This window comes from Streptomyces sp. MCA2, assembly GCF_023544705.1.
In the GTDB taxonomy this organism is placed as follows: Bacteria; Actinomycetota; Actinomycetes; order Streptomycetales; family Streptomycetaceae; genus Streptomyces; species Streptomyces decoyicus.
On record NZ_JAMJFM010000042.1, the window covers coordinates 1 to 55,784 of the forward strand.

Here is a 55,784-nt window from a genome sequence, read left to right on the forward strand (position 1 = left end):
CGGCGCGGCCGACATCATCGCCGCCCACCTCGCCCACCGCCGCGCGGACGGCGCCGGCACCCGCCGCCGCTTCTTCGCCGACCCCAAGAACCCCGAACTCGAAGCCACCGACCGCGCCCTGACCGAGGTCGTGCTGCGCACCTGCCGACGCATCGGCATCGATCCGCTCTGGCTCCACCGCGGCTCCTGTCAAGGCACACAGCTCGGCTCCGGCCCCGCCCCCCTCACCGACTGGATGGCCGCGCACCGCCTCGACGTGGAGATCCTCAGTGACCAGGGCGCCGCCCTGTGACCGGCCCCGGCCCCTACAAGCCCCCGCGCTACAAACCCCGTGGCTGGGGCGAGGAACTGCGCCGCCGCCAGCACAACGCGGGCATGTCCGCATGGGAGCTCGCGGACCTCCTCGGCGTCCACGAGCACGACATCCCCCTGGACCACCTGCCCAACCAGCCGCTGCACGTCGTCCTCGAACTCGCCCGTCGCCTCGACCTCCACCCCGGCGACCTCACCCCGTACGCCGCCGAGGTCTACAACCGCCCCCGGCACCGACATGGACGCCCTCGCTGTCCTCAACGCGCTCGCCCACGCCAGCCGCCCGATCACCGCCGACTTCCTCGCCGAATCCCTCGGCTGAGACCTCGACCGCGTCAGCGACGCCATCGAACGCGCCTGGGCGTACCCCCACCTCGCCGGTCCGTACGCCCTGCGGCGCGCAGCCCCCGCCCACTTCACCCTCAGCCCGCGCCTGGACGTCCTCACCGATCGGCAGATGAACTGGGTCCATCCCGCCAACCACACCGAGCCGTGGCGGCACCCGCAAGATGCGCACTACCGGCCGCTCCAGCGCGACGTCCTCAGCAGTCAGGACGCGGCCGTGCTGTTCCAGGCATCCTACGACGGCACCGTCTCCACCGACCCCGAGGAGCCGACCGCGGCCACCGTCGGGCCTGCTCGACGCCGGGCTCCTGGTCCGCGCCGACGACGGCACCGCCGTCCTGGCCGACGACGTCCGGTACAGCCTCCGCCTCACCGACGCCGACGACGTCAGTACCTACTGACACACCTCATGGCAGAACCACTGACATCCAGTGGCAGACTCCGCTGACGTCCCGATGGCAGACGACAGTTACGGAAGCAAGATCCGCCAACTACTGCACTCATCCGCCAAGTAAAAATCTCGGTCGCATCAGCACAGTGGGCGTCGTCCAGGGGCGCGCCGGACGGCGAGAAGCACGGGGGGTACAAAATGCACCAGTTCGACATGAGGACGAAGGAAACAGCAGGATGGCCCAAAATCCCCCGGCATGAATTCCCCACGAGGAACCTCAGCCTCCTCTTGGGGGTGATGACTCCGGACCTACAGAAGGAAATCGAGGGCCTTTCGAAAGATCCGGAATGGTTCTCCATGGCACTGCCCTCTGCGATCCAGGTGCTCAGTGTGCGCTGCGCCGATGACCCGACAGCCGCAAAGATTGAGACGTGGGAATCCTGCGTCACAGCGATGCAGGTGGGCTCCGCTCTCTTCACCTCGGCGCGTGCAAGCACCGAGACCGTGGAATGCCTCATCGGTCACGAGCGGCGCACCGTCCCGGCCGGTGCACTGCCCTGGGCGGACGCAGGAAACTGGCTCACGGCCTTCTGGCTGGCCTGCGTATGCCGGGAGAAGGGGCGCCTGAACGAGCTGTGCCAGGTCCCGGTATCGCTCTTGCGGAACTCCGGCGCGGTATTCGACGCATACATCTATGACTGGGTCGAGGCCCTCCAGGCCTATTGGCTACAGCAGCCCCAACTCGGCGAAAAATTGGTAGCCGCCGTGGACGGCACCGATCCCGATGTCATCCGGCACACCGAAGCGGGAGGCGTCCTTCGCCTCATGTATCCGCCGATGAACCTGCTGACGAAGCTGGTTCGCGGCGACGCGGAGAAGTTCAACGCCGAACTCGCCCAGGCGCTGGCGTGGCACAAGGACCACTGGACCCGCGACGACCGCGAACTCAATCCGGAAGGCTTCATCTCCCTGGGCCTCACAGCAGTGACCTGCCTCGCCCGTGACGCAGGGTTCACCATTACGGTCGAGTCCGAGTACCTGCCCGAAGGACTGCTCGACGCCGAGTGGGTCGGCGAATTTCCCACGTAACACGCCGTCCGTACTCAGGCGAGAACCGTGCATGACAGGAGTGAAATGACCAGCCCGCAGGACAATCTCACTCCGCCCACCACTCCCGAGGAAGCGCTCGCCATCGTCCGCAGCCGCTACGCCGAGCCCACACTGGCAGACGGCTCTCCCGCTCCGATGCATGTCGAAGAATTCGACATCGGCTATCTCGTGTACACCGAGTACCCCGACACCACCGACGCATCGGGCGAGCCCCAGCCGGCCCCGCCCGGCGGGTCGAAGATCGTCGTGGCCAAGGACACCGGCGCAACCGTCACCGTGCCCAACTTCCCGACGGAGACGGCCATCGCCCTCTACCGCCAACAGCGCCCGCCCCAGGTATAACGAAGCCATCCCGCTCGGTGAGTCGACCGGAGGCCGCTCGTCCCGTCGGTGACAGATGAGGCTACGGCGGCGCCGACGAAGGCGAGGGAGGCAACAGAGGCGAACACCGTCTTCCCTATGTTCTATCGGCCGGGCACGGGGGCGTGATGTTCTATCGGCCGGGCACGGAGGGCGTTGGCGGACGGGATTGCGGGTCCAGCCAGCCGGTTGCCCTCAGGACCTCCGCGGCGATCTCCCTGACGGACCGGCCGTCGGTGGCTACCCGAAAGGTGTCGTCGGATGCCCTTTCGTCCAGGAGCCGGGCCTTGTACGCGCTGCTCCTGAGCTCCCGTTCGAACTCCGAACCGATCTCGCGGGCCACCAGCCGCTCGTGGGTGGTGGTGTCGGAGGCGGTCAGGAGGACCCGTACGGTCCGGGTATCTGCCCCCAGGGCCCGCGCGAAGAGCCCTGCGCTTTCGGGAAGCACACTCACGGTGTTGGTGTAGATGAGGCGGCGATAGCCGAGTTGGTGGTAATTGGCCCATATCGCGGTCAGGTTGCGTTCGGTGATCTGGGAGCGGTGCGGGTCTCCGTCCGGGGCCGGATGCACCTGGCCCATGAAATCGCCCTCGATGATGGCGTGCGGAACGGACGAGGCTCGCAGTTGATCCGAAACCTCCCAGCCGACCGTGGACTTGCCCACACCTGCCCTGCCGCCGATAAGCAGTAATTCTGTGCGGTTCATGGCGGCATGGTGCCAGGTGACTGGCGCCGGCCCCCGCAGCCTCCACACCACCCGGCCACCGGACAATGGCAGGTGGCCTACGGGTCACAACAAGAGGGCAGACAACCGGGTTTGGGCGCACAGCGGCCAGAGGGAATCGAATCGGATGACGAAGCGCGACGGAGCGGCAAGGGACACCTCGGCAGGCGGAGGGGTCGCAAGGTCGGCGCAATCGTCCATCTCTCCCCGGAAGGGCTGCTCCACCTCGCCAAGGCCGTTTTCCACTGGTGTCGTGCGCCATCGCCCACCGGCCATGCCGAATTCGCCCCGGCGCACGACCCACACTCCATTTCAGGATGCGAGGAGAGAACCTCACGTGCCGGAGACCGATCCGCCGGAGACCGATCCGCCCGAAGCTGAGAAGCCGGTACCGCCGGCAACCGCTGACGAGGCGCTGGAAATGGCCCGCACCAGTTTTCAGCCGCTCTGTCACGATGCCACCCCGGCCCCCCTGTATGTCGAAGAGTTCGATATCGGGTACCTCGTCCACGCCAGGTTTCCCCCCACCGAGCCTCGTTCATTCGGCGGCAGCCACCTGGTCATCTCCAAGGCTGACGGGGCACGAACGTACGTACCCAACTTCCCCCCGAAATCCGCGATCGCTCTCTATCGCGCACGCCACCACCCCAACTCACCCTCGGGGAGGTGCGATTGACGGGGCAGTCGGACGCCGGGCAGGCGGGCGGCCCACACCGCGGCCCAGGGGCAACCCCGGCGGTACCTGTGCCCTGTTCTCCCAGGAGGACGGCGCCGTGTGCCGGGTTCCGCTGCGTCCGCCTGCCCGGACCCTTGCGCTCTACCGCAAGGTCTACCGGCCGGAGATCTCGTAGGGAGGAATGCGGCGGGCGCGGCCGAGGTTGTTTCGCAGAGATGCAATGCACTCTGCACGCCCGTGCGGCAGAGTGGACGGTCGCACCGTCGGTGATCGACGATCACCGGGAGGTTACGAGCGCAGGGGGCGACGTGCCATGACGGAGATCGACAGGCGGAGGCTGTTGGCGGCCGGCGGTGGGGTGGCCCTGGCCGCGGGGCTGGCGACGGCGTGTGGGTCCAACACCGGGCGGGGTGGCGGTGGTTCGGGGCCTGAGATCAGCCAGTGGTATCACCAGTACGGCGAGAGCGGCACCGAGCAGGCCGTGAAGCGGTATGCCGCCACGTACAAGAAGGCCGGGGTGCGGGTGCAGTGGCGGCCGGGGGATTACGACCGGCAGACGGCGGCCGCGTTGCTCACCGACTCGGGGCCGGACGTCTTCGAGGTCAACGGGCCGCTGCTGGACCAGATCCAGGGCGGGCAGGTCGTCGATCTGACGGCCGAGGTCGAGCCGGTCAAGGACGACTTCCACCAGGCCGTGCTGGCGCCGAAGATCTGGCAGGACAAGATCTGGGGCATCCCGCAGGCCGTGGACATGCAGGTGCTCTATTACCGCAAGAGCCTGCTGAAGAAGGCCGGGGTGCAGCCGCCGCGGACGCTCGATGAGCTGGTGGACGGGGCGAAGAAGCTCAGCGACAAGAAGGCCAAGGGGCTGTTCCTGGGGAACGACGGCGGGGTGGGGGTGCTCGGTGGGACGCCGTTGTTCGCCGCGGGGCTGAGTCTGATCGGTGAGGACGGCAAGGCCGGGTTCGACGATCCGGCCGCGGCGCGGGCGCTCGGGAAGATCCGGCAGCTGTACGCGGACAAGTCGTTGCTGCTGGGGGCGCCCACGGACTGGTCCGATCCGGCGGCCTTCATCCAGGGGATGACCGCGATGCAGTGGTCGGGGCTGTGGGCACTGCCGCAGATCAAGAAGGCGCTGGGGGACGACTTCGGGGTGCTGCCGTTCCCGAAGGACGGGAGCGGAGGCAAGCCGTCCGTTCCGGTGGGCGCCTATGGCTCCGCGGTCAGCGCGCGGAGCAAGCGCAAGTCGGAGGCCAAGGCCTTCGCGAAGTGGCTGTGGGTGGACCGCACCGACTTCCAGCAGGACTTTGCGCTGTCGTACGGATTCCACATTCCGGCCCGGATCTCGCTGGCGAAGAAGGCCGAGCGGTTGCAGTCCGGCCCGGCGGCGGACGCGGTCCGGTTCGCGACGGATCACGGCTATGCCGAGCCGCTGTTGTGGACGACAGCGGACCGTACCGCCTACCAGGACGCGCTGAGCCGGATCATCAAGGACGGCGCCAACCCGGAGAGTGAGCTGAAAACGGTGGTGCGCAAGGTCAACGCCGAGCTTCAGCGGGCCAGGAAGAAGTGACGGCGGAAGGGACCGAAGAGGCGGTCGGAGGGCCGGACGGAGAGGCGGGCGAAGGGGCGGACGGAGGGGCAGCAGGAGGGGCAGCAGGGGGACCGGTCGGCGACGTGGCGGCCGGCAGGACCGCGGCGGCCCCGGGCGCCGGACCCCGCTCGCCCGGCGCCCACTCGCTCGCTGCCGACTCGCCCGGCGCCCGCTCGCTCGGTGTCCACTCGCCCCGCGCCCGCTCGCTCGGTGCCCGATTGCTCGGTCCGCAGCGGCGGAATCTGTGGTTCTGGGTCTTCGTCGGACCGTTCGCGATCGGGCTGGGCCTGTTCACGTACGTGCCGTTGGCGTGGAGCGTCTACCTGAGCTTCTTCGACGCGCACAACACGGTGAGCCCGGCCGGGTCGGACTTCGTCGGGCTGGGCAACTACACGACGATGCTGACCGACGGCGCGTTCCTGGGAAGTCTCGGCATCTTTGCGCTGTTCACCGTCTTCATCGTGCCGGCCGCCTACGCGCTCTCGCTCGCGCTCGCGCTGATGGTCAACCGGCTGCACTTCGCCCAGGCGTTCTTCCGGTCGGTGTTCTTCCTGCCGACGGCCTGCTCGTATGTGGTCGCGGCGGTGATCTGGAAGCTGTCGATCTTCAACGGGGTGCGGTTCGGGCTGGCCAACACCGTGCTGGGGTGGTTCGGCGCGGATCAGACCGCCTGGCTGTCGACGACCGATCCGCCCTGGTACTGGCTGGTCATCGTGACCGTACGGCTGTGGCTCCAGGCCGGGTTCTACATGATCCTTTTCTTGGCGGGGCTCCAGCGGATCTCTCCGCAGTTGTACGAGGCGGCGGCGGTGGACGGGGCGCGCCCCGGCTGGCAGACCTTCCGCCACATCACCTTCCCGCAGTTGCGCGCCACATCGGTGGCGGTCGTGCTGCTGTTGGTGATCAACGCGTTCCAGGCGTTCGACGAGTTCTACAACCTGCTGAGCGATGCGCGCGGCTATCCGCCGTACGCCCGGCCGCCGTTGGTCTATCTCTACTACACGGCCCTCGGACGGGATCAGAACCTCGGGCTGGGCAGCGCGGGAGCGGTGATCCTCGCGCTGATCATCGCGGTGGCGACGGTGGTGCAGGCCCGCTGGTTCGGCCTCGGCCGCAAGGAGGAGTGAGCACCCATGCACAACGCGCTGACCAGGGCGGGGCGCGCCCTGCGGGTGGTCGTCCTGATCGTCCTCGCGCTGCTGTTCCTGATTCCGTTCTATCTGCTGGTGCGCAACGGCCTGGCCACGGAAGCGGACATCACGGCGCCCGGCTGGACGTTCTTCCCGCACACGCTCCAGTGGTCGAATCTCACCGAGGTGTTCCAGGACCCGAACCTCCCCCTGGGGCGGGCGCTGCTCAACTCCACCTTGATCGCGGTGTCGACGACGGCTGGTACGGTACTGCTCGCCTCGCTCGCGGGCTACGGCCTGGCGCGGATCCCGTACCGGCACGCCAATGTCGTCTTCTACGCGGTCCTGGGGACGCTGATGGTGCCGGCGGCCGTGACGTTCGTGCCGAGCTTCGTCCTGGTGTCGACGCTCGGGTGGATCTCCACACTGCGCGGGCTGATCGTTCCGACGCTGTTCAGCGCGTTCGCCTGCTTCATCTTCCGGCAGTACTTCCTGGGCTTCCCCAAGGAGCTGGAGGACGCGGCCCGGGTCGACGGGCTCGGCTACTGGCGGACGTACTGGCGCATCGTGGTCCCCAACGCCCGCCCGGTCTTCGCCGCCGTCGGCACCATCGTTTTCATCGGGGCCTGGAACGCCTTCCTGTGGCCGCTGGTGATCGGGCAGGACCAGGAGTCCTGGACGGTGCAAGTGGCGCTGTCGACGTTCACCACCGCGCAGAACCTCGTCCTGCATCAGCTGTTCGTGGCCGCGGCCGTGTCGATCGCCCCGCTGGTGGTGGTCTTCCTGCTGCTCCAGCGGTACATCGTCGCGGGGGTGGAGCGCAGTGGGATCGATGACTGACGGATCGATGACTGCCCGATGGATGACTGACGGACTGATGAACGCCGGACTGATGAATGCCGGACTGACGACTGGCGGATTGAGGACGTCTGCATGAAGGGGTACGGTGCGTGGCATGAGCACGCACCTGTTTGTCCGTGAGGCGGAGCCGCGCGACCGCGGCCCCCACGGCGAGTGCGCGCCCCGCGGCCTGAGCTTTCTGCGCCGCCGCGGCCGGGTGGGTTCTCCCCCGGCCTGTTGTTTCTGTACGTCCTGACGCCTTCGCGCGCTGACGTCCGGCGGACGGCGGTCCGACGGCCGCGTCCACCTCGGCCACACGACGCTTCCCACCCGCCATGCGATGGCGTCTCTAATTCCCCCGCCTCCCCTTCTCCCCTTCTCTTCGTCTGCCCTTCCTTCGTCTCCCTCTCTCGCCTTCCCCCTTTCTCGCCTTCAGGAGGACCAGTTGACGACTCTCGTCGATTCCGCGGCTCCGTCCACCCCCGCCCTGCGCCCCCACCGCATTCCCGCCGACGGGCTGTACGAAGGGCAGCGCACCCTGCGCCGGACGCCCGACGGCTGGGACGACCGGCCGTACGAGCGCTTCGAGGCCGTGCCGCAGGCGGCCACCATCGGGGCCGAGATCCGTGGGCTGGACCTGTCGCGCCCCCTGGACGACGGCCTGCGCGCGGAGCTGAACCGGGCGTTGCTGGAGTGGAAGGTGCTGTTCTTCCGCGGTCAGCATCTGAGCTCCGGGGCGCAGCGCGAATTCGCCCGCAATTGGGGTGAGCTGGAGAGCAACCCGTTGCTGGCACGGGGCGATTCGAAGGATGTGGTGCGGTTCGACAAGGCCGTCGGCGGGGTCACGACGTTCGAGAACGTATGGCACACCGATGTCACCTTCCGGGAACGGCCCGCGCTGGGTGCGGTGTTGCAACTGCGTGAGGTCCCGCCCAGCGGCGGGGACACGATGTGGGCCGATATGGCCGCGGCATACGACAATTTGCCTCCGGAAATCCGGGCACGGATCGACGGGGCGCGGGCGGTGCACGACTATCTCCCGGGTTTCGCGCGCTTCTACTCCGCGGCTCAACTGGCGCCATTTCAGGAGGAGTTCCCTCCGGTTGAGCATCCGGTGGTGCGCCGGCACCCGGAGACCGGGCGGCGGATGCTGTTCGTCAACGCCTCCTTCACCACCCGGATCGTGGGCCTGGAGGAGGCGGAGAGCGACCGGCTGTTGCGGCTGTTGTTCCAGCAGGCGCAGGTGCCGGAGTTTCAGGTGCGGTGGCAGTGGCAGGCGGGGGATCTCGCGTTCTGGGACAACCGCGCCACCCAGCACTATGCGGTGAACGACTACGGGACGCACCGCCGGGTCGCCGAACGGGTCGCCATCGCGGGCGATCGCCCCTACTGACCGGCGGACTCGCGGACGTCCTACCGCCGGTCAGGCCATACCCGCCCGGCTGGACGTACCGGACAGGCCCGGAGGCATGGCCGACGCGCGGCCGGCCGCGGGGGCGCCCAAACCGGCCGTGTGCGCCCCTCCCCCTCACCCGAGTCGTTCGTACGCCGCCGCCTCCGCCGGGCGCGCACCGCGCAGCAGGGCCGCGCCCAGCGGGGTGAGGGTGTGCAGCACCGCGTTGCCCTGCCGCAGGGTGACCAGCAGGCCGGCATCGCGCAGCACCGTCGCGTGCTGGCTGGCGGAGGCCAGCGAGACATCGGCGCGGCGGGCCAGCTCACTGGTGGTGCAGCCGACGCCGATGCCCTGGAGTATCTCGGAGCGGGTCTGGCCGACGAGCCGGCCGAGGGAACGTTCCGGCGGGACCTGCGGTGTGAGCCTCGGCGACTGGTGTTCCACGGGGTAGACCAGTACAGGCGTCAGCTCCGAGTTGTGGAAGGTGACGGGGGTGCGGCGGCAGAAGTACGACGGCAGCAGCAACAGCCCCCGGCCGCCGAGGTGGAGATCGCGGTCCACCGGATAGTCGGCCTCCAGGACGGGCGGGCGCCAGCGCATCATCGGCGGGAGCGAGGCGAGCAGCCGGTCCGCGCCGCCGTCCAGCAGCGCACGGCCGCGGGTGGCCCGGTCGGCCTCTATCCGGCTCTGGACGCGCGGCCAGTACGGGGCGACGGCCGCCTCGTAGTAGCGCTGGAGGATCCCGGCGAGCCGGCCGAGGGCGCGGGTGTCCCCGTCGGCCATCGCCCGTATCCACGACGGGAACGGGCGGGTGGCCGTGGAGAGCCGGCCCAGTTCCTCGTGCAGCCGGCGGGCGGGCGTCTCGCGCAGCGCGGCGAGCGCGTCGGTCATGCCGAGGAGCCCTTCGGCGGGCGTCAGGAAATCGGGAAAATACCCACGGGTGGGCACGAGCGGCGCCAGCAGTCGCCCTTCGCCATTCAACCTTCCACGTGTTTCCGATCGCCATTTGCCGAACGCCGAATCGTCCCGTCGGTCGCGCAGCCGGTGAAAGCTTAAGACGGTCTCCCACAGTGCGTCCGGGCGTGCCGCAATGCGCACACGGGCCAGATCGAGTCCACTGAAATGGACGCGTAACACCGAACCCCCACCCCTGGTTTCCTCAGTCGGCCCCCGGCACGCCTGAGTATGCACGCCAACACGCGCGGTCACCATGCCCTTTTGGCCAGACTTGAAAGTCCTCGCGCCACCGGGCGGGCGCGAGGAATGCTTGTACTCAATTCAGCGGCGGCGCGAACGGACCGGATTGCTCGATCCCGTGGGGGGTGATGGGCAACCACCCGGCCGCTCGGCAGCCCCGCTGAAGGCCGCACCCCGCGCCGACCGGGGTGACGGCAGCTCCCGAGGGGGGAGTCCGGAGAAAGACGAGGGCGGCACCTCCGCACAGGTGCCGCCCTCGTTCGGGTGCCGGAACCGACAGCCAGGCGGCTGAGGGTGTGCCCTGCCGCCGGCTCCGGTGGTCCTTCAGGTCACCGCAGGCGCACTCGGCGCCCACGGGGTGACCGGTGGGGCCGGCGATGGACGCCGGCCCCGGTGCGGTCAGCGGCTGTCGCTGCCCTTGGACTCCGCGGCCGCGCGGCCCGCCTCCAGGCGTGCGACCGGGATGCGGAACGGGGAGCAGGAGACGTAGTCCAGGCCCGCCTCGTGGAAGAAGTGGACCGACTCCGGGTCGCCGCCGTGCTCGCCGCAGACGCCGAGCTTGAGGTCCGGGCGGGTGGCCCGGCCGGCCGCGGCGGCGTTGCGGACCAGCGAGCCCACGCCGTCCTTGTCGATGGTCTCGAACGGGCTGACGCCGAAGATGCCCTTCTCCAGGTACGCGGTGAAGAAGCTCGCCTCGACGTCGTCGCGGGAGAAGCCCCAGACGGTCTGCGTGAGGTCGTTCGTACCGAAGGAGAAGAAGTCGGCGGACTCCGCGATCTGACCGGCCGTGAGGGCGGCGCGGGGCAGCTCGATCATCGTGCCGAGGGTGAGCTTGAGGTCGACGCCGTGGGCCTTCTCGACCTCGGCGATGACCTGCTCGGCCTCCTCGCGGACGATCTCCAGCTCCTGGACGGTGCCCACCAGCGGAATCATGATCTCCGCACGCGGGTCGCCCTTGGCGTTCTTGCGCTCGGCGGCCGCCTCGGCGATCGCACGTACCTGCATCGCGAACAGACCGGGGATGACCAGGCCCAGGCGGACACCGCGCAGACCCAGCATCGGGTTCTGCTCGTGCAGTTTGTGCACGGCCTGGAGCAGGCGCAGGTCGTTCTCGTTGGCGTCCTTGCGGGCCTCGGCGAGCGCGACGCGCACCGACAGCTCGGTGATGTCGGGCAGGAACTCGTGCAGCGGCGGGTCCAGCAGCCGCACCGTCACCGGCAGTCCGTCCATCGACTCGAACAGCTCGATGAAGTCGGCCTTCTGGAGCGGCAGCAGCTGGCTGAGCGCCGCGTCCCGGTCGCTCTCGGTGTCGGCCAGGATCAGGCGCTCGACCATCTCGCGGCGCTCACCGAGGAACATGTGCTCGGTGCGGCACAGGCCGATGCCCTGGGCGCCGAACCGGCGGGCGCGGGCGGCGTCCTCGGCGTTGTCGGCGTTGGCCCGTACGCGCAGCCGGCGCACCCGGTCCGCGTACGCCATGATCCGGTGGACGGCCTTGACCAGCTCGTCGGCGTCATCGGCGCCGGCGTGCATCCGGCCCTCGAAGTACTCCACGACCGGGGACGGCACGACCGGCACCTCGCCGATGTAGACCTTGCCGCTGGAGCCGTCGATGGAGACGACGTCGCCCTCCTCGATGACGGTCCCGTCCTGGGTCGTCATCTTGCGGGACTTGGTGTCGACCTCCAGCTCCTCGGCGCCGCAGACACAGGTCTTGCCCATGCCACGGGCGACGACGGCGGCGTGCGAGGTCTTGCCGCCGCGGGAGGTGAGGATGCCCTCGGCGGCGATCATGCCGTTGAGGTCGTCGGGGTTGGTCTCCCGGCGGATCAGGATGACCTTCTCGCCGGAGCGCGACCACTTGACGGCGGTGTACGAGTCGAAGACGGCCTTGCCGACCGCGGCGCCCGGGGAGGCGGCGATGCCGCGCCCGATCATCTCGGACTTCGCGCCCAGGTCGAAGCGCGGGAACATCAGCTGCGCCAGCTGCGCACCGTTGACCCGCTGGAGGGCCTCGGCCTCGTCGATCAGACCCTGGTCGACGAGCTGGGTGGCGATCCGGAAGGCGGCACCGGCGGTGCGCTTGCCGACCCGGGTCTGGAGCATCCACAGCTTGCCGCGCTCGATGGTGAACTCGATGTCGCACAGGTCCTTGTAGTGCGTTTCGAGCGTCTCCATGATCTGCATCAGCTGGTCGTACGACGCCTTGTCGATCTGCTCCAGGTCCGCGAGCGGGACCGTGTTGCGGATACCGGCGACGACGTCCTCGCCCTGTGCGTTCTGGAGGTAGTCGCCGTAGACGCCCTGGTGACCGCTGGCGGGGTCGCGGGTGAAGGCGACACCGGTGCCGGAGTCGGGCCCGAGGTTGCCGAAGACCATGGAGCAGACGTTGACCGCGGTGCCGAGGTCGCCGGGGATGCGCTCCTGGCGGCGGTAGAGCTTGGCGCGGTCGGTGTTCCACGAGTCGAAGACCGCGCGCACGGCGAGGTCCATCTGCTCGCGCGGCTCCTGCGGGAAGTCGCGGCCGGTCTCCTTGGCGACGATGTCCTTGAAGTGCGCGACCAGGCTCTTGAGGTCGGCCGCGTCCAGGTCGATGTCGACGCGGATGCCCTTGGCCTGCTTGGCCTCCTCCAGCGCCTCCTCGAAGAGCTCGCCGTCGACGCCCAGCACGGTCTTGCCGAACATCTGGATGAGGCGGCGGTAGGAGTCCCACGCGAAGCGCTCGTCGCCGGCCTGCGCGGCGAGGCCGGAAACCGACGCATCGGAGAGGCCGATGTTGAGGACGGTGTCCATCATGCCGGGCATGGAGAATTTTGCCCCGGAACGGACCGAAACGAGCAGCGGGTCATCGGCCTGGCCGAGCTTCTTGCCCATCTTCTGCTCAAGGGCATCGAGGTGCTCGGAGACCTCGGCACGCAGTGCCGCGGGCTCGCTGCCGCTGTCGAGGTAGACCTTGCAGGCTTCGGTGGTGATGACGAAGCCGGGAGGGACGGGAAGTCCCAGGTTGGTCATCTCGGCGAGGTTCGCACCCTTGCCGCCTAGCAGGTCCTTGAGGTCCTTGTTGCCCTCGGTGAAGTCGTAGACGAACTTCGCGGACGAAAGCTGGGTTACGTGGGGATCTTGTGTTTCCGGCACGGCACTGACTCCTCGCCGACGGGCTGCCCTGACGGCGAGGAACATACCCAGATCGAAGGCGTATGGGTACGTCCACTTGGTCGACATACCTGTGTAACCAGTCGTCCGCCAGCAGATCGAAAGTGATCACGCATTTGGCAGACCCTTCAACACCTGAATGCATCACTCCGCTACGCATCCAAAATGACCCCGATGTGCTACGCACTGCGACGAATGGAGTAATCAGTCGAACGCATGAAGCATGGCACCCGGTGCCATCATTGGAGAGATGGAACCCCGCGCGAGACGCTCATCTGAGCGCACCCCCTATCAGGGGTGGCGAGAATCACGCGCTCATGTGTGACTGGGTCCCATCATTTGGACCCTCTCCAGCTCCTCGATCGATCACCGGAATCAAGGAATGCGCCCACCGGGACGCGCGCCCGCTGCCGTACATCCGGCAGATCAGCCCGCAATTCGGCCACCCGCCACGCCGGGTCGCCCCCGACCTCGGCCGCGACCGCCTCCCCGCCCTCGTCGACCGGGCCTGCCACACCTCCGGCGTCAGCTCCGGAGAGAACTGCACCCCGATCAGAATCAGGCCATGGTTCCCGTCCGCCGGAAAGCTCACTTCCACATCCGGGGCCGTATACCGCTCGACCGGCACGACGAGCAGCTCGTCGAACTCATGGCCCCGCTCGGCCGGCCGCTCGCCTGCGTGGCCCGCGGTGGACAGCGGGTCGTGGACGACGACCAAGGCGCGCAGGCGAGGCGCGCTCCCCTCCTGTGCGGAGCCCACAGCCGCTGTAGAGCCCACAGCCGCAAAGGAAAGGCGCTCGGCGGGGGTGTCCCGGCCGAGCGCCCTTCTCGTGCGGAGGCGGCAACTAGTTGTAGTCAGCCACCCACCACTTGCGGCTGGTGCGGTGGCCCGGGGTGCAGACCACGTTGCCCTTCGCCGTCACCTTGAGGAAGCAGCGCGCGACGGGGTTCCCGTAGATGGTCTTGTCCCCGTCATGGAAGGAGCCGACGCTCCACGACAGGGACCACTTCCGCCCGTCGGCGTTGCACGCCTTCGCGTAGACGTAGCCGCCGGTCGGCTTGTGCGCCGTCAGACACGGGCCCCAGGTGGAGCTGGAGGCCGCCGAAATGATCTGTTCGCCGGGATTGGGCGCCCAGTTCTGCTTCGGGTCGCTGGTGCGGCACTTCACTGCCGTGACCCGCTTGTCGAAGCCGTTGAACTTGAGGCACTTCTTCGCTGCCACGTTCTTGATGTTGAAGCCCTGGACGGGCGCGGCAGTGGCCGATGTCGCAGTGAAAGCCGTCATTCCGACCGCCGCGGCACCGGCGATCAGCAGACTGGTCCTACGCTTCACGCTTCCCCCTGAAATTTCTCGGTTCCTCGGTCCCTTGAGCTGGTCCCTCAAGGAACGGTCATTCAGGGGTGCCGGAAGCGGCCGCCGTGCTGACCCGCACCCGACCGCGCCGCTCGCTCCCCCGAACCGGAACGATGCTATCCGCCTGGTCAGGAACATGATCAAGAAACGAATCAGCCAATCCGGGGCCGAGGACCGACCCTTCGATCAAGCCGGACGGTGCGCCGCAAACCGCCTCCCGCCTGGCGGGTCGGACGGGCCCCCTACCCCTTGGCCCGTCGGCCGCTCCGTCGCGGGCGGGGGTCCTGGCCGTCCAGCAGCTCCAGCCGCCGGTTCTCGCCGCGGGTCTCGACCTGCACCACGATCCGGCCCAGCAGATCCGCCAGGTCCAGTGCCTCGTCGTCGCTCAGCCCCTCGGTGACAAAGGCTTCTTCGGCGTTGAACTCCGGGAAGACCCGGGTCATCAGCCGCTCGCCCTCGGGGGTGAGCGCGAGCAGGGCGAGCCGCCCGTCGGTCGGGTGCCCCTTGCGCTCCATCAGGCCGCGGGCCTGGAGGGTGCGGGCGACGCCGGTCAGCGTGCCCTTGGAGATACCGGCCTCCTCGGCGACCCTGCGGGTCTCCCCCTCGCCCCGGATCCACACCACCCACAGCACGACGAAGGAGGTCCAGGTCAGCTCGGCGTCACGCAGTACGGAGTTCTCGAAGTGCTGCCGTACGGCGGCCGCGGCGCGGTAGATGCCGGCGACCGCGGCCATCCGCTCGTGGCGGACGGGGAGGTCGCCGAGCTTGGCCTGGACGGCCTTCTCCGTATCCCCGAGGGAACCGCGCCCGCTCACCACAGCATCTCCCTCGGCCTCGCCGGTCCCGCGCGCTCCTGTACCGGGACTCGCGCACGGCCCGAAACCGGAACTCGTGCGCAGCCGTTACCGGAACCCGTGCACGGCCGTGGGCACTGCCGCACCACGCGCCACGCGCCACGCACGGAACGCTCCGTACGGGCTCAAACGGTATCGCGGCGTACGCCGGTATGCCCGTATTCGCGCACCGACACGCCCTATACCTAGGGCCCCCGGACTGCTGCCCGGCCGAGCCGCGCCACAGCGGTCCGGCTCAGCCGCCCGACGTGTCCAGCTCCGCGTCCGCGTCCACGCCCGCGCAGTCGTAGGGGTCGTCCAGCCAGCCGTCCGGCAGGACCACCCGGTTACGGCCCGACGTACGGCCGCGCGGGCCGTCCGCACCCACCGGCCACGGCTGGTCGAGGTCCAGCTCCGACAGCAGCGCGTCCAACTCGTCGAGGGAGGAGGTGACGGCGAGACTCCGGCGCATCTCGGAGCCGATCGAGAAGCCCTTGGTGTACCAGGCGACATGCTTACGGAAGTCGATCACGCCGCGCGCCTCGTCGCCGATCCACTCGCCCAGCAGGGTGGCGTGCCGCAGCATCACGGCCGCGACCTCCTTGAGGGTCGGCTGGGCGTACGTCCCCGTGCCCTCGAAGGCGGCGACCAGATCGCCGAACAGCCAGGGCCGCCCCAGGCAGCCGCGCCCCACGACCACCCCGTCGCAGCCCGTCTCCCGCATCATCCGCTCGGCGTCGTCCGCCGACCAGATGTCGCCGTTGCCGAGCACCGGGATCTCCGGGACATGCTCCTTGAGGCGTGCGATGGCGTCCCAGTCGGCGGTGCCGCCGTAGTGCTGGGCCGCGGTCCGCCCGTGCAGCGCGATCGCCGTGATGCCCTCCTCGGCCGCGATCCGCCCCGCGTCCAGGTAGGTGATGTGGTCGTCGTCGATGCCCTTGCGCATCTTCATCGTCACCGGCAGCCCGCCCGCGTTCGCCACCGCCTCACGCAGGATCGAGCGCAGCAGATTCCGCTTGTACGGCAGCGCCGAGCCGCCGCCCTTGCGGGTCACCTTCGGGACCGGGCAGCCGAAGTTCAGATCGATGTGGTCGGCGAGGTCCTCTTCCGCGATCATGCGGGCGGCCTTGCCGACGGTGTCCGGGTCGACGCCGTACAGCTGGATCGAGCGCGGCTTCTCGGTCTCGTCGAAGTGGATCAGCTGCATGGTCTTCTCGTTGCGCTCGACCAGCGCCCGAGTCGTGATCATCTCGCTGACGAACAGGCCCTTGCCGCCGCTGAACTCCCGGCACAGCGTCCGGAACGGGGCATTGGTGATCCCGGCCATGGGCGCGAGCACCACGGGCGGCTGCACCGTATGCGGACCGATCTTCAGCAGAGTCATGACGGCAATACCTTCGGCTTTCTTGGGCTTCCTTCGGCGGGGCGGACGAGCCGCGGCCGTACGGGCGGTCCGGCCACTGCGATCTCCCATTGTCCCGCACCGCGCGAGTGGCCCCGCCAGGGCCGGACGCACCGGATCGTTGTAGCGTTCAACCATGCCTGAGCTCAGCCGTCGACGGCGTCTCCTGGTGCTGGCGATCTGCTGCATGAGCCTGCTGATCGTCAGTCTCGACAACACCATCCTCAATGTCGCCCTGCCGTCCATCCAGCATGAACTGCATGCCTCGGTCTCCGGCATGCAGTGGACGATCGACGCCTACACCCTGGTCCTGGCGGCGCTGCTGATGCTGGCCGGCTCGACCGCCGACCGGCTCGGCAGGCGCCGGATCTTCCTGGTCGGGCTGGTGGTCTTTGCCGTCGGCTCGCTGCTGTGCAGCCTGGCGCCCGGTCTGGAGTGGCTGGTGGTCTTCCGGATGGTGCAGGCGGTCGGCGGCTCGATGCTCAATCCCGTCGCGATGTCGATCATCACCAACACCTTCACGGAACCGCGGGAGCGGGCTCGCGCGATCGGGGTGTGGGGCGGTGTCGTCGGCATCAGCATGGCGGCCGGGCCGGTGATCGGCGGGCTGCTGGTGCAGACCGTCGGCTGGCGCTCGATCTTCTGGATCAACGTCCCGATCGGCGCCCTCGCGTTCTTCCTGACCCTGCGCTACGTCCAGGAGTCCCGCGCTCCCCGGCCGCGCCGCGTCGACCCGGTCGGCCAGCTGCTGGTGATCGCGCTGCTCGGCTCGCTGACGTACGCGATCATCGAGGCCCCGGACGCCGGCTGGGTCTCCCCCGAGATCGTGACGTTCGTGCTGGTGGCCCTGGCCTCCCTGGTCGGTCTGATCGCCTATGAGCGACGCCGGTGCGAACCCCTCATCGACCTGCGGTTCTTCCACAGCGCACCGTTCAGCGGGGCGACGATCGTGGCGGTCTGCGCCTTTGCCGCGCTCGCCGGCTTCCTCTTCATCAACACCCTGTATCTACAGAACATCCGTGGCCTGTCCGCTTTGGGCGCCGGGCTCTACATGCTCCCCATGGCGGGGATGACGCTGGTCTTCGCACCGCTGTCGGGGCGGCTGGTCGGCAGTCGGGGACCGCGTCTGTCGCTGCTCCTGGCCGGTGCGGCGATGGGGGCGAGTGGGCTGCTCTTCGCCGCGTTCGACGCCCAGTCGACGAATCCGCTGCTGTTCACCGGCTATGTCCTGTTCGGTATCGGATTCGGCCTGGTCAACGCGCCGATCACCAACACCGCGGTGTCGGGTATGCCCCGCACCCAGGCCGGTGTGGCCGCCGCCGTCGCCTCCACCAGCCGGCAGATCGGGCAGTCGCTCGGCGTCGCGGTGATCGGCGCCGTACTGGCGGGCGGGGCCCATGCCACCGCCACCGCGGACGCCTTCATTGCGGCCGGCCGCCCGGCGTGGTGGATCATCGCGGGCTGCGGCGCGGCCGTCCTGCTGCTCGGCGCCCTGACGACGGGCCGGTGGGCGAAGGCCACGGCCGACCGCACGGCGACACTGTTCGACGAGGAGGAGCAGGGGCAACGGGCAGCGGGCGCGCGGTCGTAGGCTGCTTACGGCCACCGTTGTCCGATCGCCGCGGGTCGCTGGCGTTCGCCCGTCGAGCGGTTCACTGCCGGCCGGCACGGTGGCCCCGTCGCCCGCTCGCGTCCACCCCTCACCGCGGGCCGCTGACGTCCCCCTCGGCCGTTCACCGCGGGCCGCTGACGCCCCCGCCGCCCCAGCCCGTCATTGCGGACCGCTCACGCCCGCCCCCTCGGCCGTACGGTCACACCGTGACCAGCGCCGCCTCCTGCGCCAGCCGCTCCAACTGCTCCAGCCGCTCCCGGGTCGTCGCGTCCACGGGCGTGTAGGACAGCAGCTTGGGACCGGGGTTGGGCCCCGTCCACAGGCTCGTGGCGGACAGTTGCAGCACCCCCACCCGCGGATGCCGGAAGAGCTTGACGGAGCTCATCGGGCGGATGACCTCATGCTGGGCCCAGATCTCCCGGAACTCCGGCGATGCCTCCGTCAGCCGCGCGACCAGCGCTTTCCAGGGCGGCTCCGCGACATGCTCGGCCATCGACGCCCGGAACTTGGCCGCCATCACTCGCATCGTGGCATCCAGATCGACCACACTCGACCGCCACACGGGATGGGTGAACGCCAGCCACATGCAGTTGCGGTCCTCCTCGGGCAGCGCGTCGAGGTCGCACATCAGTCGGCCGTAGGTGCTGTTGTAGGCGAGGATGTCGAACCGGCTGTTCTGGACGACCGCGGGGAACGGCTCCAACTGGCACAGCATCTGGCGCAGTTCGCGCGTGACGCCCGTGCACTCCGTGCCCGGCATCGGGTCGACCGCCCCCGCCAGCGCGAACAGATGGCTGCGCTCGGCGCGGTCGAGCAGCAGCGCACGGGCGACCGCGTCCAGGACCTGCGGCGATACGTGGATGTCCCGGGCCTGTTCGAGCCAGGTGTACCAGGTGACACCGACCGCGCCCAGGTGCGCGACCTCCTCGCGGCGCAGACCGGGCGTACGGCGGCGGGCACCCCGCGGCAGTCCGACCTGCTCGGGCGTGATCCGCTCCCGTCGGCTGCGCAGAAAGGCGGCCAGCTCGGCGCGCCGGGCGGCGTCTTCGTGCGGGGCGGTTCCGTGCCGCGGGGCGGCGCCGGGGCCGGGGCCGGGGCCAGGGCCTGTGGCAGGCTGCGTCAAGGGCATGTCCGCGGTCATGCCTCCAGCGTGCCGCAGTCCGCAGCCGGTTGCCAGGTAGCACTGGTACCAGGATAAGAAGACTCTGGTACCAGCTTGAGCGCTCGACAACAGTCGAGTCCGTGAGCGATACCCGAGCACAGATGACCACCACGGATGCCACGACCGCGACCCTCGACGCCGCCCCGGCCACCCTCCCGGATGCCGCGCACCCCGGAGTCCCGGCGGCCTCGGAGGCACCGGCCGCATCCGGGCCCACCCCGCAGCGGCACCCGGCCACCACCGTCCTGACCCCGCTCGGCCTGCTGACCGTACTGCTGGGCGCGGCCCTGCCCATGATCGATTTCTTTATCGTCAATGTCGCACTGCCGACGATCGACCACGATCTGCACGCGGGGCCCGCGATGCTGGAGATGGTGGTGGCGGGCTACGGCGTCGCCTACGCCATGCTGCTGGTGCTCGGCGGCCGGCTCGGCGACATGATCGGCCGGCGCCGGCTGTTCCTCTGGGGCCTGGTCGCGTTCGGCCTGACGTCACTGGCCTGCGGTCTTGCCCCGGACGCCGGGACGCTGGTGGCCGCCCGGGTCGCCCAGGGGGCCGCGGCCGCGCTGCTGCTGCCGCAGGTGCTGGCCACCATCCAGGCCACGACCACCGGCAAGCGGCGCGCCAAGGCCGTCAGCCTCTACGGCGGTACGGCCGGTGTCGCCAGCGCCGTCGGCCAGGTGCTCGGCGGCCTGCTGGTCTCCGTCGACCTGGCGGGCACCGGCTGGCGCGCGGTCTTCCTGGTGAACGTTCCGATCTCCGCCGCGGCCTGGCTGCTGGCCGCCCGTACGGTCCCCGAGACCCGCTCCCCGCACCCGAGCCGGGTGGACGGCCCCGGGACCGCGCTGCTCGCCGCCACGCTGATCACCCTGCTGCTGCCGCTGACGGAGGGCCGGGCGGCCGGCTGGCCCCTGTGGTCCTGGATCCTGCTGGCCGTCTTCCCCTTTGCCGCCGCCGCGTTCCTCCTCGTCGAGCGCCGGGCCGAACGCGCAGGGCGTACCCCGCTCGTCCCGCCCTCGCTGCTGCGGATCCCCTCCGTGAACAGCGGACTCACCATGATCATCCCGTTCACGCTGGGCTTCGGCGGCTTCATGTTCGTGGTCGCCGTCGCCCTCCAGAATGGCCTGCACTACGGCCCGTTCGCGGCCGGACTGTCCCTGGCCCCGCTGTGCGTCACGTTCTTCTTCGCCTCGCTCGCCGGTCCGCGGCTGGTGATGCGGTTCGGGCGGCGGGTGGTGGTCGCCGGTTCGCTGATCCAGGGCGTCGGGCTGATCGGCCTGGCACTGACCGTGCACTCGGGCTGGCCCGCGATATCGGTGGCCGGGCTCGCATCGAGCATGGCCGTCCTGGGCCTCGGGCAGGGCATGGTGCTGCCGGTGCTGATGCGCATCGTGTTGAGCGAACTGCCGGTGACACAGGCCGGCGTGGGCGGCGGCGTCATGGTCACCACCCAGCAGTCCGGCCTCGCCCTCGGCGTGGCCACCCTCGGCACCCTCTTCCTCGCACTGATCCCGTCCGTCGGCATCCGCGACGCGATGCTCGCCGCCCTGCTGACGCAGCTGGCGATCGTCGCGGGCACGACGGCGCTCGCCCTGCGACTGCCTCGCACTCTGCGCTGACGTCCGCTGACCTGCGGTGATCTACGAGGGAGCGAGGGGCGAGGCCCGGCACCCACACATGACGACTGACAGATATTGAAATCTGTCAGTCGTCATGCCATAGTGGTTCTGGAACGTATGGCATCCGCCCTACCTCCAGCCCCACGCCCCCACACCTCCATCCCCACCCCTCCCGTCCTCCAGGAGCACGCAGTGCAGACCCGCACCCTGGGCACCACCGGCCCGCAGACCTCCGCCCTCGGCCTCGGCTGCATGGGCATGTCCGCCCTCTACGGCGACACCGACCGCAGCGAATCCATCGCCACCCTCCACGCCGCCCTCGACGCGGGCGTCACCCTGCTCGACACCGGCGACTTCTACGGCATGGGCCACAACGAACTGCTGATCAACGAGGCTCTGCGGACCGCCCCCGCGGCGGCCCGCGGGAAGGCGCAGATCAGCGTCAAGTTCGGTGCCCTGCGCACGGTCGAAGGCGGCTTCACGGGCTATGACGGCCGGCCGAACGCGGTGAAGAACTTCGCCGCGTACTCCCTCCAGCGCCTGGGCACCGACCACATCGACATCTACCGGATCGCCCGGGTCGACCCGGACGTTCCGATCGAGGAGACCGTCGGCGCCATCGCCGAGCTGGTCGAGGCCGGGCACGTCCGGCACATCGGCCTCTCCGAGGTCGGCGCCGAGACCCTGCGCCGGGCCGCCGCCGTCGCCCCGATCTCCGACCTCCAGATGGAGTACTCCCTCATCTCCCGCGGCATCGAGGAGGCGATCCTGCCGACCGCCCGCGAGCTGGGCATCGGCGTCACCGCCTACGGCGTCCTGTCGCGCGGCCTGATCAGCGGCCACTTCAGCCGCGACCGCAAGCTCGCCGCCAACGACTTCCGTGGCATGAGCCCCCGCTTCCAGGGCGAGAACCTCGACCGCAACCTCGACCTGGTGGACGCGCTGCGCAAGATCGCCGAGCAGAAGGGCGTCTCGGTCGCCCAGACCGCCATCGCCTGGGTGCTCTCCCGCGGCGAGGACATCGTCCCGCTGGTCGGCGCCCGCCGCCGCGACCGGCTCACCGAGGCCCTCGGCGCCCTGGACGTCACCCTGGACTCCGACGACCTCTCCGCGATCGAGCGCGCAGTCCCGCCCGGCGCCGCCGCCGGCGACCGCTACCCCACCGACCAGATGGCCCACCTGGACAGCGAACGCTGACGCCGGGGCGCGAGCACCGCGGCCCGGTGACGATCGAGGTCAACCATCGAGGTCCGGTGACCGACGGAGGTCCGTGATGACCAACGGAGGTCCGACGCCGATCGAGGTCCGAAGCCGATCGGGGCACGAAGCCGATCGGGGCACGGCGCCGATCGGGGCTGGGTGACCAACGAGGCCCGATACCGATCGAGGTCCGGAGACGATCGAGGCCCGGTGACGATCGATGCCCGGAACGTCCGAGGCCGGGTGGCCACCGAAGCGGGTACGGGGCGGAGCCAGGTACCGTCCGTACATACCCGGCACCCGGATCCGACGCGGTGTACACACGCACCCCGCGGCCGGTTCCGGCACCCGCCGGTGTGCCACCGGCACCACCCGGCACCATCCGCCGCCCCCTCTCCGCCCTCTCCGCCCTCTCCGCCCTCTCCGAAAGGCCGCCCGCCCCATGCCGCCCGAGACGTTGACCCCAGAGCGCATCCTCGAAGCCACCGAGGAGGTGCTGCGTCGCTACGGCCCGGCCAAGGCCACGGTCGTGGACGTGGCGCGCGCCCTGGGCGTCAGCCACGGCAGCGTCTACCGCCACTTCCGTACGAAGGCGGCACTCCGGGAGGCGGTCACGGAGCGCTGGCTGGACCGTACGAGCAAGGAACTGTCGGTCATCGTCGCGGCGGAAGGACCAGCTCCGGAACGCCTTGACCGCTGGCTGACCGCCCTCTTCGAGGCCAAGCGGCACAAGGCAGGCGACGACCCCGAACTGTTCGCCACCTATATGGCGTTGATCGGGGAGAGCGGCGGTGTGGTCGACCGTCACATCACCGATCTGGAAGCCCAGCTCACCACCATCATCGAAGCCGGCGTCAGCGAGGGCGAGTTCCACACCCCCTCCCCCGCCACCACCGCCCGCGCCGTCTTCGACGCCACCGGCCGCTTCCACGACCCGTGTTACGCCCCCGAGTGGTCCCGACCCGAAATCACCACCGACTTCGAGGCCGTCCGCGACCTGGTGCTGCGGGGCCTGCGCAGCTAGGGGATCTCCGGGCGATCACGTGTGGAGCCGCGGTGATTGGCCCTGACGTCCTGCTGGTTCGACGCCCCTTTGACGGAGTGCCGACCGGAACGACGGGCCGAGCGTCAGGCGCAGTCACATGACCGGCCGACGGCAAGCTCAGGCCACCCACGCGCCATCCCGCATGATGACTCTGCCGCGTAGTTCCTGCTCGCCGCGCCACGCACGGACAGTCTTCGGCACCAAGCGGATGTAGAGAAAGGGGCCGTCTTCGCGGCGTGGGTCCCACCCGAATTTGTCGACGAATGCCTGCGCTGCGTCCCCGGGCACCTCGTGGTCCGGGAAGCACTCCACCGTGCCCTGGAGAAGCACCACATCGGAGGTGTCCGGCAACCCCAGGCGCACACGCGGGTCTTCGCGGACGTTCCGTGCAGTCGCGGAGGTCGCACCGGTGCACATCCACACCGCCCGCCCGTCCCACATGAACCACAGTGGCACCTGGTGCGGCCCGTGTTCGGGATGAGCTGTCGACACCCATACATCCCGCTCGGTGGCGAGCCGTTCCAGGGTTTCACGTCTACGTTCCGGCGCCTGGCGAGGAACGAGCTTCGTGGTCTGCATGAGCGCCGACAGTAGCCAGCAAGCGCGAAGCACACATCAGGCGCGGGACCTACTCTCAGCGACCGATGGCCTCTCAGCCTTTGGGCGCGGCGGAGCCCGGAGGCAGTGAGTCACGCCATCGGGCGGACAAGCTCACAAGTACGGTGTCCCGTCCCGGAAGATCCGCTGGACACGAACGGAGAACGAACGCCCCGGTCGGAGCCATTCTCCGGCCGGAGATGGTCGCTCCGCCCCCGCTCGACCACGTTCATGACGGCTCTCTATGATCAACCGGCTCATGACTGACGGTACGAAACGGGGAGACAGCAATGAGTTCCATGGTGAGTTCGCGGAGATGCCTGCGGACAGCGGCGATAGCGACGCTGGTGGTCTTGACGGCCGGTGCCTGCGGCTCGGAGCCGGAGCAGGCCAAGGGCACGCCCGTGACACGTCCGACGGCACCGGCGCTTGATGCGGTCGCGCCCCAGCATCCCGCGCCCGGCGAGAAGGCGCCGGTGCTGGAGAAGATCAAGTACGAGCTCGAAACCAGGGTTCTCCGCATGGGCGGCATGGTCCCGAAGCCGACGAGCAGTTCCTGTGACACCGACGCGGTCGGCGACAAGCCCCAGAAGTTCACCTGTAGCGTCAAGTACCTGGGCATCGACGTGCCCTTCCGCGTGGAGACCACGGGCGGCTTCATCATGACGCAGTACACCGCCACGCCGGTCAAGGGCGGAGTGATCACCCGCGAAGGTGTGCGCGCCACGGCGTGGAAGCGGTACGGCACCCTCGGCGGAAAGACCAGGGACTCGCTGCGCTGCGACGACATTCCCACGGTCCGGCTGGTCCCGGTCGGCAAGCCCAGCGGCTACCGGTGCTACATCGGCGAAGGCGGCCTGGCGGGCCCCTACGACGTGATCATCGGCGCCAACGGCCTGAGTCTGCGCTGATCAGCGACACAGGAACGCAGCAACGCGGCAACGCGGCAGGGGTGTGAGGCCGCGCCAGGAAGGCGTCCTCGCCTGCTGCCAGTCGTCGAGCAGCGCCCGGACGGCTCGTCACCCCGCCCCCGCCCCCGCCCCCGCCACGCCATGCAGGAAGAGAGCCCAGGCGAGCATGCCGAAGGCGGCGGTGTGGGCGAGCGCGCGCACGATGTTCCAGGCGACCCACCGGCCCTCGAAGCTGTCCCGCGCGGCCTTGAGCACACCAAGCCGGTCGGCCGTGTCGGCCATATCGGCCGGGCCGCCGGGGCCGCGGGAGCCGCCGGCATCGCCCAAGGCAGCCGGACCGTCATCCGTCGGAGCCTTGCCGAAGGCGTTGTCGAGGGCGTTGTCGAAGGCGTTGTGGCGGGCCTTGTCGAGGGCGTTGTTGAGGGGGACGTTGACGCCGCTGGTGACGAAGAAGCCCGCCAAGTACAGCACCAGCGCGGCGAGAATCCACGGCAGTGCCACCCGGCCGGGCCCGTTCCAGGCCAGGACGGTGGCGAGGACGAGCAAGGGGACCGGCAGCAGAAAGGGGAGCAGGAACCAGCCGTTGACGATGGCCCTGTTGATGTTCTGCATGGCCTCTACGAAGGTGCGGTCGGCGGACCGCCGGAGGCCCGGCATCACCGCGTAGGCAAAGGCGGCGAACAGGCCGGCCATCAGCCCCACGCCGAGGGTCGCGACCAGGAGCGTGGCGGTCTGTACGACTCTCATGGCTCCTCCATGTCCGGTGCGGTGGGCCGACCCTACCGAGAACGGCCGCCGCCCCCCGCCCCGCGACAGGTACCTCGCTGCCCGGGACGACCGTCCCGCCGAGAGAGCCGCTACCCGGCCCTCCGATAACTGCTGCCGTCCTTGGGCCTGGTCAGCAGGCCCGCCACGACGAGGTAGCGGCGCAGCGCCGAGCAGTCTTCGTGCACCGTCAGCAGTGCCTCGTTGACCTCGCGCTCGGTGTACTCCCGGTCCCGCTCGAACAACGTCTCCGTGAGATGGACGAGCAGTTGCTCGCGGCGGGCCGTCTTCCGCGGGATCGCCGTCAGCCGCCCCTTGGAGAAGAGGGCGGCCACCCCCTGTGAACCGCTGACTTCATGGTCGGACATGCCTGAAGCCTCCCGCGCCGCCCCACCCCCGGCAACGCATTTTCACGGCGCGAAGCGAGCGCGGGCGGGCACCGCCGTAAGGCCCCAAGCCACCCGAAGCCACGAGCCGCCCGAAGCCACAGCCGCCGAAGCCCACGAGAGGCAGCAGAACCCGGACGCCCCCGGCTCACCAGGCAGGCCGGATCGGCCCGTTCGGTGCGAGTCGGGCCAGGTCGGCGGTGAGTGCTTCAAAACGTTCCGCCCCCAGCGTCTCCTGCCATGGCGCGACGGCCGCCCGGGCGGCCTCGTCGGCGGCACGCGTCGCGGCCCAGCCCCGCTCGGTCAGCTCCAGGAGCCGGGCACGGGCGTCCTGGGGGTGCGGCCGGCGCCGCACATACTCCTTGCGGACCAGCTCCTCGACCAGTTGGGCGGCGGCCTGCTTGGTGACCCCCAGGTGCTCGGCCAGACCGGCGGTGGTGACGTCGCCCCGGGAGATCCGGGCGAAGGCGAACCCGTGAACCGGGCGCAGGTCCGCAAAACCCTGCTCGGACACACGGGTGTGAATCTCCTGCACCAACTGTCCGGACAGCGCGAGCACGAGCGTGGAGAGGGACAGGGCGTCATCCATGCCTTGACTATAACTGGACAACCAGCTTGTCTATATGGACAAGCAACTTGTCCATATAGGGAGGCATCGCCGGGCGGCACTGCGCACCGCTGTGCGCCGCTGCCGCCGCGCCGCCTGCCCGGGGAGGCCGACATGCCCTTTATCCGCAGCCACGAGGCCGTCGTTCACGAAATCCACGGCGCACGCTTCCGCTCCTACGTCCGGCCGGCCACCGGCAGCCGGGATCTCGCGGCCTGGACCTGCGAAGTTCCGGCCGCAACGGTGCCCCCGGCCCACGTCATCAGCCAGGAGGAAACCTTCTACGTCCTGTCCGGACGGCTGCGCTTCTCCATCGACGGTGAGATCGCCGAGCTCGGCCCCGGTGATGCGGCGGTGGCTCCCGCGGGCTCCGCACTCGCGGTGGCCAATCAGGCCGACGAGCCGGCGCACATGTGGGTCACCACCCGTACCGGCCTGACCGCCGAGCTGGCCGACGGCAGCACCATGGCGCCGCCGTGGGCCAACTAGGGCCGGATTGCGCCCACTTGGGGCGTGCGCGCCTCCGGTCAGCGGCGGTTGCTGCGCTGCTCAGGGGGCCGGGGGGTGGTGTCCGGGAGCGAGGGCCGACGCCCCCGGGCCCCCCACCCCCAGGAAGTGCAGCACCGCCAGCACCCGCCGGTGGTCGGCGTCCGCCTTCGGCAGGTCCAGTTTGGCGAGGATGTTGTTGATGTGTTTGGCGACCGCGCTCTCGCTCACCACGAGCTGGGCGGCGATTCCCGCGTTGGAGCGGCCCTCGGCCATCAGGGCGAGGACGTCCCGTTCGCGGGCCGTCAGCCGCTCCAGCGGATCGCTCGCCCGACGTACCAGCAGCTGGGCGACGACCTGCGGGTCGAGCGCGGTGCCGCCGGCCGCCACCCTGCGCAGTGCCTCGATGAACTCCTCGACGTCCGCGACCCGTTGTTTGAGCAGATAGCCGACGCCGCTGGTGTTCGTCGCGAGCAGATCGGCCGCGTAGCGCTCCTCGACGTACTGGGAGAGCATCAGCACGGCCGTGCCGGGCCGGTCCCGGCGGATGGACAGCGCGGCGCGTACGCCCTCGTCGGTGAAACCCGGGGGCATCCGGACGTCCACCACCGCGAGGTCGGGCCGGTGTTCCCCGACCGCCGCCAGCAGCTCCTGCGCGTCCCCCGCCTCGGCCACCACCTCGAACCCGGCCATCTCCACCACCTTGACCAGCCCGATCCGCAGCAGTACGGAGTCCTCGGCGATCACGGCACGCCTCACATCGGGCACGGCAGCTCCACGCTCATCATGGTCGGGCCCCCCACGGGGCTGCTCATCCGGAGTGTTCCGTCCACGGACCGCACGCGCTGGGCGAGCCCCTTCAGACCGCTTCCCCCGGACGGATCGGCGCCGCCCGAACCGTCGTCGGCGATCACCACCCGAAGTATCTCGCCGAGCCGGGTGACCGTCACCTCCGCCCGGGTCGCCTCCCGCGCATGCTTGGCGATATTCGTCAGCGCCTCGGAGACGACGAAGTAGGCGACCGCCTCGACGGCCGGCGCCATGCGCTGCGGCAGATCCGTCGGCAGGTCCGCCGGCAGGCCCGAAGGCAGGTCCGTCGGCAGATCCACCCGCAGCCGTACGGGCAGTGGCGCGCGCGCCGCGAGACCCGACAGCGCCGCATCCAGCCCCAGTTCGTCCAGAACGGCCGGATGGAGCCCCCGCACCAGGTTGTTGAGCTCCTCGATCGCGTCCTTCGCCTCACGGTGCGCGGCATCGATGACCTGCTGCGCCTCCGGTGGCAGATCCGTCAGTGTGGCCTTGGCCAGCCCGAGGTTCAGGGCCAGCGACACCAGCCGCTGTTGTGCGCCGTCATGCAGATCGCGCTCGATGCGCCGCCGCTCGGCGTCGGCGGCGTCCACCGCACCGGCCCGGCTCTCGGTGAGGTCCTCGACCCTGCGCGCCAGCTCGTCGGACCGGCTCACGCCCAGCACCGCCCGCCCCACCAGGATCTCCAGCCGCACGAGCCCGCCGGCGAGCGGGGGCACCGCGGCGAGCGCCAGCAGCCCCGCCACCGTGAGGTATCCGCCCGGGACGACGTAGCCCCCGTGGTCGCGCCGCCACTGCCACGGCACCAGCCAGACCCACACCAGAACCAGCGACGCCGCCACCGCCGCCAAAAGAAGTGCCAGCAGCAGGAGTTCCAGCACCACGAGCAGCGGGCCGATCAGCAAGTTGTAGCCGAACTGCCGCTTGATCTCCCTGAACCGCAGCCGCGGCAGCTCCACTCCGCACAGCGCCCGGAACCGCCAGCGCTGCGGCTCGGTCAGCCCCCAGCCCGCGACGAACAGCAGGGGAAGCGAGAACGCCAGCACCACCGGCGTATCGGGGTCCGGGTCGAACACCGTGCCGAGCAGCAGCATGACCACCCAGCAGTGCAGCAGCAGCGGGAGGAGATGCAGCGTCATCCCGGCGGCTATGAAGGCGATGTCACGCCGCATACGTACGAGAGCCCGGCGCAGCCGGGGCGGGACGGTCATGGTCCAACCGTATGGGGCCGGTTCACGCGGCGGCCATGACAGCAGTGTCCGTAGCGGGGGTGTAGCTGGTGCCACCCCAAGTCGGACAGCGACGTTACTGACGGTGGCCTGCGAAAACCGGAGTGTTGATCACGAGCCCGACGGCCGGGTTCGCGACTCCGGAAGAGACCCTCTCCATGGCCCTCAGCACATTCAACTCGGCTTCCATAAGCGGCAGTTGCAGCCGCATCGGCGGCATCGGCCCGGCGCCGCTCAGTGCCGCCCGCCGTCGGCAGGGCAGGATCCTGACCGGCGCCGGGCTCGCCCTCCTCCCCTGGCTCGGCTACCTGGCGGGCACCCTCCCGCCCGCCGAGGCCGCCGCCTGGGTCGCCCTGGACGCCCTGGAGGCCGCCGCCCTCCTCACCGCCGGCACCCGGCTGCTGCGCGGCGACTCCCGCCACCGCGCCCCCGCGGCCGCCGCGGCCGTCCTGCTCCTCGCCGACGCCTGCCTCGACCTGGCCACCGCCGCCCCCGGCACGGAACTGGCCACCGCCCTCGCCATGGCTGCCGGAGCGGAACTCCCCCTGGCGGGCCTGTCCGCCTGGCTCGCGTCGCGGCGGACGTGAGATGCCTAGGGGGTGGACGAACAGATCCCGTAAGGGGTGCGCGGGCCCCCTGCGGGCCACAACGCGGGGACACCGGACGGCATTCCCGCTACCCAGCCCACGCCCCGGCGCGACGCCCATCACCCCGTGGCGACCAGCCCACACGGCGATCGACCCACACGGCGCTCACCCCCCACACCCCCATCGCCCTCACCACCACCGCGCTGCCCCTCCCCCAACCCACCCGCACCCCTGCACCCAAAAGCGCCGGCCACCCCCGGAAAATCCGAGGCCGGCCGGCGCTTGAGGTCGCAGATGGGCGCGGCCCCGGAAGGGGCCGGCGCCGCACCGCGGGAGTTAGCAGCCGAGCAGTCGCGCGCCCAGGTAGGCCTGGATCTGGTCCAAGCTGACCCGCTCCTGCTTCATGGTGTCGCGCTCGCGCACGGTCACCGCGTTGTCGTCGAGGGTGTCGAAGTCGACCGTGACGCAGAACGGCGTGCCGATCTCGTCCTGGCGGCGGTAGCGGCGGCCGATCGCGCCCGCGTCGTCGAACTCGATGTTCCAGTTCTTGCGCAGGTCCGTGGCCAGCCCCTTCGCCTTCGGCGACAGCTGCGGGTTACGGGACAGCGGCAGCACCGCAACCTTGACCGGCGCCAGGCGCGGGTCGAGCTGCATGACGGTGCGCTTCTCCATCTTGCCCTTGGCGTTGGGCGCCTCGTCCTCGATGTACGCGTCGAGCATGAAGGCGAGCATCGCGCGGTTCACACCGGCCGCCGGCTCGATGACGTACGGAGTCCAGCGCTCGCCGGCCTCCTGGTCGAAGTAGGAGAGGTCCTGGCCGGACGCCTTGGCGTGCGCGGACAGGTCGTAGTCGGTGCGGTTGGCCACACCCTCCAGCTCGGAGAACTCGGTGCCGCCGAAGTTGAAGCGGTACTCGATGTCAGCGGTGCGCTTGGAGTAGTGCGAGAGCTTCTCGGCCGGGTGCTCGAACCAGCGGATGTTCTCCTCGCGGATGCCGAGGTCGCGGTACCAGTTCCACCGCTGCTCCATCCAGTATTCCTGCCACTGCTCGTCCTCGCCCGGCTTGACGAAGAACTCCATCTCCATCTGCTCGAACTCGCGGGTCCGGAAGATGAAGTTGCCGGGCGTGATCTCGTTGCGGAAGGACTTGCCCATCTGCGCGATGCCGAACGGCGGCTTCTTGCGGGAAGTCTGCTGCACCTGGGCGAAGTTGGTGAAGATGCCCTGCGCGGTCTCGGGGCGCAGGTAGGCGACCGAGGCGGTGTCCTGCGAGGGGCCGAGGTGGGTGGAGAGCAGGCCGGAGAACTGCTTGGGCTCGGTGAAGCTGCCCTTGTTGCCGCAGTGCGGGCAGTTCAGGTCGGCGAGGCCGTTCGCCGGGAGCTTGCCGTGCTTGGCCTCGTACGCCTCTTCCAGGTGGTCGGCGCGGAAGCGCTTGTGGCAGGAGGTGCACTCGGTGAGCGGGTCGGTGAAGGTGGCGACGTGGCCGGACGCCTGCCAGACCTCGGGGGCCAGGATCACCGACGAGTCGAGACCGACGACGTCTTCGCGCGAGGTGACCATGGCGCGCCACCACTGACGCTTGATGTTCTCCTTGAGCTCGACGCCCAGGGGACCGTAGTCCCAGGCAGCGCGGGAGCCGCCGTAGATCTCACTGCACGGGTATACGAAGCCACGGCGCTTGCTCAGGCTGACGATGGTATCGATCTTGTCGGCGGCCACGGTGCTCTCTTCATTACGACGACGAACGATGGATGGGCAGCGCCCTAGCGCCTCGATGGGGGGTGGTGGTCGGGAGACGGGTGGGCGAATAGTTCAGGGTACCGGCGGCCGTACCCCCCGGATCAAATCGGTTCCGGATCGGTTGTGGATCAGTTCCGGCCCACTGTCGCCCCGCTCACACCCACCCTCCCTGTTGTTGACAATCGTTTCCAACTTTGTTGAAAATGAGTGTCATGAACATACGCCGTCATATATCCACCGCGGCCCTCGCCGGAGTCTCGGTGCTCGGCCTGCTGGCTCTCTCCGCCTGCTCCCCCGCCGGCGGCGCCCGCACCGAGGACGGCAAGCTGCGGGTGACAGCGTCCTTCTACCCCATGGAATTCCTCGCCCGGCAGATCGGCGGGAAGCACGTCGAGGTGACCGACCTCACCAAGCCGGGTGTCGAGCCGCACGACCTGGAGCTCACCCCGCGGCAGACCGGCCAGCTCGGCGAGTCCGGCGCGATCGTCTACCTCAAGGGCCTCCAGCCCGCCGTGGACGACGCCGTCGCGCAGTCCGGCAACAAGCACGTCGCCGACGCCGCCTCGCTGACCTCCCTCGAAAAGCACGGCACCGAGGTCGACGGCCACGACCACACCACCGGCGACAATCACTCGCACTCCGAGGCCGAGGGCGGCAACGACCCCCACATCTGGCTCGACCCCGTGAAGTACGCCGAGGTCGCCAAGGGCGTCAACAAGACCCTCGCCAAGGCGGACCCGGACCACAAGGCCGACTTCCAGAAGAACACCGATGCGCTGGTGAAGAAGCTGGACGGGCTGGACAAGGAGTTCCGGGACGGGCTGAAGAAGCGCCCCTCGGGCACCTTCCTCACCACCCACGCGGCCTTCGGCTACCTCGCCGAGCGCTACGGCCTGACCGAGGAGGCCATCAGCGGCCTCGACCCGGAGTCCGAGCCCAGCGCCCACCGCATCAAGGACCTGCACACCCTCGCGAAGAAGCACCACGTCTCCACGGTCTTCTTCGAGACGATCGCCAACCCGGCCACCGCCAAGGCCCTGGCCGGTGACCTGCACCTGAAGACCGATGTCCTGGACCCGCTGGAAGGCATCACCGGCAAGTCCCGCGGCCGGGACTACTTCGAGGTGCAGCACGCCAACCTCGCCGCGCTCCAGAAGGCGCTCGGCAGCAAGTGACGGACACCGCACAGCACGTGACGGAGGTCACCATGAACCAGTCGCCCGCCCAGCCGGTCATCGACCTGCACGGGGCCACCGCCTCCCTGGGGGCCCGCCCCGTGCTGCGCGGCGTCGACCTGACCGTGCGCTCCGGCGAGGTCGTGGCCCTGCTCGGCGCCAACGGCTCCGGCAAGTCCACCGCCGTACGCTCCGTGATCGGCCAGGTCCCTCTCACCGGCGGCGAGCTGTCGCTCTTCGGCACGCCGTTCCGCCGGTTCAGGGACTGGGCCCGGATCGGGTACGTACCGCAGCGCACCACCGCGGCCGGCGGCGTCCCCGCCACCGTCCGCGAGGTCGTCACGGCCGGCCGGCTCGCCCGTACGAAGCTGGGCATCCTGCGCAAGGCCGACCGGGCCGCGGTGCACCGCGCCCTGGAGCTGGTCGGCATGGCGGACCGGGCCAAGGACTCCGTCAACGCGCTCTCCGGCGGACAGCACCAGCGGGTGCTGATCGCCCGCGCGCTGGCCGGCGAACCGGAGCTGCTGATCATGGACGAGCCGATGGCCGGCGTCGACCTGGCCAGCCAGGAGGTGCTCGCCTCCGCACTGCGCGAACAGGTCGGCCGCGGCGCGACGGTCCTGCTCGTCCTGCACGAGCTGGGCCCGCTGGAGCCGCTGATCGACCGCGCGGTGGTGCTGCGGGACGGCTGTGTGGTCCACGACGGCCCGCCGCCCGAGGCCGTGGGCCAGCACGCGCTGCCCGGCCACGACCATGTCCACCCGCACGCCGATGCGGCCGCGGAACCGATCCGGACGGGGCTGCTGAGCTGATGCCGCGCTCTTCGGGGAACACCCCCCGCACCCCGGCCCGCCACCGCCCGAGCACCGGCTCCCTTCTGCGAGGACGACCGACATGGAAATCCTGAACTACGCCTTCATGCAGCGGGCCTTGATCGCCGCCCTGATCGTCGGCATCACCGCTCCCGCCATCGGCATCTACCTCGTCCAGCGCCGCCAGGCCCTGATGGGCGACGGAATCGGCCATGTCGCGCTCACCGGCGTCGGCCTCGGCTTTCTGCTCAACACCAGCCCGGTGTGGGTCGCCACCGCCGTCGCCATCGCCGGCTCCGTCGTCATGGAGCTGATCCGCTGGTACGGCAAGACCCGCGGTGACCTCGCGCTGGCCATGCTGTTCTACGGCGGCATGGCGGGCGGTGTGATGCTGATGAACCTCTCCGACGCCGGCTCCAACGCCAACCTCGGCACCTACCTCTTCGGTTCGATCACCACTGTCTCCCCGCAGGACATGACCACGATCTACGTCCTGGCGGCCCTGGTGCTGGCGATCACGATCGGGCTGCGCCGCCAGCTGTTCGCCGTCTGCCAGGACGAGGAGTTCGCCCGGGTGACGGGCCTGCCGGTGCGGCTGCTCAATCTGCTGGTCGCCGTCACCGCCGCGGTCACCGTCACCGTCGCCATGCGCGTCGTCGGGCTGCTGCTGGTCAGCGCCCTGATGGTGATCCCGGTCGCGGCCGCCCAGCAGATCAGCCGCAGCTTCGCGGTCACCTTCACGGTGGCCGTCGCGATCGGTGTCGCGGTCACTCTTACGGGCACCGCCACCTCGTACTACGTGGACGTGCCGTCCGGCGCCACCATCGTGCTGTTCGCCATCGCCCTGTTCGTCCTCTTCACGGCGCTCGCCGCGCCGCTCGCGAAAAAGCGCGCCAGGGCTGCCGCAGAGGACGCCAAGGGGTGCACTCTGGAGGTACCCGGCGGCCGCCCCGCCACGGACGACGTGAGCGTGGCCGGATGAACGCGGGTGGTGAGGCGGCGGCGGGTAGCTTTCGGCAGACAGCTGTACGCGTCGGCGTCCCCCCGGTGGTCCGGTCATCACCTGGCACAATGGCGGGACGCACGTACAGGGGGAAGTCCTGACGTTCTAGGGAGGCAACGGTGGCGACGAGCGCGGGATCTCCGGTACGCGGCCGGTCGACGCGACAGCGGACCGCGGTGTCGGCCGCACTCGACGAGGTCGACGAGTTCCGCAGTGCGCAGGAGCTGCACGACATGCTCAAGCACAAGGGCGACTCGGTCGGGCTGACCACGGTCTACCGGACGCTCCAGTCCCTCGCCGACGCCGGTGAGGTCGACGTGCTGCGCACCAGCGAGGGCGAGGCGGTCTACCGCCGGTGCAGCACCGACGATCACCACCACCATCTGGTGTGCCGGGCCTGTGGCAAGGCCGTCGAGGTCGAGGGCCCCGCGGTGGAGAAGTGGGCCGACCAGATCGCCAAGGAGCACGGCTTCCAGGACGTCGCGCACACCATCGAGATCTTCGGAACGTGCGGGGAGTGCGCGGGCCGGCAGACCGCGGAACAGCAGTAGCAGTAGCAGTAGCAAGCACACGAGAGGGCCGCCTTCGCATGGAGGCGGCCCTTCCGTCTGCCCGGACCCGCGGTCCTCGTCGTCGCCGGACCCGCGGTGGTCATCTTCATCGGACCCGCTCCTGGGGATAACTGTCAGGTACACGCTGGTGCTAGCCTTGACGCGGCATCAGCGTGGCTCTACGCGCATACCACGGGGGAGAATATGGGCGTTCTCGGAGAACTCTGGGACGACGGCACAAAGCTGGTCGGCGACGTGGTCGAGATCGGCAAGGACGTCATGATGGCGCCGGCCGAGATCGCGCACTGGGTGCTGACCCAGATGTTCGGCGGCGGCGAGGCCGACCTACAGAAGATCGCGGCCGAGCTGAAGAAGCTGAGCACCGAGCTGGACGGCCTGACCAAGGAGATCAACTCCACCCTGGACCACCTCACTTGGCACGGTCCGGCATCCGACGCCTTCGTCACCGTCGCGCACGGCCGCGTCAAGGAGATGAACAAGATCTCCGACGACCTCTCCACGCTGGGCACATCGGTCACCCGGCTGTCCCAAGTCTACTGACACCACGTCAGTCCCGTCCGGGGCGCTGCGCCCACGGAGTTCACCCTTCACCGGACTCCGTATTCAACGGACGCCGTATTCACCGGACGCCGTATTCACCGGGCTCCACATTCACCGGGCTCCCCATCCGCGGAGCCCGAGGCTTTCAGACCGCGATACCTCCTCGGCATGCCGGCTCTTCGCGGTCCCTCACCACATCACGGGGGTTGTACGGATGGCAGGCGACACGTTCGGCGTGGAGATGGCGGAACTCGCCAAGATCGAGAAGGACTGGCGCGCGGTCAGCCGGCGGATGCTGGAGCTCAACCAGCAGCTGGGGGAGATCAAGAAGACGCTGGTCACGGCCGCGGGGATCGACCTCGCGACGGCGCCGCTCGCGCAGCTCCCCGGTTTCGGCATCGCCTACCAGGTGCTCGCGGACGTGAAGGCCATCGCCGAGGTGAGCGAGCGCCTCGAGGAGAACAAGAAGAAGCTGCTCGAGGAGCTGGCGGGCGACGCCGAGAAGATCAAGAAGGTCAAGGCCGAGTACGAGGCCAATGAGAAGAAGATCGAAGATGAACTGAAGAAGATCAAGGACCGGAAGAAGCACGAGGCCCCCCACTCCCCCGGACACACCGGCGGCGGCTCCGGTGGCGGCGGCAACGGCGGCGGTGGCGGCGGTGGCGGCAACGGCGGCTCCGCCGGTGGGGGCGGCGCCTCCGGCCCGGCCCCCACCGAGGGGCACGGCGACGGCAAGTGGGAGACGAAGGGCGACTGGGACGCCTGGTCGCCGGGCAAGCACCACACGACCACCGGTGCCGGCGTCGAGACCGCTCCCGATACCTCCGGCCTGCCGGGCGAGCGCAAGGACATCATCGACCGCGCCCTGGAGCGGGTGGAGCACCGGATCGGCTACAGCCAGTCGGCCACCACCAACGGCTACCGGGACGACTGCTCAGGGTTCGTCTCCGCCGCCTGGGGCCTCCAGCCTCCGGGCCTGAACACCTACGGCCTGATGGGCAACGACACCGCCCACGTGATCACCAAGGACGACCTCCAGCCGGGCGACGCGCTGGTCGCCGGCGACCACACCGTCCTCTTCGGCGGCTGGGCCGACAAGGAGCACACCAAGTACATCGCCCTGGAGGACAACGGCTCCCAGGGCACCGTCTCGCACGTCATCCCGTATCCGTACTACTCCGGCGACGCCGCGCACGAGAGGTCGATCGGCCAGCCGTACGTGCCCTACCGCCGCAACGGCCTCTAGGACGCGACCGACGGATCGGCCCGGGGCTGCGGGGCGCCTGACACCGCAGCCCGGTCCGGGCCGGCCCTTCGGCCCCGGTCCGAGCCGGCCCCTCAACCCCGCCCCGCCCTGCCCCGCCCCGCTCTGCCCCGCACACGAGAGAGAACGCCTGCATGTTCACCCGCCGCCTGCTCACCGCGGCCGTATGTGCCGCGGCACTGGCCACGCTCACCTCCTGCAAGGGTGCGGACACGGACGCCTCCCCGGAGGCCACCGGCTCGTCCGCCCCGGCCGCCTCGTCCCCGGCGGCCACACCGTCCGGCTCACCGGCCCCCTCGGCCCCCGCTTCGGCCTCGGCCTCGCCCGTGAAGGACCTGCCGATCGACCCGGAACCGACCTCCGACTGCACCCCCGGCAAGTTGGCCAAGGGCCACCGGATCGTGCAGGTCATGGCCGCGCCGTCGCACGGCGCGCTCTCCGTCCGGGAGGCGAAGTTCGCCTGTGATCCCAACGGCGGCGGGTATGCGGGGACGGGGAAGGCGGCCCGCCAACCGCTGGCCCCGGGGGCCACGGCCGAGCTGAGCACCGGCGCGACCGGCCACCGCACGGTGACCGTCGCCGAGCTGACCCGGCACCTCTCCGCCTGCCTGCGGCACGACCAGGTCGAGCCGCCGCTCGCCTGCTCGGGAGACCTCTACGAGATCACCGTGAACGGCTCCGGCACCGTCTCGCACCTCCGCGAGATCTGGCACTCCTGACGGGACGGGCCTACGCGGGGCCTGCACGGGCAAGGGTCCGGCGGCGTTCGGAGCGAACGCCGCCGGACCCTTGTACGCCCCTGGCCGCCCAGCCTTGCCGGCCGGCCTTCCGCCTTACTTCGCGGGATGCCCCTCCGCCTCCGGCGCCGCCCCGAACCGGCGGTCGCGCTTCGCGTACTCCAGGCAGGCCTGCCACAGATTCCGCCGGTCGAAGTCCGGCCACAGAATGTCCTGGAAGACCATCTCGGCATAGGCGCTCTGCCAGATCAGGTAATTCGAGGTCCGCTGCTCACCCGACGGCCGCACAAAGAGATCCACGTCCGGCATGTCCGGGTAGTACATGTACTTCGCGACGGTCTTCTCGTTCACCTTCGACGGGTCCAGCTTTCCGGCCCGAACATCCGCCGCGATGGCCGCCGCCGCATCCGCGATCTCGGCCCGCCCGCCGTAATTCACGCAGAAATACAGCGTCATGGCGTCATTGTCCTTGGTCTGCTCCTGGGCGATCTGGAGCTCCTGCACCACGGACTTCCACAGCTTCGGCATCCGGCCGACCCACCGGATACGAATACCCAGCGCGTCCATTTCGTCGCGGCGCCGCCGGATCACATCGCGGTTGAAGTTCATCAGGAAGCGGACCTCGTCGGGGGACCGCTTCCAGTTCTCCGTCGAGAAGGCGTACAGCGAAAGATTCTTCACGCCCATTTCGATGCAGCCCTTGAGGACGTCCATGACGACGCCCTCGCCGACCTTGTGGCCCTCGGTGCGCGGCAGCCCGCGCTCCTTGGCCCACCGGCCGTTGCCGTCCATGACGACCGCCACATGGTTCGGGACGAGCTCACCGGGGATCTTCGGCGGCCGCGCACCGGAGGGGTGCAGCTCGGGCGTCTCGTACTCGCGTCGATTGCGGCCCAGAATCCCGCGTCGTGCCATGCGGCCCACGTCTCCTATGTGTCTTGAGGGGCGTTTTGTCTTGAGGGTCGTTTTCGCTATTTCTCTACATACCGGAGGGAACGCAGGCCCCGCTCCAAATGCCAGTGCAGATACGCCGCGACGAGTCCGCTGCCCTCCCGGACATGACGGGCCTCGCAGGCGTCCGCGGTCTCCCAGTCGCCGGTCAGCAGCGCGCTCAGGAGCCCAATGGCCTCAGAGGAGGGTACGACGCTCCCCGGCACCCGGCAGTCACCGCAGGTCACACCGCCCGCCCCCACGGAGAAGAACCGATTGGGACCGGGCAGCCCGCACCGTGCACAGCTGTCGAAACTCGGCGCATAGCCGTTGACGGCGAGCGAGCGCAGCAAAAAGGCGTCCAGCACCAGATGCGGCTCGTGCTCACCGCGGGCCAGCGTCCGCAGCCCGCCGACCAGCAGCAGATACTGCTGCACGGCGGGCTCGCCCTCGTGGTCGGTGAACCGCTCGGCGGTCTCCAGCATGGCCGTCCCGGCCGTGTAGCGGGCGTAGTCCGTGACGATCCCGCCGCCGTACGCGGCGATCGTCTCGCTCTGCGTACACAGCGGCAGCCCGCGCCCGATCAGCTCGCTGCCGCGCGCATAGAACTGCACATCGACGTGCGAGAACGGCTCCAGCCGCGCCCCGAACTTCGATTTCGTCCGCCGCACCCCACGGGCCACCGCCCGGACCCGTCCATGCCCCCGGGTGAGCAGCGTGATGATCCGGTCCGCCTCACCCAGCTTCTGGGTGCGCAGCACGATGCCGTCGTCGCGGAACAGACTCATGGCGCCATTCTCGCGCATCGGCGGGGGCGGGCGTCCCTCAGGCCCGCTCGCCCCGGCTGCGCGCGTTGACGTAGGCGGTCGCGATGCTCAGGCGCTCCGCGACGGTGTCCTGCCGGGGCGGCGAAGGCTCGCCGGGGGCCGGTGAGGACTCGGCGAGCGCCGCGGTCAGCCGCCGGGCGACGTCCATCGTGCAGCACCCCAGTTCCACGAGCGGCGGGAGGTACCGATGCGCGTACGAGACGGGGTCGGGGTGCAGCGACGGCAGCACCACTCCTACGCGGGCGAGGGCTTCCCGCAATTCCGTCGTCACGGTTTCCACTTCCTTGGGCTGCTTCATGATCTTCCGTACTTTCCGTGAGGGGTTTCACTGTTCGCATTCAGAGCGTGACGGTGCGGAACTAGGCTGAGCAAGGAGATCGGCGCTACAACTGCCGTGCAGCACAAAGGAGTTAGGTTATGGCCAACGCCTCGCGACAAGCGGCCTGGGAATACTGGGGCGCAGAGCTCAAGCGCCGCCGGGAAGAATCCGGCTTAACCCAGGAAGCATTGGGGCGACAGGTGATCGTCTCAGGCGGCTACATCGGCCAGTTCGAGCAGGCGATCCGTAAGCCACAGCTGGATGTGGCGCTCCGGATCGACGAGGTTCTACAAACCGATGGTTTTTTCGAGCGGACCTGGCGAAAGCTGATCGATGACCAGCGGTACCCGGATTATTTCGCGGCAGCGGCGGAGCTGGAGCGGCTGGCGACGAAGATCAACGACTTCGAGTCGATGATCATTCCGGGGCTCTTGCAGACCGCGGCGTACACGCGGGCATTCATGCTCGCGGGCAACCCGCTCGCGGCAGAGGAGTACATCGAGGAGAAGGTCCGCGGCCGACTCGACCGGGCAGTCATCCTCAAAGACGCTATGCGCCCTGTGTACTGGGCGGTACTGCATGAGGCCGTGCTACGTGTGCCGGTGGGCAGTCCGGCCGTCATGGCCGAGCAGCTGGAGCACATCGCGCAGCTCGCGCGCGAGCGAAAGATTCTGCTGCAAGTCCTCCCGTTCGCGGCGGGGGCATATCCAGTCATGGGCAAGTCACTGCGACTCATGGAGTTCGACGACGCTCCGCCAACCGCCTATACAGAAGGGGCGTATTCGGGGAATTTGCTGGACGATCCTGCCGTGGTGAAGTGGGCACAGGCGGCCTACGATCTGGTCAGGGCCGTCGCGCTGTCGCCGGAGGCGTCCCTGGCCCTGCTCGAATCGGCGGCGGAGGACTACAGACGATGCGCGAGTACGACCTGAGCACCGCCCAGTGGCGCAAGAGCAGCTACAGCGATGAGCACGGCGGCAACTGCGTCGAGATCGCCCACGAGTTCCCCGGCGCTGCCTCCTGGCGCAAGAGCAGCTACAGCGACCACAACAACGGCGACTGCGTCGAGGTCGCCCACGACTTCCCCGGCGCCGCCTCTTGGCGCAAGAGCAGCTACAGCGATGGCAACGGCGGCAGCTGCGTCGAGGTCGCCGACGGCCCCACCGGCATCGTCCCCGTCCGCGACAGCAAGACCCCCCACGGCCCCGCCCTGGTCTTCACCGCGCCCCGCTGGACGGCCTTCATCGACGCCGTCAAAGACGGCCACTTCCCGGCTTCCTGACCGGCTTTCACCAGGCGTTCACACCAGTCACACAAAGGCCCCGCCATCCCACTGGATGACGGGGCCACATCACGTTATGGTCCGGGTCATCGCGGGCGGAAGGCGACCTTCCACGCTTCTCAGTCCCCCATGGGAAGTGGCCCTCACGGCACGTCAACTGCCCGGTAGCATCCCGTGATGATCGGCAGCACGACGCCGTGATGGCCGGCCGACCCAGTCAGTACCCCAATTGAGGATCTCGATGACATCCATACCGGAGGCGCTGTTGTGGTGCCTCAGCGCAGGTACGGCCGCCGCCGTGGTCCTGGCGGCGCTCTCGATCCGCGCGCACGGGCAGCGCGCCGGCCTGAGAACGCGCCTGTCCGCCGCTGAGGAACAGAACAGCGCCACGCTCCACAGCAATACGGAGCTGTCGGCCCGGCTGCGCGCCACCGAGGCCGAGATCCGGCACCTGGCCGGTACCCGGCTCCCCGACCTGACGCTGGCGCTGGCCCACCCCCATGTGCCGGTACCGGGGCTCAAGGACGCCCGGTTCGCCGGGACGGAGACCGACCACGCGCTGAGCGCCGTACTGGAGCAGGTCAGCGACGCGATCACCAAGGAGCGGTCGCGCGTCGACGCCGCCGCGCAGTCCACCCTCCGCGGCGCGACCACCACCATCCAGGCGCTGCTCTACCAGCTCCAGACGGCGCTTCAGGAGATGCAGCACCGCTACGACGACCCGAGCGTCGCCCAGGACCTGCTGAACGCCGACTTCCTCAACGAGCAGGCGCTGCGGCGTATCCAGGCCACCGGTGTCGTCTGCGGCGCCTGGCCGGGACTCACCCGGGAGGACTCCTACCTCGCCGAGCTGGTCGTCGGCGCCACCTCCCGGCTGCGCGGCTACGAGCGGGTGCAGGTCAGCAACCAGCTGCGCGACCCGGTCGCCGTGGTCGCGCGGGCCGTGGAGCCGATCGCGATCGTGGTGACCGAGCTGCTGGCCAACGCGCTGCACCACTCGCACCGTGAACTGCCCGTCACCATCACCCTCCAGCAGGGCAACCGCGGCGCCTCGGTCATCGTCGACGACTACGGCGTCGGTATGCACGACGACGAGATCAAGGCCGCGATGGAGCTGCTGTCGGGTGACGACAGCCTGCTGCTCACCCAGCTCGGCGACCCGCCGCGGTCCGGTTTCGCGGCGGCCGGCCAGCTGGTGCGCCAGTACGGCTTCGGGGTGCATGTCGAGCCGTCGCCGTACGGCGGTGTGCGTGCGGTCGTGTACATCCCGGGTGACCCCCTTCTCACCGTCCTCGACGAGAGCACCCAGCCGATGTCCGTGATGGCACCCCTGCCGCACCGTTCCGGGATGCCGGAGCGGTCCCACTCCGCGCTGCCGACCGGCGCCACGACGCCGCCCCCGGCGGCCTCCGCACCCGCCGCGTCCCCCGCGCCCGCCGCGCCGTCCGCGGCCTCCTACGAGGCGCCCGCCCAGCCGGCCGAAGGCGAACTGCCGCGCCGGCGCCGCCGCAAGCCCGTCTCCGAACTCGACGAAAGTGCCGAGCGCACCGAATCGCTTCCCCCGCGCTCCCCGGAGGAGACCGGATCCCGTTGGGCCGCGCTCCAGCGCGGTACCGAATCCGGCCGGGCAGCCGCCCAGTCAGAACCCCCTCGCAGTCCCGAAGGGAACGCTCAGTCATGAACAGCCCCACCCGCCGCCGCGTCGCCGAGGACAAGTCCTGGGTGCTGGCGCCCCTCCTGGAGTTGCCGCATGTTATTCACGCAGCCGTCATCTCCGGCGACGGATTCATCGAGGGCGCCTCGCCGGGCCTCAAGCGTGACTCCGCCGAGGGTGTCGCCGCGATGATGTCCGCGCTCCAGGGCGCGGGACGTGCCGTGACCGCGGCGTTCGCCGAGAAGGACGACACCAGGCTGCGGCAGACCGTGATCGAGTCCGATGAAGGCTTCGTCTTCGCGATACCGGCCGGCGAGAACACCTGCCTGGCCGTCTTCGCCGGCCCGGAGGTGAATATGGGCGTCGTCGCCCACCACATGCAGGTCCAGGTGACGACCCTGGGCAACAAGGTCATGAACAGCCGGGCCCGGGACCTCGGTAACCCGGCATGACCCCGCGCCAGAGCAGCGGCAGGCGCCTCGTTCCGGCCTATCTGGCGACCGGGGGACGCGCCCAGCCCAGCCGCAACACCTTGGACCGGCTCACCCTGCTGCACGGCGTGGGGATGCCGATCACCAGTGAGGTACGCCCGGAGGAGCACCGCATCCTGGAGCTCCTGGAGCCCGGGGCGCTGTCTCTGGCGGAGGTCGCCGCCCACCTTCACCTGCCGGTGAGCGTGGTGAAGGTGCTGGTGGCCGACCTTGTCGATGCCGGGCGCCTGCACGCCCGTGTCCCCATTCCCGAAGCCGAGCAATTCGACCGACAGATCCTGGAGAGGGTTCTCGATGGACTCCGCTCTCTCAAGTCCTAGCCCCGGCACCGGCGCGAGCACCGGCAACATGTACCTCTCCGGCGAGAACCAGACACTGGTCAAGCTCCTGGTGGCGGGACCGTTCGGGGTCGGCAAGACCACGCTCATCCGTGCGCTGTCCGAAACCCCGCCGCTGCACACCGAAGAGGTCATGACCCAGACCGGCGCGATCGTCGACGATCTCGCCGGCGTCCGGGAGAAGACCACCACCACCGTCGCCATCGACTTCGGGCGGCTGACCCTGCCCGGGGACCTGGTGCTGTACCTGTTCGGCACGCCCGGGCAGAAACGGTTCCGTCCCCTGTGGCAGGACATCGCCCGCGGCGCACTGGGCGCCCTGGTCCTCGCCGACACCCGCCGGCTGGCGGACTCCTTCGAGGTGATGGACATCGTCGAGGAGGCCGGGCTGCGCTACGCGGTCGCGGTCAACACCTTCCCCGACGCGCCCCAGTACGACGTCGAAAAACTGCGCGAGGCGCTCGATCTGCACCCCGAGACGCCGCTGGTGCTGTGTGACGCCCGCGACCGGGAGCAGTCCGTCGACGCGCTGATCGCGCTCGTCGGGCATGTCCTGGCCCACACCCCCGAGGAGAACCCGAACCCGTGACTTCCCCGCACCAGCCGGGAGCCGCACCGCCACCGGGCTGCCCGGCGCACGCCGCCACCCCGTACCAGCAGGCACCGGCCCAGCCCGACGCACAGACGCCGGTGAAGCTCTACGGACCGGACTTCGCCGCCGACCCGCACCGCTTCTACGCCGAGTTGCGGCAGTACGGTGCGCTGGCGCCGGTCGAGATCGCGCCGGAGGTGACCGCGATGCTGGTCACCGACTACCGGGCGGCCCTCGACCTGCTGCACGACGACGCCACCTGGTCCAAGGACTCCCGGGAGTGGATGACGACCGTCCCGGCGGACACGCCGGTGATGCCGATGCTGATGTGGCGCCCCAACCTCTTCTACGCCGACGGGCCGGCGCACGTCCGCTACCGGGACGTCGTCGTCGACAGCTTCAAGCTCGTCGAGCCGCATGAGCTGCGCGCCCGCGTCCACCACGCCGCGGACACCCTGATCCAGCGCTTCGGCGCGCACGGCGAGGTCGACCTGATCGCCGACTATGCGCGGCTGATCCCGCTGCTGATGTTCAACAACCTCTTCGGGATGCCCGACTCCTACAGCGACCGGCTCATCGAGGCCATCGCGGGGATGCTGGACGGCACCTCCCCGGAGGAGGCCGCGGCCGCCAACGAGGCGTACACCAACTACATCATGGAGCTGGTCGGCTCGAAGAAGGCCGAGCGGGGGCTGGACCTGACCTCCTGGTTCATGGACCACCCCAACGCGCTCAACGACGAGGAGCTGATCCACAACATCATCCTCACGATGGGCGCGGGCAACGAGCCGCTCGCCAACCTCATCGGCAACGCGCTGTCGCGGATGCTCTCCGACGACCGCTACTACAACACCCTCTCCGGCGGCGCGCTGACCGCGCACGACGCCATCAACGAGGTGCTGTGGAACGACCCGCCGCTGACCAACTACTCCGCGCACTTCCCGGTCCGTGACGTCTTCTTCCACGGCACCTGGGTACGCAAGGGGCAGCTGGTGATGGTGTCGTACGCGGCCGCCAACAGCCAGTTCGACACCGGGACACCGGGCTCGGGCGGCGGTTCGCACCTCGCCTGGGCGGCCGGTCCGCACGCCTGCCCCGTCAAGCGGCATGCGCTGCTGATCGCCACCACCGCGATCGAGCGGCTCACCGCCTGGCTCTCCGACATCGAACTCGCCGTGGACGCACGCGAGTTGCAGTGGCGCAACGGCGCCTTCCACCGGGCTCTGGCCGCGCTCCCGGCCCGTTTCACCCCCATCACCCCCGACCAGGCAGGAGCCACTCCATGGCACAACAGGGACAGCAGCCCTACGTCATCGACCCGGTCGGAAGCGACATCCACGGAGAGGCAGCCCGCCTCCGCGCGCTAGGCCCGGCGACGCGGACCGAGCTCCCCGGCGGCATCGAGGCCTGGTCGGTCACCAGCCACACCCTCCTCAAGCAGCTGCTGACCGACGACCGGGTCTCCAAGAACCCGCGGGAGCACTGGCCCCTGTGGCAGCGCGAGGAGATCCGCAGCAGCTGGCTCCAGTCCTGGATCGGCGTCACGAACATGTTCACCGCGTACGGCGCCGACCACCGGCGGCTGCGCAAACTGATCGCCCCGGCGTTCACGGCCCGCCGCACCGACGCCATGCTCCCGCGCGTGGAGGCCATCACCACGGCCCTCCTGGACGACCTGGCCGCGCACCCCGCGGGCGAGCCCGTGGACCTGCGCGCCCGCTTCAACCATCCGCTGCCCATGCAGGTCATCTGTGACCTGTTCGGCTTCCCGGAGGGCGAGCAGCGCGCCGAACTCGCCCGCCTCGTCGCGGCCATCATGGACACCACGGCCACCCCGGAGCAGGCCGGTGCGACCGCCGCGGCCGTCCATGCGCTGCTGTCCGGCCTGGTCGCCGCCAAGCGCGAGAACCCGGCCGACGACCTGACGAGCCTCCTGGTCTCCGCGCGGGACGACGAGGGCGAGCGGATGACCGAGCAGGAGCTGCTCGACACCCTCCTCCTCGTCATCGGGGCCGGCCACGAGACCACCGTCGACCTCCTCGGCAACGCCGTGCACGCCCTGCTCACCCACCCCGAGCAGCTGAAGAGCGTGCTGTCGGGCGAGGTCCCCTGGAACGACGTCATCGAGGAGACGCTGCGCTGGGCGCCCAGCATCGCCGCCCTCCCCCTCCGCTTCGCTGTGGCGGACATCGACCTCCCGGGCGGCATCACCATCCGCAAGGGCGAGGCGATCCTCCCGGCGTACGCCGCGGCCGGCCGTGACCCCGAGTTCCACGGCGAGGCGGCCGCGGAGTTCGACATCCGGCGCACCCGCCAGGAGCACCTCGCCTTCGGCCACGGCGTCCACCACTGCCTGGGTGCCCCGCTGGCCCGTATGGAAGCCCGGATCGCCCTCCCGGCCCTCTTCGCCCGCTTCCCCGATCTCCAACTGGCCGTGCCGTCTGGCGAGTTGGAGCCCACGGGAGGCTTCATATCGGGCGGCTTGCGCAGCCTGCCGGTGCGCCTGACGTCGGGCTGAACCGGCCCGTCCGCGCGCGGAACACGACCCCGTCACCCTGCTGTGGTGACGGGGTCTTTCCGACGCCCGCTCCGGGTCTTTCCGACGCCCGCGCCGCCCGCGCCTCCTGGGGCCGGTCACGTATGTGCCCACGCGTCCGGCCTGCCGGACCAGGCCCTCAGGACCTCAGGACGGGGTGCGCGCCGCCGCCAGCAACCGGTTCGTGTCGGCGGGGCGGAGCATGAGCGCGCCGCCGACCGTGCTCAGCACCTCGCGCTCCGGGGGCGTGTAGGAACCGTCGGCGAGAGCGATCCGCGCGCCCTGGAGGAGGAGCAGTTCGCGGCCGGCGGGGGCGAGATGCGGGGCGAGCGGCTCCAGCGCCTCGTGGAGCTCTATGGCCAGCGCGGTGCCGCACGGGTCCAGGCCCTGGTGGCCGCAGTGGCCGCCGGTCACCGCGTCGTAGGTGCCGGTCAGCCGGCCGGTGTCGGCGGCGAGGGCGGCGAGCAGGGTCAGCAGTTCGTCCTCGGAGCAGTCCGCGAAGCCGGCCGCGCGGACCGTGTCGACGGCGGTCTCGCGGACCGCGCGGGAGGAGGTGCCGCCGGCGGCCAGCAGCGCGAGGGTGACGGTGTGGACGGCGTCCCTGAGCATCGCGGAGAAGCGGACGGTGGTCGGGTGGTCGAGGGCGTCCGGGCCGAAGTGGCCGCGGCAGGCGGAACACTCCAGGACCGGGCCGGCGGCGCCGCGGGAGAGGAGCGGGAGGCCGAGGACGGTGAGGCGGCGGCGGCCGGTCCTGCGGAGGTAGTTGCGGTCCCCGCCGCAGTCCGGGCAGAAGAACTCGCCGTCGGCGACGGTACGCCAGGACGTGCGCACGCCCATCACACACATCTTGTGCATCACGTCAGCCCTCCATAGCCCTTAGGGCAGGGGAGGTAACCCCATGGCCCCATCGCCGTATGGGACGTGATGTTAGCCACATCCGTGATGCGACGTCAGCACCTCGTACCGGACAACTGGCCGGATGACGAAGGACCCTGCCCGCCCCGGAGGGGGCGGGCAGGCCCGGACGGCGCCCCGAGGGGGCCCGGCCGCCGTCCGTCGGCCGAGGTCATCGGCCGTGCGGGGTCAGCAACGGTCCGATGGCATCAGCCTCGCGGGGGCGTCAACAGCCCGGGAGGCGTACTCCGGCCGTGCTGGAGGACCTTGGCCACTTCCCGCGCCTGGTTGTCCAGTCCGCGGGCGTTGGGGTGCACCAGGGTGCAGGCCTCGCCGGTGCCGGGGATGTCGTTGCACAGTTCCGTCGGCGGGTCGGTCTGGTCGCCGTCACCGGTGAGGTTGTCCCTGATCCCGTACATCCACTTCGTCTCGCCGCTCCGGCAGACGCCGTGGCCCACGCTGGGCCCGTAGGTGTCGACATAGGTCGCGTTCTGGTGTCCTGCGTGCCGGTGCAGCAGGTCGTTCAGGCGCCGCTCGACCCCGTCCAGCCAGGGCATGTCGCCCTTCTTGACGCTGCCGAGCTGGTTCCAGTGCAGGAAGGTGCAGCCGGAGCTGTCCGGGACGATGGCCGGATAGCCGACGATGGCGACCTTGGCGTGCGGCGCGGCCGCGTGGATCGCCGTCATCATGCGGCCGAAGTCGGCGTCGAGCCGGTCGAAGCGGTCCTGTAGCCAGTCCGCCCCCGCCCCGCTGCCGGTGTAGTGGTCGGTACAGGGCTTGGTCTTCAGGGGCTGGGTGAGCCCGAGTTCGAGGCACTTGGCCAGGATCGACCCGAAGCCGAGGGAGTTGCCGCCGATGCCGACGGTCACGAAGTCGGTGTCCGCGGACAGGGCCTCCAGCTGCGGGGGCAGCTCGGGCCAGCCCCCCTCGGGCGGGACCGTCGGCGGTCCGAGGATCTTGTCGGACGGCTGGGGCTCCAGAATCCCGTCGACGACCTCGGCCGCTCCGCAGGTCACATCCCTGAGCCGGTAGCCGAACCGCTCCGCAACCTGGTGGGGGTAGTTGCGGTACGAGCGGCCGCAGCCGTCCTCGGCGTCCCAGGGGCGGACGAACACGCCGGCACTGTACGAGTCGCCGAGCGCGACATACTCGGGGCGGTCGGCCGCCCGGGCCGGTGCCGCGGTCGTCGCCGGCGCGAGGGCCGACGCCACCACGGCAAGGGCGGCGGCTCCGGCCAGAGCCAGCCGGGAGAGTGCGGGCATGCGAAATCTGGTCATCTGCACGTCCTTGGTGTGCGCGCCGCGGCCTGTCCGACCGGCGGTCATCACCAAAAGTACCAAGGAGATTACGCAGAGTGACTTGCACGGACTTCAAACCCCACCTTCAGGTGGCGGCACCGCACAACGGCGCGCCCCCGCGGCTCGTGCGAGCTGCGGGGGCGCGACGGGAGGCGTCTGCCGGGTCAGCGACCCGCGCGGTTGACGGCGGAGACGACGGCCTTCAGCGAGGCGCGCGTGGTGTTGGCGTCGATGCCGATGCCCCACAGCACCTTGTCGCCGATCGCGCACTCGATGTACGAGGCGGCCAGTGCGGAGGCGCCCTCGCTCATGGTGTGCTCCTGGTAGTCCAGCAGCCGCGCGTCGACGCCGATGCCCTGGAGCGCGTGGAAGAACGCGGAGATCGGGCCGTTGCCGGTGCCGACCAGGACCGTCTCCGCACCGTCCACCTCGGCCTCGACGGTGAGGGTGTCGATGCCGTCCTTGTCGGTGGTGGTCTGGCCGTTCCTGACCTGGATGCGGCCCCACGGGTTCTCGGGGTTGGGCAGGTACTCGTCCTGGAAGGCCGACCAGATGGCGGTGGGCGTGATCTCGCCGCCCTCGGCGTCGGTCTTCTCCTGGATGATCCGGGAGAACTCGATCTGCATCCGGCGCGGCAGGTCCAGCTTGTGGTCGTTCTTCAGGACGTAGGCGATACCGCCCTTGCCGGACTGCGAGTTGACGCGGATGACGGCCTCGTAGGAGCGGCCGACGTCCTTGGGGTCGATGGGCAGGTAGGGGACCGCCCACTCGATGTCGTCCACGGTCTTGCCGGCGGCGGTGGCCTCGGCCTCCATGGCGTCGAAGCCCTTCTTGATGGCGTCCTGGTGGGAGCCGGAGAAGGCGGTGTAGACCAGATCGCCCGCGTAGGGGTGGCGCGGGTGGATCTCCATCTGGTTGCAGTACTCGCTCGTGCGACGGATCTCGTCGATCTGCGAGAAGTCGATCTGCGGGTCGACGCCCTGGGAGAAGAGGTTCATGCCCAGCGTCACCAGGTCGACATTGCCGGTGCGCTCGCCCTGCCCGAACAGGCAGCCCTCGATACGGTCGGCGCCCGCCATGATCGCCAGCTCGGCGGCGGCGACGGCGGTGCCCCGGTCGTTGTGCGGGTGTACGGACAGGCATACGTGCTCGCGCCGGGTCAGGTGGCGCGACATCCACTCGAAGCGGTCCGCGTGCGTGGACGGCGTGGAGCGCTCGACGGTGGCGGGCAGGTTCAGGATGATCTCGCGGCCCTCCTCGGGCTGCCAGACGTCACACACCGCCTCACAGACCTCCAGCGCGAAGTCCAGCTCGGTGTCGGTGAAGATCTCCGGGCTGTACTGGTAGCCGAAGATCGTCTCGTCGCCGAGGATCTTGTCGGCGTACTCCATGACCAGCCGGGTGCCGTCCACGGCGATCTGCTTGACCTGCTCCTTCGAGCCGCGGAAGACGACCCGGCGGAAGGTGGGCGCGGTGGCGTTGTACAGGTGGACCGTGGCGCGGTGGGCGCCGCGCAGCGACTCGACGGTGCGCTCGATCAGCTCCTCGCGGGCCTGCGTCAGGACGGAGATCGTCACGTCCTCGGGGATCGCGCCCTCTTCGATGATCGAGCGGACGAACGCGAAGTCCGTCTCACCGGAGGACGGGAAACCGACCTCGATCTCCTTGTAGCCCATGCGCACCAGCAGATCGAACATCTCGCGCTTGCGGGCCGGCGACATCGGGTCGATCAGCGCCTGGTTGCCGTCCCGCAGGTCGGTCGACAGCCAGCGGGGCGCGACGGTGATGCGGTTGTCGGGCCACGTCCGGTCGGGGATGTCGACGGCTTCGTAGCGGCCGTACCGGTGGACGGGCATCCCGGAGGGCTTCTGGAGCTGCGTCGCGTTGGTGACCGGGGTGGGCCGGCCGACGGCACGGTCTGCGGGGGTCGACGGAATCGTCATGGTGCGTGGGGCTCCTCGTGTGTCCGCTGGGGGTCCCCCTGCTCCGGGGAGTCAGGGAGAGGCCGACGGGGCGAAAGATCGCAACACCGAACTCCGCGGGGAGGGGGTCGGCCTACGACTACAGGCCCTCGCCGCGGCAGCTAAGGAGAAGCAGCCCGAAACGCATGATGCACAGCACCTTAGCCGAGGTACGCCCTGTATGGCGGTCGCGTATCAGTATGCGGGACCGGACGCATGTTGTTACCCAAATGCGACCAACCACACTTTTTCGGGAATTTCGGCCGCAGGCAGTGACAGTTGAGTTACACAGTGCCACCGTTTGTCCATGGACCTCAACGACGCACCGTCAGATCCCGCCACCCGCCACACCCCCGTGTTCTGCACGATCATCCCGCCGCACATCCTCGACAACCTCGCCCAGTCCGACGACCCGGAACGGCACGAGCCCGCCCGCCGCACCCTGGAGCACGACCACGTACGGCGCGTCCAGCGGCGTGAGATCGCCGCCGCCGGCGGCCTCACCCCCGGCGAGCCCGGCGCCGCCCCCGACAAGCCCAACCGCACCATCTACGACGCCCGCCACCGGGAGGACCTGCCCGGCCACAAGGTGCGCACGGAGTCGGACGGCCCCGTCAAGGACACCTCCGTCAACCGCGCCCACGCCGGCCTCGGCGCCACCTTCGAGCTCTACCTCAAGGTCTACGGCCGCAAGTCCATCGACGGCGCCGGCCTGCCGCTCAACGCGACCGTCCACTATGGCCGGAAGTACGACAACGCCTTCTGGGACGGCGAGCGGATGGTCTTCGGCGACGGGGACAACGACCTCTTCAAGGACTTCACCATCCCCGTCGACGTCATCGGCCACGAGCTGACCCACGGCGTCACGCAGTACACCGCCAACCTCACCTACGAGGGCCAGCCCGGCGCCCTCAACGAGTCCGTCTCCGACGTCTTCGGCGTGCTGATCAAGCAGTACGCCCTCGGGCACACCGCCGACCAGGCCGACTGGCTGATCGGCGCCGACCTCCTGGGCCCGAACGTCACCGGCAAGGCGCTGCGCTCGATGAAGGCCCCCGGCACCGCCTACGACGACGATGTCCTCGGCAAGGACCCGCAGCCCGCCACGATGAAGGGCTACGTCCGCACGACCGACGACAACGGCGGCGTCCACATCAACTCCGGTATCCCCAACCACGCCTTCTACCTGGCCGCCACCGCCCTCGGCGGCAAGGCCTGGGAGCGGGCGGGACAGGTCTGGTACGACGTCCTGACCGGCGGCAAGCTCACCGCGAACGCCCAGTTCGCCGACTTCGCCGCGCTCACCATCAAGGCCGCCCAGGCCCGCTTCGGCGCCGGCGCCGAACACGAGGCGATGGTCAAGGCCTGGACGCAGGTCGGGGTGACTCCGAAGTAGCGGCGCCATGAGGTCCGCGGGGCGGGCGCTGCCGGCAGGCGCGCCCGCCCCGCGCACGGTTAGCGTGGCCGTACGGGGTAGAAGTCCGTCGGAGACGTCGGAGGAGTCCGTTATGCGCATTCACATTCACCGCACCGGTGGCTTTGCGGGCGTCGACCGCCGCGCCGAGGTCGACACCTCGGGCCGCCCTGACGCCGAAGACTGGCAGTCCCTGGCCAAGGACGCCGTCGCCACCGCCCGTACCGAGCCCCCCGTCGGAGTGCCGGACGGCTTCAGCTACCAGATCACGGTCGACGGCCGGACGGTGTACTGCTCCGATCCGCGGCTCACGGACGACCAGCGGACACTGATCACCAAGGTCATGAAGGAAGGGTCGTAGCGGCCGGGGCGCCCTCGCGCGCCCCACCGCCCGTCGGACCCGGGACCCCGGCCTGCCCCAACTGCCCGCCGGTGCCCGCCTCTTGACACTGTTACCGGCGGTCACAAAGATCCGGCCCATGACAACGGTGCCGGTCTCCCCCCTGTCCCTGCCCCGCTTCCCCCGCGACTTCCTGTGGGGGGTGTCCACCTCCGCCGCCCAGATCGAGGGGGCGGTGGCGGAAGACGGGCGGGGACGGTCCGTGTGGGATGTCTTCGCGGCGGAAGCCGGGCGGATCAAGGACGGGTCGGACGCCCGGGTGGCGACCGACCACTACCACCGCTACCGCGAGGACGTGGCGCTGCTCAGGGAGCTCGGGGCCGGGGCGTACCGCTTCTCGGTGGCCTGGCCGCGGGTGGTGCCGGACGGGGAAGGGCCGGTCAACGAGGCCGGGCTGGACTTCTACGACCGGCTGGTGGACGCCTTGCTGGCGGCGGGGATCGCGCCCGTGCCGACGCTGTTCCACTGGGATACGCCGCAGGCGCTGGAGGAGCGCGGCGGCTGGCTCGTACGGGAGACCGCCGAGCGCTTCGCGGCGTATGCGGACGTGGTGGCGGGGCGGCTCGGGGACCGGGTGGAGCACTGGATCACGCTCAACGAGCCCGCCGAGGTGACCTTGCTGGGTTACGGGCTGGGGCAGCACGCCCCGGGGCGGCAGCTTCTGTTCGAGGCGCTGCCGGCGGCGCACCACCAGCTGCTGGGCCACGGGCTGGCCGTGCAGGCGCTGCGGGCCCGTGGGGCGACGGGCATCGGGATCGCCAACTCGCACGGCCCGACGTGGAGCGCGAGTGCGTCGGAGGCCGACACCGAGGCGGCCGCTCTCTACGACCTGCTGCTCAACCGGCTGTTCGCGGAGCCGGTGCTGCTGGGGCGCTATCCGGACGAGGAGCTGGCGGCGCTGCTGCCGGGGCCGGTCGCCGAGGACCTGAAGGTCATCTCGCAGCCGCTGGACCGGTACGGGATCAACTACTACCAGCCGACGCTGGTGGGTGCCCCCGGGGCGGACGGTGCCGCGGCGGCCGACTTCGGCGGGATCCGGCTGCCGCCCGAACTCCCCTTCGCGCCGCGGGAGATCGGGGGATATCCGCGGACCGACTTCGGCTGGCCGGTGGTGCCTCAGGCGCTGACCGAGCTGCTGGTGACGTTCCGGGAACGCTACGGGGACCGGCTGCCGCCCGTCGTGATCACCGAGAACGGCTGCTCGTACGAGGGGATCGAGGACGGGGAGCGGATCGCGTTCCTGGACGGGCACCTGCGGGCGCTGCATGCGGCGATGGCGTCCGGGGTCGATGTCCGCGGGTACTTCGTGTGGTCGTTGACGGACAACTTCGAGTGGGCGGAGGGGTACGCCCGGCGGTTCGGTCTGGTGCATGTCGACTACGCGACCTTGGAGCGGACGCCCAAGGCCTCGTACCACTGGCTGCGCGAGGTGCTGCGGGAGCAGGCGCGGGGATGAGCGGGGCGGCGGCTCCGGAAGCGCTGGCGGAGCCGTCGGAGCAGGTCGGGCGGGGCTGGACCGCCGCGCTGTCGGTGGCCAACGGGGCGATCTGGGCCGGGTGGTACGGGCCGTTGCAGATCCTGCTCGCCCTCCAGGCCGCGGAGCTTGCGCCGCCGGGGACACCGAAGGAGTCGGTGCTGGCGTGGGTGACGGGGATGGGGGCCGTCGTCTCGATGGTGTCCGGCCCGCTGTTCGGGGCGCTGTCGGACCGTACGGCCTCGCGGTTCGGGCGGCGTACGCCGTGGATCGTCGCGGGGGTCGCGGGCGGGGCCGGCGCGCTCGTGCTGCTGGCCGGGGCGGACACGGTGCCGGTGATGGCGCTGGGGTGGTGTCTGGTGCAGCTCACCCTCAACGCGGCGTTCGCGGCGCTCACGGCGGCGGTGCCCGACCGGGTGCCGCACCGGCAGCGCGGGGCGGTGGGCGGCTGGCTGGGGGCCGCGCAGATCCTGGGCGTGCTGGCCGGTACGGGCCTGGCGACGGCCGCCGGCGGAGTGGCCGCGGGCTATGTTGCCTGCGCCGGTTTCGCGGTGCTGGGCACCCTGCCGTATGTGCTGCTGCACCGGGATCCGGTGCTGCCGGCCGGGCGGCGCCCGGCGCTGAGCGTACGGGCCCTGGTCGCCGGGTTCTGGATCAGCCCGCGCCGCCATCCCGACCTGGGGTGGGCCTGGCTGACCCGGTTCCTGATCAATCTCGGCAACGCGCTGGCCCTGCTGTATTTGCTGTACTACCTGCGGGATGTGCTGCACCGGCCCGACCCGGGCGGCGGGGTGCTGGTGCTGACCGCCGTCAACGGCGTGACGCTGCTGGGCACGGTCGTCGTCGGGGGCTTCTGGTCGGACCGGGTCGGGCGGCGGCAGCCGTTCGTGCTGTGGTCCGGGGTGATCATGACGGTGGCGACCGGGCTGCTGGCCGGATGGCAGACCTGGGCGGGGGCCCTGTGTGCCGCGGCGCTGCTCGGGGTGGGGTTCGGCGTCTTCACCTCCGTCGACTTCGCGCTGATGACGGATGTGCTGCCGGCCGCCGCCCACCGCGGCAAGGACCTGGGCGTCATCAACATCGCCAACTCGCTGCCGCAGGTGGCCGCCCCCGCGCTGGCCGCGCCGCTCGTGCACCACCTCGGCGGCTACCGGACGCTGTATGCCGTCGCGGCCGCGGTGGGGCTGGTGGGGGCGCTGCTGGTGCGCCGGATCCGGGGCGTTCCGTAGGGGGTGTCTCCCCCTAGGGGGCGTCTCCCTGGGACACGCACCGGCCGGCCGGGCCGGGAGCCGGGGCCGGGCTCAGAAGCCCAGCTTGCGCAGCTGCTTCGGGTCGCGCTGCCAGTCCTTGGCGACCTTGACGTGCAGATCCAGGAAGACCGGCGTGCCGAGCAGTGCCTCGATGTGCTTGCGGGACTTGGTGCCGACCTCCTTCAGGCGCTTGCCCTTGGGGCCGATGATGATCCCCTTCTGGCTGGGGCGCTCGATGTAGACATTCGCGTGGATGTCCAGGAGGGGCTTGTCGGCCGGGCGGTCCTCGCGCGGGAGCATCTCCTCGACGACCACCGCGATGGAGTGCGGCAGTTCGTCGCGGACGCCCTCCAGCGCGGCCTCGCGGATCAGCTCGCCGACCATGACCTGCTCGGGCTCGTCGGTGAGATCACCCTCGGGGTAGAGCGGCGGGCTCTCCGGGAGCATCGGCAC

The 55,784-nt window shown here is 70.0% G+C and carries 55 protein-coding genes (1 of these 55 running past the window's edge); 34 read left to right on the top strand and 21 right to left on the bottom strand.

The features are described from left to right. From M8I34_RS28945 to M8I34_RS28955, 3 genes are all read left to right on the top strand, one after another. Positions 1-292: hypothetical protein (locus M8I34_RS28945; protein ID WP_250054221.1), on the top strand; the 292-nt coding region annotated here is incomplete at its 5' end. Between the two features lie 954 nt (positions 293-1,246). Then, positions 1,247-2,137 (top strand): immunity 49 family protein, encoded by an 891-nt coding sequence (locus tag M8I34_RS28950; RefSeq protein WP_250054224.1) that lies wholly within the window; start codon positions 1,247-1,249, stop codon positions 2,135-2,137. Positions 2,138-2,182: 45 nt separating this feature from the next. Next, positions 2,183-2,500 carry a hypothetical protein gene (locus M8I34_RS28955; protein WP_250054226.1) on the top strand — a complete coding sequence of 106 codons (318 nt, stop codon included), beginning with the start codon at positions 2,183-2,185 and terminating at the stop codon, positions 2,498-2,500. 151 nt (positions 2,501-2,651) lie between these two features. On the opposite strand, the gene M8I34_RS28960 is transcribed toward M8I34_RS28955, so the two are convergent. Continuing rightward, positions 2,652-3,224 carry a hypothetical protein gene (locus tag M8I34_RS28960; protein ID WP_250054235.1) on the bottom strand — a complete coding sequence of 191 codons (573 nt, stop codon included), beginning with the start codon at positions 3,222-3,224 and terminating at the stop codon, positions 2,652-2,654. 355 nt (positions 3,225-3,579) lie between these two features. Here M8I34_RS28960 and M8I34_RS28965 point away from each other — a divergent pair, with 355 nt between their 5' ends. From M8I34_RS28965 to M8I34_RS28985, 5 genes are all read left to right on the top strand, one after another. Beyond that, the gene (locus tag M8I34_RS28965) at positions 3,580-3,918 is read left to right on the top strand and encodes a hypothetical protein (protein ID WP_250054237.1); all 339 of its coding nucleotides are present in this window, start codon (positions 3,580-3,582) and stop codon (positions 3,916-3,918) included. Between the two features lie 313 nt (positions 3,919-4,231). Further along, positions 4,232-5,491 (top strand): ABC transporter substrate-binding protein, encoded by a 1,260-nt coding sequence (locus M8I34_RS28970; protein WP_250054240.1) that lies wholly within the window; start codon positions 4,232-4,234, stop codon positions 5,489-5,491. A 239-nt stretch (positions 5,492-5,730) separates the two neighbouring features. Then, the gene (locus M8I34_RS28975) at positions 5,731-6,639 is read left to right on the top strand and encodes a carbohydrate ABC transporter permease (RefSeq protein WP_250054363.1); all 909 of its coding nucleotides are present in this window, start codon (positions 5,731-5,733) and stop codon (positions 6,637-6,639) included. A 6-nt stretch (positions 6,640-6,645) separates the two neighbouring features. Beyond that, positions 6,646-7,482 carry a carbohydrate ABC transporter permease gene (locus M8I34_RS28980; RefSeq protein ID WP_250054241.1) on the top strand — a complete coding sequence of 279 codons (837 nt, stop codon included), beginning with the start codon at positions 6,646-6,648 and terminating at the stop codon, positions 7,480-7,482. Between the two features lie 445 nt (positions 7,483-7,927). Then, entirely contained in the window at positions 7,928-8,875 is a 948-nt protein-coding gene (locus M8I34_RS28985) for a TauD/TfdA family dioxygenase (protein WP_250054249.1), read from the top strand. A gap of 135 nt (positions 8,876-9,010) precedes the next feature. Here the strand turns inward: M8I34_RS28985 and M8I34_RS28990 are convergent, their stop codons facing one another. From M8I34_RS28990 to dusB, 5 genes are all read right to left on the bottom strand, one after another. After that, positions 9,011-9,856 (bottom strand): helix-turn-helix transcriptional regulator, encoded by an 846-nt coding sequence (locus M8I34_RS28990; protein WP_244414887.1) that lies wholly within the window; start codon positions 9,854-9,856, stop codon positions 9,011-9,013. Positions 9,857-10,471: 615 nt separating this feature from the next. Beyond that, positions 10,472-13,252, bottom strand: a complete 2,781-nt coding sequence (gene ppdK, locus M8I34_RS28995; RefSeq protein ID WP_250054365.1) for a pyruvate, phosphate dikinase — start codon at positions 13,250-13,252, stop codon at positions 10,472-10,474. An 818-nt stretch (positions 13,253-14,070) separates the two neighbouring features. Beyond that, entirely contained in the window at positions 14,071-14,559 is a 489-nt protein-coding gene (locus M8I34_RS29000; protein ID WP_250054251.1) for a ricin-type beta-trefoil lectin domain protein, read from the bottom strand. Positions 14,560-14,822: 263 nt separating this feature from the next. Continuing rightward, on the bottom strand, positions 14,823-15,398 hold the full coding sequence (locus M8I34_RS29005) for a MarR family winged helix-turn-helix transcriptional regulator (RefSeq protein ID WP_374211006.1): 576 nt from the start codon (positions 15,396-15,398) through the stop codon (positions 14,823-14,825). 271 nt (positions 15,399-15,669) lie between these two features. After that, complete coding sequence (gene dusB / locus M8I34_RS29010) at positions 15,670-16,797, bottom strand: tRNA dihydrouridine synthase DusB (protein ID WP_250054255.1); 1,128 nt, start codon at positions 16,795-16,797, stop codon at positions 15,670-15,672. 154 nt (positions 16,798-16,951) lie between these two features. Between dusB and M8I34_RS29015 the strand changes: the two genes are divergently transcribed. Then, on the top strand, positions 16,952-18,406 hold the full coding sequence (locus tag M8I34_RS29015; protein ID WP_250054257.1) for an MFS transporter: 1,455 nt from the start codon (positions 16,952-16,954) through the stop codon (positions 18,404-18,406). Positions 18,407-18,626: 220 nt separating this feature from the next. On the opposite strand, the gene M8I34_RS29020 is transcribed toward M8I34_RS29015, so the two are convergent. Next, on the bottom strand, positions 18,627-19,568 hold the full coding sequence (locus M8I34_RS29020; RefSeq protein ID WP_250054259.1) for a helix-turn-helix transcriptional regulator: 942 nt from the start codon (positions 19,566-19,568) through the stop codon (positions 18,627-18,629). A 122-nt stretch (positions 19,569-19,690) separates the two neighbouring features. Here M8I34_RS29020 and M8I34_RS29025 point away from each other — a divergent pair, with 122 nt between their 5' ends. From M8I34_RS29025 to M8I34_RS29035, 3 genes are all read left to right on the top strand, one after another. After that, positions 19,691-21,208, top strand: coding sequence for an MFS transporter (locus tag M8I34_RS29025; protein ID WP_284050935.1), 1,518 nt, complete (start codon positions 19,691-19,693; stop codon positions 21,206-21,208). Between the two features lie 192 nt (positions 21,209-21,400). Then, positions 21,401-22,405, top strand: a complete 1,005-nt coding sequence (locus M8I34_RS29030; protein ID WP_250054261.1) for an aldo/keto reductase — start codon at positions 21,401-21,403, stop codon at positions 22,403-22,405. A gap of 445 nt (positions 22,406-22,850) precedes the next feature. Next, complete coding sequence (locus tag M8I34_RS29035) at positions 22,851-23,432, top strand: TetR family transcriptional regulator (protein ID WP_250054263.1); 582 nt, start codon at positions 22,851-22,853, stop codon at positions 23,430-23,432. Positions 23,433-23,570: 138 nt separating this feature from the next. Here the strand turns inward: M8I34_RS29035 and M8I34_RS29040 are convergent, their stop codons facing one another. Then, positions 23,571-24,032: a pyridoxamine 5'-phosphate oxidase family protein gene (locus M8I34_RS29040; protein ID WP_250054272.1), complete on the bottom strand. Its 462-nt coding sequence runs from the start codon at positions 24,030-24,032 to the stop codon at positions 23,571-23,573. 308 nt (positions 24,033-24,340) lie between these two features. Here M8I34_RS29040 and M8I34_RS29045 point away from each other — a divergent pair, with 308 nt between their 5' ends. Next, a complete protein-coding gene (locus M8I34_RS29045) occupies positions 24,341-24,961 on the top strand; it encodes a hypothetical protein (protein ID WP_250054274.1) in 621 nt (206 codons plus the stop codon). Between the two features lie 108 nt (positions 24,962-25,069). On the opposite strand, the gene M8I34_RS29050 is transcribed toward M8I34_RS29045, so the two are convergent. The 3 genes from M8I34_RS29050 to M8I34_RS29060 all read right to left on the bottom strand — a co-directional run bounded on the left by M8I34_RS29050 (position 25,070) and on the right by M8I34_RS29060 (position 26,701). Next, positions 25,070-25,708 carry a DUF1772 domain-containing protein gene (locus M8I34_RS29050; RefSeq protein ID WP_250054276.1) on the bottom strand — a complete coding sequence of 213 codons (639 nt, stop codon included), beginning with the start codon at positions 25,706-25,708 and terminating at the stop codon, positions 25,070-25,072. Between the two features lie 110 nt (positions 25,709-25,818). Next, a complete protein-coding gene (locus tag M8I34_RS29055; RefSeq protein ID WP_244414877.1) occupies positions 25,819-26,094 on the bottom strand; it encodes a DUF2087 domain-containing protein in 276 nt (91 codons plus the stop codon). 166 nt (positions 26,095-26,260) lie between these two features. Then, a complete protein-coding gene (locus tag M8I34_RS29060) occupies positions 26,261-26,701 on the bottom strand; it encodes a MarR family winged helix-turn-helix transcriptional regulator (RefSeq protein WP_250054278.1) in 441 nt (146 codons plus the stop codon). 132 nt (positions 26,702-26,833) lie between these two features. Between M8I34_RS29060 and M8I34_RS29065 the strand changes: the two genes are divergently transcribed. After that, positions 26,834-27,208, top strand: a complete 375-nt coding sequence (locus M8I34_RS29065) for a cupin domain-containing protein (protein ID WP_250054281.1) — start codon at positions 26,834-26,836, stop codon at positions 27,206-27,208. Between the two features lie 60 nt (positions 27,209-27,268). On the opposite strand, the gene M8I34_RS29070 is transcribed toward M8I34_RS29065, so the two are convergent. Next, positions 27,269-27,952 (bottom strand): response regulator, encoded by a 684-nt coding sequence (locus M8I34_RS29070; protein WP_250054369.1) that lies wholly within the window; start codon positions 27,950-27,952, stop codon positions 27,269-27,271. A gap of 8 nt (positions 27,953-27,960) precedes the next feature. Beyond that, positions 27,961-29,223, bottom strand: a complete 1,263-nt coding sequence (locus M8I34_RS29075; RefSeq protein WP_250054283.1) for a sensor histidine kinase — start codon at positions 29,221-29,223, stop codon at positions 27,961-27,963. A gap of 176 nt (positions 29,224-29,399) precedes the next feature. Between M8I34_RS29075 and M8I34_RS29080 the strand changes: the two genes are divergently transcribed. Then, a complete protein-coding gene (locus M8I34_RS29080; protein WP_250054285.1) occupies positions 29,400-29,828 on the top strand; it encodes a hypothetical protein in 429 nt (142 codons plus the stop codon). 336 nt (positions 29,829-30,164) lie between these two features. On the opposite strand, the gene M8I34_RS29085 is transcribed toward M8I34_RS29080, so the two are convergent. Next, a complete protein-coding gene (locus M8I34_RS29085) occupies positions 30,165-31,547 on the bottom strand; it encodes a glycine--tRNA ligase (RefSeq protein ID WP_244414872.1) in 1,383 nt (460 codons plus the stop codon). A gap of 233 nt (positions 31,548-31,780) precedes the next feature. On the opposite strand from M8I34_RS29085, the gene M8I34_RS29090 reads away from it, so the two are divergent. The 7 genes from M8I34_RS29090 to M8I34_RS29120 all read left to right on the top strand — a co-directional run bounded on the left by M8I34_RS29090 (position 31,781) and on the right by M8I34_RS29120 (position 37,653). Then, entirely contained in the window at positions 31,781-32,743 is a 963-nt protein-coding gene (locus M8I34_RS29090) for a metal ABC transporter substrate-binding protein (protein ID WP_250054286.1), read from the top strand. 32 nt (positions 32,744-32,775) lie between these two features. Next, positions 32,776-33,555, top strand: coding sequence for a metal ABC transporter ATP-binding protein (locus M8I34_RS29095; RefSeq protein WP_250054371.1), 780 nt, complete (start codon positions 32,776-32,778; stop codon positions 33,553-33,555). Positions 33,556-33,637: 82 nt separating this feature from the next. After that, positions 33,638-34,537, top strand: coding sequence for a metal ABC transporter permease (locus M8I34_RS29100; protein ID WP_250054288.1), 900 nt, complete (start codon positions 33,638-33,640; stop codon positions 34,535-34,537). A gap of 140 nt (positions 34,538-34,677) precedes the next feature. Continuing rightward, the gene (locus M8I34_RS29105; RefSeq protein ID WP_250054290.1) at positions 34,678-35,109 is read left to right on the top strand and encodes a Fur family transcriptional regulator; all 432 of its coding nucleotides are present in this window, start codon (positions 34,678-34,680) and stop codon (positions 35,107-35,109) included. A gap of 204 nt (positions 35,110-35,313) precedes the next feature. Then, a complete protein-coding gene (locus M8I34_RS29110) occupies positions 35,314-35,670 on the top strand; it encodes a WXG100 family type VII secretion target (protein WP_030984532.1) in 357 nt (118 codons plus the stop codon). A 214-nt stretch (positions 35,671-35,884) separates the two neighbouring features. Beyond that, a complete protein-coding gene (locus M8I34_RS29115; RefSeq protein WP_250054291.1) occupies positions 35,885-36,916 on the top strand; it encodes a hypothetical protein in 1,032 nt (343 codons plus the stop codon). 152 nt (positions 36,917-37,068) lie between these two features. Then, complete coding sequence (locus tag M8I34_RS29120; RefSeq protein WP_250054294.1) at positions 37,069-37,653, top strand: hypothetical protein; 585 nt, start codon at positions 37,069-37,071, stop codon at positions 37,651-37,653. Positions 37,654-37,767: 114 nt separating this feature from the next. Here the strand turns inward: M8I34_RS29120 and M8I34_RS29125 are convergent, their stop codons facing one another. Genes M8I34_RS29125 through M8I34_RS41715 form a run of 3 tightly spaced genes read right to left on the bottom strand, consistent with a single transcriptional unit; the run spans position 37,768 to position 39,726 of the window. Continuing rightward, the gene (locus M8I34_RS29125) at positions 37,768-38,586 is read right to left on the bottom strand and encodes an isoprenyl transferase (RefSeq protein WP_250054296.1); all 819 of its coding nucleotides are present in this window, start codon (positions 38,584-38,586) and stop codon (positions 37,768-37,770) included. A gap of 56 nt (positions 38,587-38,642) precedes the next feature. After that, entirely contained in the window at positions 38,643-39,389 is a 747-nt protein-coding gene (gene recO / locus M8I34_RS29130; RefSeq protein WP_250054297.1) for a DNA repair protein RecO, read from the bottom strand. Between the two features lie 37 nt (positions 39,390-39,426). After that, positions 39,427-39,726 (bottom strand): hypothetical protein, encoded by a 300-nt coding sequence (locus M8I34_RS41715; protein ID WP_308372724.1) that lies wholly within the window; start codon positions 39,724-39,726, stop codon positions 39,427-39,429. Between the two features lie 119 nt (positions 39,727-39,845). Here M8I34_RS41715 and M8I34_RS29140 point away from each other — a divergent pair, with 119 nt between their 5' ends. From M8I34_RS29140 to M8I34_RS29175, 8 genes are all read left to right on the top strand, one after another. Continuing rightward, positions 39,846-40,679 (top strand): helix-turn-helix transcriptional regulator, encoded by an 834-nt coding sequence (locus M8I34_RS29140; protein WP_250054299.1) that lies wholly within the window; start codon positions 39,846-39,848, stop codon positions 40,677-40,679. Next, positions 40,661-41,029 carry a DUF397 domain-containing protein gene (locus M8I34_RS29145; RefSeq protein WP_250054300.1) on the top strand — a complete coding sequence of 123 codons (369 nt, stop codon included), beginning with the start codon at positions 40,661-40,663 and terminating at the stop codon, positions 41,027-41,029. Before M8I34_RS29140 ends, M8I34_RS29145 begins: the two co-directional genes overlap by 19 nt. Positions 41,030-41,270: 241 nt before the next feature. Beyond that, positions 41,271-42,710 (top strand): ATP-binding protein, encoded by a 1,440-nt coding sequence (locus tag M8I34_RS29150; RefSeq protein ID WP_250054302.1) that lies wholly within the window; start codon positions 41,271-41,273, stop codon positions 42,708-42,710. Continuing rightward, positions 42,707-43,135, top strand: coding sequence for a roadblock/LC7 domain-containing protein (locus M8I34_RS29155; protein ID WP_030085185.1), 429 nt, complete (start codon positions 42,707-42,709; stop codon positions 43,133-43,135). Before M8I34_RS29150 ends, M8I34_RS29155 begins: the two co-directional genes overlap by 4 nt. After that, positions 43,132-43,494 carry a DUF742 domain-containing protein gene (locus M8I34_RS29160; RefSeq protein ID WP_030085183.1) on the top strand — a complete coding sequence of 121 codons (363 nt, stop codon included), beginning with the start codon at positions 43,132-43,134 and terminating at the stop codon, positions 43,492-43,494. Before M8I34_RS29155 ends, M8I34_RS29160 begins: the two co-directional genes overlap by 4 nt. A gap of 28 nt (positions 43,495-43,522) precedes the next feature. Next, positions 43,523-44,101: an ATP/GTP-binding protein gene (locus M8I34_RS29165; RefSeq protein ID WP_078889372.1), complete on the top strand. Its 579-nt coding sequence runs from the start codon at positions 43,523-43,525 to the stop codon at positions 44,099-44,101. Next, positions 44,098-45,471, top strand: a complete 1,374-nt coding sequence (locus M8I34_RS29170) for a cytochrome P450 (RefSeq protein WP_250054304.1) — start codon at positions 44,098-44,100, stop codon at positions 45,469-45,471. Before M8I34_RS29165 ends, M8I34_RS29170 begins: the two co-directional genes overlap by 4 nt. Further along, positions 45,387-46,622, top strand: a complete 1,236-nt coding sequence (locus tag M8I34_RS29175; protein WP_250054306.1) for a cytochrome P450 — start codon at positions 45,387-45,389, stop codon at positions 46,620-46,622. The genes M8I34_RS29170 and M8I34_RS29175 overlap by 85 nt, the downstream gene beginning before the upstream one ends. A 165-nt stretch (positions 46,623-46,787) precedes the next feature. Here M8I34_RS29175 and M8I34_RS29180 read toward each other — a convergent pair whose 3' ends face one another. The 3 genes from M8I34_RS29180 to leuA form a co-directional block, all read right to left on the bottom strand. Continuing rightward, positions 46,788-47,495 (bottom strand): TerB family tellurite resistance protein, encoded by a 708-nt coding sequence (locus M8I34_RS29180; protein WP_250054373.1) that lies wholly within the window; start codon positions 47,493-47,495, stop codon positions 46,788-46,790. A 248-nt stretch (positions 47,496-47,743) separates the two neighbouring features. Further along, on the bottom strand, positions 47,744-48,811 hold the full coding sequence (locus M8I34_RS29185) for an SGNH/GDSL hydrolase family protein (protein ID WP_250054308.1): 1,068 nt from the start codon (positions 48,809-48,811) through the stop codon (positions 47,744-47,746). A 185-nt stretch (positions 48,812-48,996) separates the two neighbouring features. Continuing rightward, positions 48,997-50,775, bottom strand: coding sequence for a 2-isopropylmalate synthase (gene leuA / locus M8I34_RS29190; protein WP_250054310.1), 1,779 nt, complete (start codon positions 50,773-50,775; stop codon positions 48,997-48,999). A 325-nt stretch (positions 50,776-51,100) separates the two neighbouring features. Between leuA and M8I34_RS29195 the strand changes: the two genes are divergently transcribed. From M8I34_RS29195 to M8I34_RS29210, 4 genes are all read left to right on the top strand, one after another. Continuing rightward, the gene (locus M8I34_RS29195) at positions 51,101-52,189 is read left to right on the top strand and encodes a M4 family metallopeptidase (RefSeq protein ID WP_250054312.1); all 1,089 of its coding nucleotides are present in this window, start codon (positions 51,101-51,103) and stop codon (positions 52,187-52,189) included. 112 nt (positions 52,190-52,301) lie between these two features. Next, a complete protein-coding gene (locus M8I34_RS29200; RefSeq protein ID WP_250054314.1) occupies positions 52,302-52,568 on the top strand; it encodes a protealysin inhibitor emfourin in 267 nt (88 codons plus the stop codon). Positions 52,569-52,686: 118 nt separating this feature from the next. Beyond that, a complete protein-coding gene (locus tag M8I34_RS29205) occupies positions 52,687-54,063 on the top strand; it encodes a GH1 family beta-glucosidase (protein ID WP_250054316.1) in 1,377 nt (458 codons plus the stop codon). Further along, the gene (locus tag M8I34_RS29210; RefSeq protein ID WP_250054318.1) at positions 54,060-55,310 is read left to right on the top strand and encodes an MFS transporter; all 1,251 of its coding nucleotides are present in this window, start codon (positions 54,060-54,062) and stop codon (positions 55,308-55,310) included. Before M8I34_RS29205 ends, M8I34_RS29210 begins: the two co-directional genes overlap by 4 nt. Positions 55,311-55,382: 72 nt before the next feature. Here the strand turns inward: M8I34_RS29210 and era are convergent, their stop codons facing one another. Continuing rightward, on the bottom strand, positions 55,383-55,784 hold the final stretch of the coding sequence (gene era / locus M8I34_RS29215; RefSeq protein WP_374211007.1) for a GTPase Era. The gene runs 546 nt beyond the window's last position; the window shows 402 of its 948 coding nt (coding positions 547-948); the start codon falls outside the window, past its right edge; the stop codon is at positions 55,383-55,385.

Coding starts and splice junctions, on each gene's coding strand:
- M8I34_RS29150 (WP_250054302.1), top strand. CDS start 41,271: ATGACATCCATACCGGAGGCGCTGTTGTGGTGCCTCAGCGCAGGTACG.
- M8I34_RS29180 (WP_250054373.1), bottom strand. CDS start 47,495: ATGCACAAGATGTGTGTGATGGGCGTGCGCACGTCCTGGCGTACCGTC.
- M8I34_RS29140 (WP_250054299.1), top strand. CDS start 39,846: ATGGCCAACGCCTCGCGACAAGCGGCCTGGGAATACTGGGGCGCAGAG.
- M8I34_RS29205 (WP_250054316.1), top strand. CDS start 52,687: ATGACAACGGTGCCGGTCTCCCCCCTGTCCCTGCCCCGCTTCCCCCGC.
- recO (WP_250054297.1), bottom strand. CDS start 39,389: ATGAGTCTGTTCCGCGACGACGGCATCGTGCTGCGCACCCAGAAGCTG.
- M8I34_RS29035 (WP_250054263.1), top strand. CDS start 22,851: ATGCCGCCCGAGACGTTGACCCCAGAGCGCATCCTCGAAGCCACCGAG.
- M8I34_RS29065 (WP_250054281.1), top strand. CDS start 26,834: ATGCCCTTTATCCGCAGCCACGAGGCCGTCGTTCACGAAATCCACGGC.
- M8I34_RS29095 (WP_250054371.1), top strand. CDS start 32,776: ATGAACCAGTCGCCCGCCCAGCCGGTCATCGACCTGCACGGGGCCACC.
- M8I34_RS29045 (WP_250054274.1), top strand. CDS start 24,341: ATGAGTTCCATGGTGAGTTCGCGGAGATGCCTGCGGACAGCGGCGATA.
- M8I34_RS29040 (WP_250054272.1), bottom strand. CDS start 24,032: ATGCAGACCACGAAGCTCGTTCCTCGCCAGGCGCCGGAACGTAGACGT.
- leuA (WP_250054310.1), bottom strand. CDS start 50,775: ATGACGATTCCGTCGACCCCCGCAGACCGTGCCGTCGGCCGGCCCACC.
- M8I34_RS29050 (WP_250054276.1), bottom strand. CDS start 25,708: ATGAGAGTCGTACAGACCGCCACGCTCCTGGTCGCGACCCTCGGCGTG.
- M8I34_RS29100 (WP_250054288.1), top strand. CDS start 33,638: ATGGAAATCCTGAACTACGCCTTCATGCAGCGGGCCTTGATCGCCGCC.
- M8I34_RS29090 (WP_250054286.1), top strand. CDS start 31,781: ATGAACATACGCCGTCATATATCCACCGCGGCCCTCGCCGGAGTCTCG.
- M8I34_RS29055 (WP_244414877.1), bottom strand. CDS start 26,094: ATGTCCGACCATGAAGTCAGCGGTTCACAGGGGGTGGCCGCCCTCTTC.
- M8I34_RS29020 (WP_250054259.1), bottom strand. CDS start 19,568: ATGACCGCGGACATGCCCTTGACGCAGCCTGCCACAGGCCCTGGCCCC.
- M8I34_RS29125 (WP_250054296.1), bottom strand. CDS start 38,586: ATGGCACGACGCGGGATTCTGGGCCGCAATCGACGCGAGTACGAGACG.
- M8I34_RS29200 (WP_250054314.1), top strand. CDS start 52,302: ATGCGCATTCACATTCACCGCACCGGTGGCTTTGCGGGCGTCGACCGC.
- M8I34_RS29080 (WP_250054285.1), top strand. CDS start 29,400: ATGGCCCTCAGCACATTCAACTCGGCTTCCATAAGCGGCAGTTGCAGC.
- M8I34_RS29155 (WP_030085185.1), top strand. CDS start 42,707: ATGAACAGCCCCACCCGCCGCCGCGTCGCCGAGGACAAGTCCTGGGTG.
- M8I34_RS29060 (WP_250054278.1), bottom strand. CDS start 26,701: ATGGATGACGCCCTGTCCCTCTCCACGCTCGTGCTCGCGCTGTCCGGA.
- M8I34_RS28955 (WP_250054226.1), top strand. CDS start 2,183: ATGACCAGCCCGCAGGACAATCTCACTCCGCCCACCACTCCCGAGGAA.
- M8I34_RS29015 (WP_250054257.1), top strand. CDS start 16,952: ATGCCTGAGCTCAGCCGTCGACGGCGTCTCCTGGTGCTGGCGATCTGC.
- M8I34_RS28970 (WP_250054240.1), top strand. CDS start 4,232: ATGACGGAGATCGACAGGCGGAGGCTGTTGGCGGCCGGCGGTGGGGTG.
- M8I34_RS41715 (WP_308372724.1), bottom strand. CDS start 39,726: ATGAAGCAGCCCAAGGAAGTGGAAACCGTGACGACGGAATTGCGGGAA.
- M8I34_RS29195 (WP_250054312.1), top strand. CDS start 51,101: ATGGACCTCAACGACGCACCGTCAGATCCCGCCACCCGCCACACCCCC.
- M8I34_RS29165 (WP_078889372.1), top strand. CDS start 43,523: ATGTACCTCTCCGGCGAGAACCAGACACTGGTCAAGCTCCTGGTGGCG.
- M8I34_RS29075 (WP_250054283.1), bottom strand. CDS start 29,223: ATGACCGTCCCGCCCCGGCTGCGCCGGGCTCTCGTACGTATGCGGCGT.
- M8I34_RS28980 (WP_250054241.1), top strand. CDS start 6,646: ATGCACAACGCGCTGACCAGGGCGGGGCGCGCCCTGCGGGTGGTCGTC.
- M8I34_RS29110 (WP_030984532.1), top strand. CDS start 35,314: ATGGGCGTTCTCGGAGAACTCTGGGACGACGGCACAAAGCTGGTCGGC.
- dusB (WP_250054255.1), bottom strand. CDS start 16,797: ATGACTCTGCTGAAGATCGGTCCGCATACGGTGCAGCCGCCCGTGGTG.
- M8I34_RS29175 (WP_250054306.1), top strand. CDS start 45,387: ATGGCACAACAGGGACAGCAGCCCTACGTCATCGACCCGGTCGGAAGC.
- M8I34_RS29115 (WP_250054291.1), top strand. CDS start 35,885: ATGGCAGGCGACACGTTCGGCGTGGAGATGGCGGAACTCGCCAAGATC.
- M8I34_RS29210 (WP_250054318.1), top strand. CDS start 54,060: ATGAGCGGGGCGGCGGCTCCGGAAGCGCTGGCGGAGCCGTCGGAGCAG.
- ppdK (WP_250054365.1), bottom strand. CDS start 13,252: ATGTTCCTCGCCGTCAGGGCAGCCCGTCGGCGAGGAGTCAGTGCCGTG.
- M8I34_RS29120 (WP_250054294.1), top strand. CDS start 37,069: ATGTTCACCCGCCGCCTGCTCACCGCGGCCGTATGTGCCGCGGCACTG.
- M8I34_RS29160 (WP_030085183.1), top strand. CDS start 43,132: ATGACCCCGCGCCAGAGCAGCGGCAGGCGCCTCGTTCCGGCCTATCTG.
- M8I34_RS29145 (WP_250054300.1), top strand. CDS start 40,661: ATGCGCGAGTACGACCTGAGCACCGCCCAGTGGCGCAAGAGCAGCTAC.
- M8I34_RS29025 (WP_284050935.1), top strand. CDS start 19,691: ATGACCACCACGGATGCCACGACCGCGACCCTCGACGCCGCCCCGGCC.
- M8I34_RS28950 (WP_250054224.1), top strand. CDS start 1,247: ATGCACCAGTTCGACATGAGGACGAAGGAAACAGCAGGATGGCCCAAA.
- M8I34_RS28960 (WP_250054235.1), bottom strand. CDS start 3,224: ATGAACCGCACAGAATTACTGCTTATCGGCGGCAGGGCAGGTGTGGGC.
- M8I34_RS29185 (WP_250054308.1), bottom strand. CDS start 48,811: ATGACCAGATTTCGCATGCCCGCACTCTCCCGGCTGGCTCTGGCCGGA.